Annotated in this window: 54 protein-coding genes (1 of these 54 only partly in view); 25 read left to right on the plus strand and 29 right to left on the minus strand. The window is 71.7% G+C overall.

Annotated features, from left to right (window positions below):
- Positions 1-367: 367 nt before the first annotated feature.
- From glyS to D3272_RS08170, 3 genes are all read right to left on the minus strand, one after another.
- Entirely contained in the window at positions 368-2605 is a 2238-nt protein-coding gene (glyS, locus tag D3272_RS08165; RefSeq protein ID WP_129218678.1) for a glycine--tRNA ligase subunit beta, read from the minus strand.
- Positions 2606-2626: 21 nt separating this feature from the next.
- Positions 2627-2785 carry a type II toxin-antitoxin system VapC family toxin gene (locus D3272_RS27220; protein WP_165361273.1) on the minus strand — a complete coding sequence of 53 codons (159 nt, stop codon included), beginning with the start codon at positions 2783-2785 and terminating at the stop codon, positions 2627-2629.
- Positions 2786-2925: 140 nt separating this feature from the next.
- On the minus strand, positions 2926-3864 hold the full coding sequence (locus tag D3272_RS08170; RefSeq protein ID WP_245496448.1) for a glycine--tRNA ligase subunit alpha: 939 nt from the start codon (positions 3862-3864) through the stop codon (positions 2926-2928).
- A gap of 119 nt (positions 3865-3983) precedes the next feature.
- On the opposite strand from D3272_RS08170, the gene D3272_RS08175 reads away from it, so the two are divergent.
- The 4 genes from D3272_RS08175 (at position 3984) to D3272_RS08190 (ending at position 12782) form a co-directional block, all read left to right on the plus strand.
- Positions 3984-6164, plus strand: coding sequence for a mechanosensitive ion channel family protein (locus D3272_RS08175; protein WP_129218680.1), 2181 nt, complete (start codon positions 3984-3986; stop codon positions 6162-6164).
- A 55-nt stretch (positions 6165-6219) separates the two neighbouring features.
- Positions 6220-7542 (plus strand): MFS transporter, encoded by a 1323-nt coding sequence (locus D3272_RS08180; protein ID WP_129218681.1) that lies wholly within the window; start codon positions 6220-6222, stop codon positions 7540-7542.
- A 38-nt stretch (positions 7543-7580) separates the two neighbouring features.
- Complete coding sequence (gene pepN, locus D3272_RS08185) at positions 7581-10217, plus strand: aminopeptidase N (protein WP_129218682.1); 2637 nt, start codon at positions 7581-7583, stop codon at positions 10215-10217.
- A 216-nt stretch (positions 10218-10433) separates the two neighbouring features.
- Entirely contained in the window at positions 10434-12782 is a 2349-nt protein-coding gene (locus D3272_RS08190; RefSeq protein WP_245496449.1) for a PAS domain-containing sensor histidine kinase, read from the plus strand.
- 64 nt (positions 12783-12846) lie between these two features.
- Here the strand turns inward: D3272_RS08190 and D3272_RS08195 are convergent, their stop codons facing one another.
- The 11 genes from D3272_RS08195 to D3272_RS08245 form a co-directional block, all read right to left on the minus strand.
- A complete protein-coding gene (locus tag D3272_RS08195) occupies positions 12847-14286 on the minus strand; it encodes a sensor histidine kinase (protein ID WP_129218684.1) in 1440 nt (479 codons plus the stop codon).
- Positions 14270-14953, minus strand: a complete 684-nt coding sequence (locus D3272_RS08200) for a response regulator transcription factor (RefSeq protein ID WP_129218685.1) — start codon at positions 14951-14953, stop codon at positions 14270-14272. The genes D3272_RS08195 and D3272_RS08200 overlap by 17 nt, the downstream gene beginning before the upstream one ends.
- Positions 14954-15252: 299 nt before the next feature.
- Entirely contained in the window at positions 15253-16761 is a 1509-nt protein-coding gene (locus D3272_RS08205; protein WP_129218686.1) for a Do family serine endopeptidase, read from the minus strand.
- A gap of 145 nt (positions 16762-16906) precedes the next feature.
- Entirely contained in the window at positions 16907-17380 is a 474-nt protein-coding gene (locus D3272_RS08210; RefSeq protein ID WP_129218687.1) for a cytochrome c-type biogenesis protein, read from the minus strand.
- Positions 17377-19386 (minus strand): heme lyase CcmF/NrfE family subunit, encoded by a 2010-nt coding sequence (locus D3272_RS08215; RefSeq protein ID WP_129218688.1) that lies wholly within the window; start codon positions 19384-19386, stop codon positions 17377-17379. Before D3272_RS08215 ends, D3272_RS08210 begins: the two co-directional genes overlap by 4 nt.
- A 10-nt stretch (positions 19387-19396) precedes the next feature.
- A complete protein-coding gene (ccmE, locus tag D3272_RS08220; protein ID WP_129218689.1) occupies positions 19397-19894 on the minus strand; it encodes a cytochrome c maturation protein CcmE in 498 nt (165 codons plus the stop codon).
- Positions 19895-19896: 2 nt separating this feature from the next.
- Entirely contained in the window at positions 19897-21021 is a 1125-nt protein-coding gene (gene ccmI / locus D3272_RS08225) for a c-type cytochrome biogenesis protein CcmI (RefSeq protein WP_129218690.1), read from the minus strand.
- A 55-nt stretch (positions 21022-21076) separates the two neighbouring features.
- Positions 21077-21571 carry a hypothetical protein gene (locus D3272_RS08230; protein WP_129218691.1) on the minus strand — a complete coding sequence of 165 codons (495 nt, stop codon included), beginning with the start codon at positions 21569-21571 and terminating at the stop codon, positions 21077-21079.
- Positions 21572-21689: 118 nt separating this feature from the next.
- Entirely contained in the window at positions 21690-23114 is a 1425-nt protein-coding gene (locus D3272_RS08235) for an ATP-binding protein (protein WP_428977970.1), read from the minus strand.
- A gap of 1 nt (position 23115) precedes the next feature.
- A complete protein-coding gene (locus D3272_RS08240; protein WP_129218692.1) occupies positions 23116-23811 on the minus strand; it encodes a response regulator transcription factor in 696 nt (231 codons plus the stop codon).
- Positions 23812-23908: 97 nt separating this feature from the next.
- Positions 23909-24241, minus strand: a complete 333-nt coding sequence (locus D3272_RS08245; RefSeq protein ID WP_129218693.1) for a hypothetical protein — start codon at positions 24239-24241, stop codon at positions 23909-23911.
- A 108-nt stretch (positions 24242-24349) separates the two neighbouring features.
- Between D3272_RS08245 and D3272_RS08250 the strand changes: the two genes are divergently transcribed.
- From D3272_RS08250 to D3272_RS28370, 3 genes are all read left to right on the plus strand, one after another.
- Positions 24350-24805: a MarR family winged helix-turn-helix transcriptional regulator gene (locus D3272_RS08250; protein ID WP_129218694.1), complete on the plus strand. Its 456-nt coding sequence runs from the start codon at positions 24350-24352 to the stop codon at positions 24803-24805.
- 2 nt (positions 24806-24807) lie between these two features.
- Positions 24808-26109: an MFS transporter gene (locus tag D3272_RS08255; protein WP_129218695.1), complete on the plus strand. Its 1302-nt coding sequence runs from the start codon at positions 24808-24810 to the stop codon at positions 26107-26109.
- 311 nt (positions 26110-26420) lie between these two features.
- Positions 26421-27101, plus strand: coding sequence for a TrmH family RNA methyltransferase (locus tag D3272_RS28370; RefSeq protein WP_428977971.1), 681 nt, complete (start codon positions 26421-26423; stop codon positions 27099-27101).
- A 62-nt stretch (positions 27102-27163) separates the two neighbouring features.
- Here D3272_RS28370 and D3272_RS08265 read toward each other — a convergent pair whose 3' ends face one another.
- Positions 27164-28099, minus strand: a complete 936-nt coding sequence (locus tag D3272_RS08265; protein WP_129218697.1) for a hypothetical protein — start codon at positions 28097-28099, stop codon at positions 27164-27166.
- A gap of 341 nt (positions 28100-28440) precedes the next feature.
- On the opposite strand from D3272_RS08265, the gene D3272_RS08270 reads away from it, so the two are divergent.
- From D3272_RS08270 to D3272_RS08310, 9 genes are all read left to right on the plus strand, one after another.
- Positions 28441-28773, plus strand: coding sequence for a DUF485 domain-containing protein (locus D3272_RS08270; protein ID WP_129218698.1), 333 nt, complete (start codon positions 28441-28443; stop codon positions 28771-28773).
- A complete protein-coding gene (locus tag D3272_RS08275) occupies positions 28773-30467 on the plus strand; it encodes a cation acetate symporter (RefSeq protein ID WP_129218699.1) in 1695 nt (564 codons plus the stop codon). The genes D3272_RS08270 and D3272_RS08275 overlap by 1 nt, the downstream gene beginning before the upstream one ends.
- A gap of 235 nt (positions 30468-30702) precedes the next feature.
- Entirely contained in the window at positions 30703-31032 is a 330-nt protein-coding gene (locus tag D3272_RS27225; protein WP_165361274.1) for a DUF2849 domain-containing protein, read from the plus strand.
- Positions 31019-32689, plus strand: a complete 1671-nt coding sequence (locus D3272_RS08285) for a nitrite/sulfite reductase (RefSeq protein WP_129218701.1) — start codon at positions 31019-31021, stop codon at positions 32687-32689. The genes D3272_RS27225 and D3272_RS08285 overlap by 14 nt, the downstream gene beginning before the upstream one ends.
- Positions 32690-32693: 4 nt before the next feature.
- Entirely contained in the window at positions 32694-33428 is a 735-nt protein-coding gene (locus tag D3272_RS08290; protein WP_129218702.1) for a phosphoadenylyl-sulfate reductase, read from the plus strand.
- Positions 33428-33943, plus strand: coding sequence for a DUF934 domain-containing protein (locus D3272_RS08295; protein ID WP_165361275.1), 516 nt, complete (start codon positions 33428-33430; stop codon positions 33941-33943). Before D3272_RS08290 ends, D3272_RS08295 begins: the two co-directional genes overlap by 1 nt.
- A gap of 59 nt (positions 33944-34002) precedes the next feature.
- On the plus strand, positions 34003-34890 hold the full coding sequence (locus D3272_RS08300) for a dienelactone hydrolase family protein (protein ID WP_129218896.1): 888 nt from the start codon (positions 34003-34005) through the stop codon (positions 34888-34890).
- Between the two features lie 43 nt (positions 34891-34933).
- Entirely contained in the window at positions 34934-35218 is a 285-nt protein-coding gene (locus tag D3272_RS08305; RefSeq protein ID WP_129218704.1) for a hypothetical protein, read from the plus strand.
- The gene (locus D3272_RS08310) at positions 35218-35505 is read left to right on the plus strand and encodes a type II toxin-antitoxin system RelE/ParE family toxin (protein ID WP_129218705.1); all 288 of its coding nucleotides are present in this window, start codon (positions 35218-35220) and stop codon (positions 35503-35505) included. Before D3272_RS08305 ends, D3272_RS08310 begins: the two co-directional genes overlap by 1 nt.
- Positions 35506-35512: 7 nt before the next feature.
- On the opposite strand, the gene D3272_RS08315 is transcribed toward D3272_RS08310, so the two are convergent.
- The 5 genes from D3272_RS08315 to D3272_RS08335 all read right to left on the minus strand — a co-directional run bounded on the left by D3272_RS08315 (position 35513) and on the right by D3272_RS08335 (position 39940).
- Complete coding sequence (locus D3272_RS08315; RefSeq protein ID WP_129218706.1) at positions 35513-35938, minus strand: GlcG/HbpS family heme-binding protein; 426 nt, start codon at positions 35936-35938, stop codon at positions 35513-35515.
- A gap of 70 nt (positions 35939-36008) precedes the next feature.
- Positions 36009-37073, minus strand: a complete 1065-nt coding sequence (locus tag D3272_RS08320; RefSeq protein WP_129218707.1) for an ABC transporter ATP-binding protein — start codon at positions 37071-37073, stop codon at positions 36009-36011.
- A gap of 7 nt (positions 37074-37080) precedes the next feature.
- On the minus strand, positions 37081-37869 hold the full coding sequence (locus D3272_RS08325) for an ABC transporter permease (protein ID WP_129218708.1): 789 nt from the start codon (positions 37867-37869) through the stop codon (positions 37081-37083).
- Entirely contained in the window at positions 37866-38762 is an 897-nt protein-coding gene (locus D3272_RS08330; RefSeq protein ID WP_129218709.1) for an ABC transporter permease, read from the minus strand. The genes D3272_RS08325 and D3272_RS08330 overlap by 4 nt, the downstream gene beginning before the upstream one ends.
- Positions 38763-38833: 71 nt before the next feature.
- Positions 38834-39940, minus strand: a complete 1107-nt coding sequence (locus D3272_RS08335) for an ABC transporter substrate-binding protein (RefSeq protein ID WP_428977972.1) — start codon at positions 39938-39940, stop codon at positions 38834-38836.
- A 387-nt stretch (positions 39941-40327) separates the two neighbouring features.
- Here D3272_RS08335 and D3272_RS08340 point away from each other — a divergent pair, with 387 nt between their 5' ends.
- The 4 genes from D3272_RS08340 to D3272_RS08355 all read left to right on the plus strand — a co-directional run bounded on the left by D3272_RS08340 (position 40328) and on the right by D3272_RS08355 (position 43843).
- Positions 40328-40798: a hypothetical protein gene (locus D3272_RS08340; protein WP_129218711.1), complete on the plus strand. Its 471-nt coding sequence runs from the start codon at positions 40328-40330 to the stop codon at positions 40796-40798.
- Between the two features lie 102 nt (positions 40799-40900).
- A complete protein-coding gene (locus D3272_RS08345) occupies positions 40901-42283 on the plus strand; it encodes an ethanolamine ammonia-lyase subunit EutB (RefSeq protein WP_129218712.1) in 1383 nt (460 codons plus the stop codon).
- Entirely contained in the window at positions 42280-43107 is an 828-nt protein-coding gene (gene eutC, locus D3272_RS08350) for an ethanolamine ammonia-lyase subunit EutC (RefSeq protein ID WP_129218713.1), read from the plus strand. Before D3272_RS08345 ends, eutC begins: the two co-directional genes overlap by 4 nt.
- Positions 43108-43144: 37 nt before the next feature.
- A complete protein-coding gene (locus D3272_RS08355) occupies positions 43145-43843 on the plus strand; it encodes a DUF1345 domain-containing protein (protein WP_129218714.1) in 699 nt (232 codons plus the stop codon).
- Positions 43844-43901: 58 nt separating this feature from the next.
- Here D3272_RS08355 and D3272_RS08360 read toward each other — a convergent pair whose 3' ends face one another.
- Positions 43902-44150 (minus strand): hypothetical protein, encoded by a 249-nt coding sequence (locus D3272_RS08360; protein ID WP_129218715.1) that lies wholly within the window; start codon positions 44148-44150, stop codon positions 43902-43904.
- A gap of 135 nt (positions 44151-44285) precedes the next feature.
- Entirely contained in the window at positions 44286-44528 is a 243-nt protein-coding gene (locus tag D3272_RS08365) for a hypothetical protein (RefSeq protein ID WP_129218716.1), read from the minus strand.
- Positions 44529-44680: 152 nt separating this feature from the next.
- Here D3272_RS08365 and D3272_RS08370 point away from each other — a divergent pair, with 152 nt between their 5' ends.
- The gene (locus tag D3272_RS08370) at positions 44681-44968 is read left to right on the plus strand and encodes a hypothetical protein (protein ID WP_129218717.1); all 288 of its coding nucleotides are present in this window, start codon (positions 44681-44683) and stop codon (positions 44966-44968) included.
- 16 nt (positions 44969-44984) lie between these two features.
- Here the strand turns inward: D3272_RS08370 and D3272_RS08375 are convergent, their stop codons facing one another.
- The 6 genes from D3272_RS08375 to osmF form a co-directional block, all read right to left on the minus strand.
- Positions 44985-45398 (minus strand): DUF3307 domain-containing protein, encoded by a 414-nt coding sequence (locus D3272_RS08375; RefSeq protein WP_129218718.1) that lies wholly within the window; start codon positions 45396-45398, stop codon positions 44985-44987.
- A gap of 116 nt (positions 45399-45514) precedes the next feature.
- The gene (locus D3272_RS08380; protein ID WP_129218719.1) at positions 45515-47599 is read right to left on the minus strand and encodes a molybdopterin-containing oxidoreductase family protein; all 2085 of its coding nucleotides are present in this window, start codon (positions 47597-47599) and stop codon (positions 45515-45517) included.
- Between the two features lie 18 nt (positions 47600-47617).
- Positions 47618-48376: an ABC transporter permease gene (locus tag D3272_RS08385; protein WP_245496450.1), complete on the minus strand. Its 759-nt coding sequence runs from the start codon at positions 48374-48376 to the stop codon at positions 47618-47620.
- Positions 48373-49359, minus strand: coding sequence for an ABC transporter ATP-binding protein (locus D3272_RS08390; protein ID WP_129218720.1), 987 nt, complete (start codon positions 49357-49359; stop codon positions 48373-48375). Before D3272_RS08390 ends, D3272_RS08385 begins: the two co-directional genes overlap by 4 nt.
- Entirely contained in the window at positions 49356-50498 is a 1143-nt protein-coding gene (locus D3272_RS08395; RefSeq protein ID WP_129218898.1) for an ABC transporter permease, read from the minus strand. The genes D3272_RS08390 and D3272_RS08395 overlap by 4 nt, the downstream gene beginning before the upstream one ends.
- Before the next feature lie 71 nt (positions 50499-50569).
- On the minus strand, positions 50570-51487 hold the full coding sequence (gene osmF / locus D3272_RS08400) for a glycine betaine ABC transporter substrate-binding protein OsmF (RefSeq protein ID WP_129218721.1): 918 nt from the start codon (positions 51485-51487) through the stop codon (positions 50570-50572).
- A 206-nt stretch (positions 51488-51693) separates the two neighbouring features.
- Between osmF and D3272_RS08405 the strand changes: the two genes are divergently transcribed.
- Positions 51694-52182 carry an NUDIX hydrolase gene (locus tag D3272_RS08405; RefSeq protein WP_165361276.1) on the plus strand — a complete coding sequence of 163 codons (489 nt, stop codon included), beginning with the start codon at positions 51694-51696 and terminating at the stop codon, positions 52180-52182.
- Positions 52183-52230: 48 nt separating this feature from the next.
- Here D3272_RS08405 and dksA read toward each other — a convergent pair whose 3' ends face one another.
- The gene (gene dksA, locus D3272_RS08410; RefSeq protein WP_428977975.1) at positions 52231-52653 is read right to left on the minus strand and encodes an RNA polymerase-binding protein DksA; all 423 of its coding nucleotides are present in this window, start codon (positions 52651-52653) and stop codon (positions 52231-52233) included.
- Between the two features lie 220 nt (positions 52654-52873).
- On the opposite strand from dksA, the gene D3272_RS08415 reads away from it, so the two are divergent.
- The 3 genes in view from D3272_RS08415 to D3272_RS08425 are tightly spaced (at most 39 nt apart) and all read left to right on the plus strand, a layout consistent with a single transcriptional unit that may run on beyond the window.
- Entirely contained in the window at positions 52874-53383 is a 510-nt protein-coding gene (locus tag D3272_RS08415; protein WP_165361277.1) for a SixA phosphatase family protein, read from the plus strand.
- Positions 53384-53422: 39 nt separating this feature from the next.
- Positions 53423-54424 (plus strand): hypothetical protein, encoded by a 1002-nt coding sequence (locus tag D3272_RS08420; protein WP_129218723.1) that lies wholly within the window; start codon positions 53423-53425, stop codon positions 54422-54424.
- Positions 54421-55410, plus strand: the 5' portion of a protein-coding gene (locus tag D3272_RS08425; RefSeq protein WP_129218724.1) for a YcjX family GTP-binding protein. It continues 459 nt past the right edge of the window; 990 of the gene's 1449 nt are visible here — the first part of the coding sequence; it begins with the start codon at positions 54421-54423; its stop codon lies off the right edge, out of view. Before D3272_RS08420 ends, D3272_RS08425 begins: the two co-directional genes overlap by 4 nt.

Genomic DNA, 55410 nt, shown 5'->3' on the forward strand with positions numbered 1-55410 from the left:
GCCGGGCGATGACCACCAAACCGAAGCTCGGAAGCGTCGAAACCCGCGGGCCGCCTCAGCAGCGCCGCCGTCGATGACCGGTTTATAGAACCCACCAACCAAGCCCGTCAACGCCGAAACTCACAAAATTGCAAAAATCAGCGGCGACGCTCGGAACGCCTCCAGCCCACTCCCCTGCCCCAGCAATCGCCATGGGAATCGCAGGACTCTCCCCCGGCTGCCCGTGGCCGAGGCGGCAGCCCGCCGGGGCGGCCCCCGTCCCCTCATCCGACCCCGCTGCGCGGCGCCACCTTCTCCCGCAGGCGGGAGAAGGGCAGCGCACGACGGGGCCGGGTTGTCGCGCCAGACGGGAGAAGGGGAAGTGCGATCAGCCGGCGACGCGACTGAAGTCGGCGACGGCCTGCATGGTGCGACGCAGGGCCGAGAGCAGGCGCAGGCGGTTGAGGCGAAGGGCCGGGTCGTCAGCGTTGACGGTGACGCGCTCGAAGACGCTATCGACCGGTGCCCGTAGCCCCGCCAGCGCCCGCATGGCGCCGGCGAAGTCCTCCTCGGCCAAACGATCCGCGACCGCCGCCTCGGCTCGCGCCAAGGCTTCTGCCAAAACGCGCTCCTCGGGCATCTCGAGCAGCGCGGGGTCGTGCAGGCCGTCGAAGGCCCCGGCCCCGTCGCGCTTCTCCTCAGCCTTGAGGATGTTGGCGGCGCGCCGGTATCCGGCGAGGAGGTTCGCGCCGTCCTCCGAGTCGAGGAAGGCGCCGAGCGCCTCGACGCGGCGGACGACCAACACGAGGTCGTCCTGTCCCGGCAGGGCGAAGACGGCATCGATCAGGTCGTGCCGGGCGCCCTTCTCGCGCAGGTAGACCTTCAGGCGATCGGCGAAGAAGCCCATGAGGTCGAGGGCGCGACGGTGCGCGATCTCGGCCGCCTCCACCCAGCGGGCATCGAGCGAGGGCGACAGGCGCGCCGCGAGGGCGATGCTGGCGTCCAGCGCCGCATCGCGCAGGCTGCGCGACAGCAGCTCGCGGGCTTCTACGATGCGGCGGTCCTCCTCGGCGAAGTGGCGCGTGGCGAGGACCAGGCCGTGCAGCGTCAGTTCGTGGCGCAGCCGCAGCCGCAGCCCGTTCTCGATCACGATGCGGATCACGCCCAGCGCGGCGCGGCGCAGCGCGAAGGGGTCCTTCGAGCCCGTCGGCTTCTCGTCGATGGCCCAGAAGCCGATCAGCGTGTCGAGCTTGTCGGCGAGCGCCACGGCGATCGCCACGGGGTCGGTCGGCACGCGGTCGGACGGCCCCTGCGGACGGTAATGATCCTCCACGGCGCCGGCCACGGCCGGGCTCTCCCCCTGCCGCTGCGCGTAGTAGCGGCCCATCAGCCCCTGCAGCTCGGGGAACTCGCCCACCATGTCGGAGACGAGGTCGGCCTTGGCCAGGACGGCGGCGCGTTCGGCCTCGCCGACATCGGCCCCGACCTGCGGGGCGAGGTCGCGCGCCAGGGCGGCGACGCGCCGAACGCGGTCGCCCTGCGTGCCGAGCTTCTCGTGGAACACGATGCTGTCGAGCTTCGGCACGCGGCTGGCGAGCGCAATGCCGAGGTCCGTCTCCCAGAAGAAGCGCGCGTCCGACAGGCGGGCCCGCACCACGCGCTCGTTGCCCGCCACGATGGCGGCGCCGCCGTCCGAGGCGAGGATGTTGGACACGAGCACGAAGCTGTCGGCCAGCGCGCCGTCGGGGCGCCGCGTGACGAAGCACTTCTGGTTGGCGCGGATCGTGGCGCGGATCACCTCGGGCGGGATGGTCAGGAAGGCCGGATCGAAGCGCCCCATCATGACGACGGGCCATTCGACGAGACCCGCCACCTCGGCGAGCAGCGCCTCGTCCTCGACGACCTCGAGCCCTCGCGCGAAGGCGAGGTCGCGCGCCTCGTGGCGGATGGTGTCGGCGCGCCGCCCGGCATCCAGCACCACCTTGGCACCCTCGAGCGCCGGCACGTAATCGTCGAAGCGCCGCACCTTGATGGCGCCCGGCGCCATGAAGCGGTGGCCTCGCGTCTCGTCGCCGGACGCGATGCCGTCGACCGAGAACCGCACGACCTCGGGGTCCTCGGTCTCGGCCCCGAACGTGCACAGGATCGACTGCAGCGGCCGCACCCAGCGCAGCGTGTCGGGCGCCGTCGACCCCCTGCCCCATCGCATGCTCTTCGGCCACGGGAAGGTGCGGATGATGCCCGGCAGCAGGTCGGCCACGACCTCGGGCGTGGCGCGCCCCGCCCGGTGGATATGGGCGACGTAGATACTGCCCTTCTTGTCGGCGACGATCCTGGCCTCGGCGATCGACGCCAGGCCGGCGCTCTTGAGGAAGCCCTGGATGGCGCCCTCCGGTGCGCCGACGCGCGGCCCCTTGCGCTCCTCGTGCGCGTCGGGCTGGCGGGCCGGCAGGCCGGCCACCTGCAGCGCCAGCCGGCGGGGCGTCACGAAGGCCTCGGCGCCCTCGTAGAGCAGGCCGGCCGCCACCAGCGCGTCCGTGACGAGGCGCTTCAGGTCGGAGGAGGCCTGCGCCTGCATGCGGGCGGGGATCTCTTCGGAGAACAGTTCAAGGAGAAGGTCGGGCATGGGGATCTTCGTGCGAGCGGGTCAGACGCGCTGGACCGGGCCGGGACAGCGCAGGATCGGGGCGTCGGCGGTGGAAAGGGTGATGCCTCCGACCGAGGCCTGCGCGATCGGCGGGCGGTCGAAGGGGTCCTCGTGGATCCAGGGCGGGTTCGCCGAGGCGACGGCATGCGGGGACGTCACGGGCAGGTCCTCGAAGCCAAGGTCGAGCGCTTGGCCTCGGCTTCGCGGGTGTCGAACCTGTCCCGGGCCGGCTCCGGCGGACTTCCGCCTTTGCGCGCCCGCACCGCCCCCGCCACCCGCCGCTCAGGCGCCCCCGCCGCTCAGGCGCCGCCGCCCTCGGTCTGCAGCCAGGCGGCCCCGCAGGCCTTGGCGAGCTCCCGCACCCGCAGGATGTAGCTCTGCCGCTCCGTCACCGAGATGACGCCGCGCGCGTCGAGCAGGTTGAACAGGTGCGAGGCCTTGATGGTCTGGTCGTAGGCGGGCAGCGCCATGCGGTGGCGGCCGCCCTCGGCCTCGGGCGCGCCCTTGTCCAGCAGGGACCGGGCCTCGCCCTCGGCGTCCCGGAAGTGCTGGAACAGCAGCGCCGTGTCGGCATGCTCGAAATTGTAGCGCGAATATTCCTGCTCGGCCTGCAGGAACACGTCGCCGTAGGCGATGCGGGCCTCGCCGTCGCGCCCGTTGAAGTTGAGGTCGTAGACGTTCTCGACGCCCTGCACATACATGGCGAGGCGCTCGAGCCCATAGGTCAGCTCGCCCGAGACGGGCGAACATTCGACGCCCGCCACCTGCTGGAAGTAGGTGAACTGCGACACTTCCATGCCGTCGCACCAGCATTCCCAGCCGAGGCCCCAGGCCCCCAGCGTCGGGCTTTCCCAATCGTCCTCGACGAAGCGGATGTCGTGCAGGGCGAGGTCGATGCCGATCGCCGCCAGCGAGCGCAGGTAAAGGTCCTGGAGGTCGGGCGGCGAGGGCTTCAGGATGGCCTGGAACTGGTAGTAATGCTGCAGCCGGTTGGGATTCTCGCCGTAGCGGCCGTCCTTGGGGCGGCGCGAAGGCTGCACATAGGCGGCGCGCCAGGGCTTGGGGCCGAGCGAGCGCAGCGTCGTGGCCGGGTGGAACGTCCCGGCGCCGACCTCCATGTCGTAGGGCTGGAGCACGACGCAGCCCTGCCCGGCCCAGAAGCGCTGCAGGGCCAGGATCAGCCCCTGGAAGCTGCGGCGCGGGTCGAGGGCGGGATCGGGGGAGTCGGTCTGTGTCACCAGCGTGCTATTCCGGTCGAAGGACATGCAGCCGCAGTAGCACGGCCTCCCGTGCCCTTGCCAGCCGCCGAGGCCCCGCCGGGGGCCGCGGGCCGTTTCGCCACCGGGACTCAACGCCGATGCGCCTGCTCCTCCCCGCCGTCCTGGGCCTCGGCCTGCTCGCCGGCCCGGTCCTCGCCAGCCCGGCTCCCGCCGGGCCGGTCCCCAACGGGCCGGCGTCGCCCGCGGAATCGCCGGCCTCGGCCACCAAGCTGCGGCTGCTTCTCGACCTCGTCCAGGATCCCGATGTCCGCGCCCTGCTCGACGCCCGCGGGGCAGCCCCGGCCGCGCCGTCGCCGTCGGCGACCGCGGCCGACACCATGTCGGGCGGGTTCGGCGAGGATCTGCAGCACCTGCGCCAGCGCATCGGCGCCCTGGCCCAGGCCGTGCCACGCCTGCCGGGCGAATTCGGCGCGGCCCGCGCCATGCTGGGCGACATGCTGGGGCACGGCGACGCCCTGAGCCTCGCCCTCTTCCTGCCGCTCTTCATCGCGCTGGGCTTCGGCGGCGAATGGCTGTTCCGGCTCAACACGCGCCGGTTCGGCCGCTGGCTGTTGGCGCTGCCGCTCGACACCGTCCGGGACCGCATCTCGGCCATGATGGCGCGGTTCGCCTACGGTCTCGGCCTCATCGGGTCGTTCACGCTCGGCAGCGTCGGGGCTATGCTGCCCTTCGACTGGACGGCGAAGTTCAAGCAGGTGCTGCTCGCCCTGCTGCTCGCCGCCGTCGTCGTGCGCCTCGCCGCCGTGGTCGGGCGGCTGCTGCTCGCACCGGGCGCGCCGCGCTTCCGCATCGTCCCCATCGGTACCCCCGAAGCCTCCTACCTGTTCCGCCGCCTCGTGGCGGCGGGCCTGCTGCTCGGCATCGGCTCGCAGCTCGTCGCGCTGCTGGCCTCCTTCGGCTTCGATGCCGAATCCCGCGAGCTGTGCCGCGACACCGTCGAAGCGCTCGCCCTGGCGTTGGGCTTCGCCACCGTCGCCCGCTACCCCGGCGTCCCGACGGTCGGCGGCACCGAGGGGGCGGCGCCGGCCGTCGGGCATGCGGACTGGCGCCACATGCGGGCCGGCTGGGCGCGGCTCGGCCTGTCGCTGACGATGCTGCTGCTGTGGTGCTTCGCCGTGGCGGGGGCCGACAAGGCCTTCTGGGTGCTGGTCTTCGCGGTCGGCGGGCCCTGCACGGTGGCGGTGGCGCAGCGCTCGATCCGCCACGTCATGCGGCCGGGCGGGGAAGCGGAAGGCGCCGTGCCCGCCGGCGGCCTGCTGGTGGTGTTCCTCGAGCGCGGCGTCCGCACGCTGCTCATCGTCGCGGCTTCGGCGCTCCTGGCCCGCCTCATCGGCCTCGACGTGTCGAACCTCGCCATGCACGACACGGTGGCGACGCGCATCACCCGCGCCGTCATCGGCGTGGTGGTGGTGGTGCTGGTGGCGGATTTTCTGTGGCACGTCATCGTGGCGCTGATCGACCGCAAGCTCGCCGGCACGCTGGAGCCCGGGGACCCGGCCGACGCGAACGGCCACGCCGCCCGGCTGCAGACGCTGCTGCCCATCACCCGCAACCTGTCGCTGGCAGCCCTGGTCGCGGTCGCCGGCACCATGGTGCTGGCCGCCCTCGGCGTCGAGATCGGCCCGCTCATCGCCAGCGCCGGCGTGGTCGGCGTCGCCATCGGCTTCGGCGCCCAGACGCTCGTCAAGGACATCATCTCGGGCATCTTCTACCTCGTCGACGACGCCTTCCGCATCGGCGAATACATCCAGAGCGGCACCTACAAGGGCACGGTGGAGAGCTTCAGCCTGCGCTCGGTCAAGCTCCGCCACCAGCGCGGCGCGCTGTTCACGATCCCGTTCGGCACGCTCGGCGCCGTGCAGAACCTCAGCCGCGACTGGGTGGTGGACAAGATCCGCCTCAACGTGCGCTACGACACCGACCTCGAACAGGTGCGCAAGATCGTGAAGCGCATCGGCGAAACGCTCGCGGCGGATCCCGAACTCGGGCCCGGCATCATCAGGCCCATGAAGCTGCAGGGCGTGGCGCAGTTCGGCGATTACGCCGTGCAGCTCCAGACCAAGATGACCACCGTGCCGGGCGACGTGCAGTTCGCGTCGCGCCGACGGGCGCTGCTGCTCATCAAGGCGGCGTTTCAGGAGCACGGCATCGGTTTTGCCTTGCCGACCGTGCAGGTTTCGGGCGAAGGCTCGGAGGGTGCCGCCGCGCAGAGCGCGCTGACGCTGGTCAAGGCGGCCGAGGCGGCGGCGGCGGAGTGAAACCTAGAGCGCGGGCCGGTTCCGGCCTCCAGTCGAGGCCCGGGACGTTCCCTGCATGATCTTTTCGCTGCTCGCCACCCGCCGCTTCGCGCCGCTGTTCTGGAGCCAGTTCTTCTCGGCCTTCAACGAGAACCTGGTCCGCAACATGCTGGCCATGATCATCCTGTTCAAGGTCGGGGCGGAGAATGCCGGGCCGCTCGTCACGCTGGCCCTGGCGGCCTTCATCCTGCCCTCGCTCGTGCTGTCCGGCCTCGGCGGCCAGCTCGCCGACAGCAACGACAAGGCGCGGGTGGCCCGGTGGCTGAAACTCGCCGAAGTGGGCGTGCAGGGCGTCGCGGCCGCGGGCTACTGGTACAATTCCATCGTGGCGCTCTACGCCGCGCTGTTCCTTCTGGGGCTGATCGCGACCCTCTACACGCCCATCAAATATGGCATCCTGCCCGACCACCTGAAACGCGAAGAGCTCACGGCCGGCAATGCCCTCGTCGAGGGGGCGGGCTTCGTCGCCATCCTGCTCGGGCTGGCGGCCGGCGGGCTCACCGGCCTCGAGGGCATCTCGCGGCCCATGGTGGTGACGGAGCTCGGGGTGGTGGCGGTGCTGTGCCTCGTGTCGACCTGGTTCATCCCCGCCGCGCCCTCCTCGGTGCCGAACCTGCGGATCGGCCGCAACCTGATCGGCTCGACCTTCGCGCTGATCGGCGACCTGCGGCGGGACCGGCGCATGTGGGTGGGCGGCCTCGGGTCGAGCTGGTTCTGGCTCAGCGGCTCGGTGTCGCTCGTGCTGGTGCCGGTCGTGGTCAAGCAGCGCATCGGCGCCGGCGTCGAGGTCGAGACCGCCATCAGCCTGTTCTTCGCCGTCGGCGTCGGCATCGGCTCCCTGCTGGCCGGGTGGCTGTCGCGCGGCCGCATCGTCCTGTCGCATGCCGCCTGGTCGGTCGCCGCCATGGGGGTGTTCCTGCTCGATGCCGGCTGGTCCACCGGCACGGCGGGGGCGGCGCACGGGACGCTGTCGCTGCCGGACTTCCTGCGCAGCGCGTCGGGGCTGCGGCTGGTCTTCGACCTTATGGGCCTCGCCTGCGCGGGCGGTCTGTTCTCGGTGCCGGTCTTCTCCGCCGTGCAGTCCTGGGCGGCCCCCGAGCGGCGCGCCCGCGTCGTCGCCGGGGTGGGGGTTCTGAACGCCGTGTTCATGATCATCGGCGCCACCGCCACGGCCGCCCTCCAGGCCCCCTGGATCGCGGTGCCGAACCCCGTTCTGCTCGTCCTGCTCGGCGCCGCCAACCTCGCCGCCGCCGTGTATTTTCACCGCAACCTGCCGGATCCGGCCGCGGCGGCCGCCGATTACGACCCGACGGCCGCCGCGGTGCGGCCGGGCGAGTGAGCCCTTCCGGCCCTCCCAACCTTCACGGATGACAGCCGATGCGCAGCGACCAGGGCCAGCCGATCCGCCTGTCCGACTATCGGGTGCCGGACTACCTCGTCGACGCGGTCGACCTCGACATCCACCTGCACGAGACCGCGACCCGCATCCGCGCCACGCTGCAGCTGCGCCCGAACCCCGCGGGCGTCGCCGGGGCCCCGCTCCACCTCGACGGCGACGGCCTCGTCGCCACCGCCATCGCGCTCGACGGTGAACCGCTGCCGCTCGGCATCGCCGAGCCCGAGCGCCTGACCCTGGCCGAGCCGCCCCGGCGCGCCTTCACGCTCATGGTGGAGACGCTCGTCGACCCTTCGGCCAACAGCGCGCTCATGGGGCTCTACCGGTCGGGTTCGGCGTTCTGCACGCAATGCGAGGCGGAAGGCTTCCGCCGCATCACCTACTACCTCGACCGTCCCGATGTCCTGTCGGTCTTCACCACCCGCATCGAGGCGGAGCGCGCCGTGGCGCCCGTGCTGCTCGGCAACGGCAACCCGGTCGCGGCCGGCGACGTCCCGGGCACCGACCGGCATTTCGCGGTGTGGCACGACCCCCATCCCAAGCCCTCCTACCTCTTCGCCATCGTGGGGGGCCGCCTCGACGTGCTGCGGGACGCCACGACGACCGGCGCGGGTCGGCCCGTCGACCTCGCCGTCTACGTCGAGCCCGGCAAGACCGCCCAGGCCGCCTACGCCATGGATGCGCTGAAACGCGCCATGCACTGGGACGAGCGGGTCTTCGGCCGCGCCTACGACCTCGACGTGTTCAACGTCGTCGCTGTGTCGGACTTCAACATGGGGGCGATGGAGAACAAGGGCCTCAACATCTTCAACGACAAATACGTCCTCGCCTCGCCCGAGCTGGCGACCGACGCGGATTACGCCGGCATCGAGACGGTGATCGCGCACGAATATTTCCACAACTGGACCGGCAACCGCATCACCTGCCGCGACTGGTTCCAGCTCAGCCTCAAGGAGGGGCTGACGGTGTATCGCGACCAGGAGTTCTCGGCCGACCAGCGCTCCCGCGCCGTCAAGCGCATCGCCGATGTCCGGGCCCTGCGGGCGCGCCAGTTCGCCGAGGACGGCGGCCCGCTGGCCCACAGCGTGCGGCCCGACGCCTATTCCGAGATCAACAACTTCTACACCGCCACCATCTACGAGAAGGGGGCCGAGATCATCCGCATGTACCGCACGCTCGTCGGGCCGGAGGCCTTCGATCGCGGGATGGCGCTGTATTTCGACCGGTACGACGGCACGGCGGCGACGGTCGAAGACTTCCTCGGGTGCTTCGCCGAGAGTTCCGGCCGCGACCTGTCGCAGTTCTTCCGCTGGTACGTCCAGGCCGGCACGCCCCGCGTCACGGCGACCACGCGCTACGACGCGGCGACCCGCGTGCTGACCCTCGATCTCGCGCAGGACACGCCGCCCACCCCCGGCCAGCCCGTCAAGCGCCCCGTCGTCGTGCCGCTGCGCTTCGGGCTGGTCCGGCGGGACGGCACCGAGCAGCCGGTCCGCACCGGCGCGGAGGCGGGCCTGTCGGCGACCGAGCACGACCATGGCGTCATCGAGCTCTCGACACCGTCGCGCAGGTTGCGCTTCGAGGATGTCGCACCCGGCACGGTGCCGTCGCTGCTGCGCGGGTTCTCGGCGCCGGTGCGCCTGACGACCGACGCCACCGACGCCGACCTCGTGACGCTGATGACCCACGACGAGGACGCCTTCAACCGATGGGACGCGGCGCAGACCGTGCTGTCGCGCCTGGTCCTCGCCGGCCTGCGCGGCGGCCCGGCCGAGCCGGCACCGCTGCGGGCCGCCCTGTCGGCCGTGATCGAGACCGGCGCACGCGACCCCGCCTTCGCCGCCCAGGTCCTGACCCTGCCGGCCGTGAGCGAACTCGCCCACGAGATCGGCCGCGACGTCGACCCCGATGCGCTGCATGCGGCGCGGGAGCGCGTCCGCGCCGGTATCGGCACCATGCTGGCGCCGGCGTTCCGCGCCGTCCTGGCGGCGGGCCGGAACGCCGGGCCCTACGCGCCGGATGCGGCCGGGGCCGGGGCGCGCGCGTTCCGCAACGCCGCCCTGTCGCTGCTCGCCGCCGGGGATCCCGAGAACGGCGCGGCGCTCGCCCTGGCGCAATTCGACGGCGCCGACAACATGACCGACCGCCTGGCCGCCCTGTCGGTGCTCGGCCTGGTGCCGGGCGCGGCCCGCGAGGCCGCCCTCGCCCGCTTCTATTCGGACTTCGCCGACCACGCCCTCGTGGTGGACAAGTGGTTCGCCCTCCAGGCCGCCATCCCCGAAGCGGACACGCCGGAGCGGGTGCGGCGCCTCATGGAGCACCCGGCCTTCTCGCTCGCCGTGCCCAACCGGGTCTACGCCCTCATCGGCGGCTTCGGGGCCAACCCGACCCAGTTCAACCGCCCCGACGGTGCCGGATACGACCTCGTGGCGAGCGTGGTGATCCTGCTCGACGGCAAGAACCCGCAGGTGGCGTCGCGCCTGCTCGGGGCCTTCCGGTCATGGCGGCTGATGGAGCCCGGGCGGCGTGCCAAAGCCGAGGCGGCGCTGCGGCGTGTCTCCGGGCAACCGGCGCTGTCGCCGGACGTCAAGGATATCGCGGCGCGATCCCTCGGCTGAACGGCTCCGGCGGCGGCGCCGCCGCCGGAAAACCGGACGGAAATCAAGCGAACTTTTCGATTCGCTCACAAATCTGTTTCTGGACAAATCAGGCCCATCCGACCCACATTGGGACGGGTCTCGGAGATGCGGCACATCCCCTCGATCCGGCGGTAGACGAGGGGGCAATCGATGGCGCGTGCGAACGCGGCAAACGGATCCGCGCATGCGGGGACGTTGCAGGGACTTGCCCGCGCGCTGACCCAGCCGGGTCACCTGCGCATGGCGGAATACGAGCCCTGGCTCCGACGTCTCGTGCCCCTGCTGGTCGCGGTCTTCATGACCGTGCTGGCGGTCGGCGCCATCATCCAATGCCGCGACGCGCGCGACCGCGCCGTCAACGACGCCGTGGGCGACCTCGAGATGGTGGCGACGCTGGCCGCCGGCCAGCTCAACGCCGCGATGGCGCACCATCCCGGCCTCAAGCCAGCCGAGGCGCTGGAACAGCTGATGCCGGGCCGGGCCCTCACGGCCGGGCGGCAGATCCTGGTGTCGGACCTCGACGGCAACGTCGTGGCGGCTGTCCCGCCGCTGGTCGCCGGGCGCAGGGCCTTGGCGGACCTGCTCGGCCCCACTCAGCCCCTCACGGTCTTCGCCGACAAGGCGGGGGTGCTCCGCATCGACCTCGCCGACGGCCAGGACGTGCTCGCGGTGGTGCGCCAGCTCGCGCCGCCCTATGGCCAGATCGCCGTGATCCATCCCATGGCGGACCTGCTGAGCGAGTGGCGCGCGGCCTCGTTCCGCTCCGGCTTCCTGCTGTTCTCGACGGCCTTCGTGCTCACCGTCATCGCCATGGCATATTTCTGGCAGACCAACCGGGCCGTGGAGGTCGAGGCCATCCACGCCCGCGTGCACGGCCGCATCGACACGGCGCTGAACCGCGGCCGCTGCGGGCTGTGGGACTGGGACCTCGCCCGCGGCCGGATCTACTGGTCGGCCTCGATGTACGCCATGCTCGACATGCAGGCGCGCTCGGAGTTCATGTCCTTCGGCGAGGTCAACGCCCTCGTCCACCCGCAGGACGGCGACCTGTCCCGCCTCGCCGAAACCGTGGCGGGCTCCCGCTCCAACGCCATCGACCACGTGTTCCGGCTGCGGAACAGCCGCGGCGCCTGGGTGTGGCTGCGGGCGCGGGCGGAGCTGGTGCGCGAGGGCACGGGATCGGAACTGCACCTCGTCGGCATCGCGGTCGACATCTCCGACGAGAAGCGGCTCGCCGAGCGCAGCGCCACCGCGGACGTCCGCCTGCGCGACGCCATCGAGGCCATCTCGGAAGCCTTCGTGCTGTGGGACGCCGACAACCGCCTCGTGACCTGCAATTCCAAGTTCCTCGCCCTGCACGAGCTCAAGCCCGACACCGTCCGCGTCGGCACCCCCTACGGCCTGCTCATCGCCAACGCCACGCCACCGCTGATCCAGACCCAGATCTCGCTCGGGGAAAGCCCGCGCGGCGGCGCCCGCACCTACGAGGCCCAGCTCGGAGACAATCGCTGGTTGCAGATCAACGAGCGCCGCACCAAGGACGGCGGCTACGTCTCGGTCGGCACCGACATCACGGCGCTGAAGCGCCACGAAGAACAACTGATGGATTCCGAACGGCGCTTGATGGCGACCATCGCCGACCTGCGCCGGTCCCGCCAGGCGCTCGAGACCCAGGCCCAGCAGCTCGCCGAACTGGCCGAGCGCCATGCCGAAAAGCAGGCCGAGGCCGAAACCGCCAACCGGGCGAAATCGGAGTTCCTGGCCAACATGAGCCACGAGCTGCGCACGCCGCTGAACGCCATCATCGGCTTCTCCGAACTGATGGGTGCCGAAACCTTCGGCCCGCTCGGCAGCGCCAAATACGTCGACTACGCGGGCGACATCGCCACGAGCGGGCGCTACCTGCTGGCCGTCATCTCGGACGTGCTCGAGATGGCGCGGCTCGACTCGGGCCGCGTCAGGATCGAGCCCGCGAGCCTCGACGCCACGGCCGTGCTGCAGGCCAATTTCGCGGAGGTGCGCGAGGCCGCCGCCATCAAGCAGATCGCCCTGATGGCCGACGTCGACCCCCGAACGACGCTCCACGCCGACGCCGCCTCGCTGCACAAGATCCTGTCGGCCCTGGTCGGCAATGCCATCAAGTTCACCGGCACGGGCGGCCAGGTCGGTGTCCGTATCCGGCCCGCCAAGGGCGGCACCAACCTCTTCGTGGAGGACGACGGCATCGGCATCGCGCCGGCGGCGCTGGCCATCATCGGCAGGCCCTTCGCCCAGGCTGGCGCCACGATGAGCGACGGCATGAAGGGGTCCGGCCTCGGCCTCGCGATCGCCCGCTCGCTGGTCGAGATGCACGGCGGCGCCTTGCGCATCCGCTCGCTGCCGGGTCGCGGCACCATCGTGATGATCCACCTGCCCGGCCCGCCGCCGCCGCTGTCGGCACCCCGTCTCGCCTACGCGCGCCCGGCGTCCCCCCTGGCCCAGTCCGGCCCGTCGCACGGTCCGCGCCGCGTCATCGGTGCCTCCACCAAGGAGCACGTCGCCTGAAGTTGAGCGGGTTCGCCGAAGGCGACATCGCCGAAGAGCGTCGTTCCGGCCCCGCCGACGGCCGCTACGCTTGCCGGGCCGGTTCCGGCCGCGCCCGGGCGACGCGGACGGCCCCGGACGGGGCGGCGGCGACCGGCAGCGTCATGGTCACGCGCAGGCCCGGCCCGTTGTCGTCGAGCGCGAGGTCGCCGCCGTGCAGGCGCGCGATGGCGGTCGCCAGGGACAGGCCGAGGCCGGAGCCGGGGCGCGAGCGGGACCCTTCGAGCCGCACGAACCGGTCGAGCACGCGGGCCCGGTCGGCGGCCGGGATGCCGGCGCCGCGGTCCGCCACCGCGATCTCGACCCGTTCGCCCGCCCGGCGCACCGAAACGGCGACTTCGGCCGGGGCGCCGCCCGAGGGCAGGCCGTATTTCAGCGCATTGTCGATCAGGTTGGCGAGCGCCTGGCCGAGCAGTTCCCGGTTGAGCAGCACCGGGACGCCGGGCTCGATCTCCGAACGGACGCTCGCCCCCTCCTCCTCGGCCGAGGGCTCGTAGAGTTCGACGACCTCCGCCACCACGGCGCCGACGTCCCCGGCCGCCAAGCCGTCGCGCCCTGCCCCGGCTTCGGCGCGGGCGATCATCAGCAGGGCGTTGAACACCGCGATGAGGCCGTCCGCCTCCCCGATCACCTTCTCCAGCGCCTCCTGCTGGCGCTCGGGATCGCCGTCCGAGCGCAGCGCCGCCTCGGCGCCGTTGCGCAGCCGGGTCAGCGGCGTGCGCAGGTCGTGGGCGATGTTGTCGGACACTTCTCGCATCCCCACCATCAGGCCGGCGATGCGGCCGATCATGGTGTTGAGGTTCTCGGCGAGGCGGTCGAGCTCGTCGCCCGTGCCGGCCAGCGGCAGGCGACGGGCGAGGTCCCCCGTCATGATCGACTTGGCGCTGGCGTTCATGGCGTCGACGCGCCGCAGGATGCGGAAGGACATGACGAGGCCGCCCAGCAGGCCCACCAGCATGACCCAGAACAGCGACGTGAACAGCGCGTGGATCATGACGTTGCGGAGGTTCTCGCGTTCCTCGAGGTCGCGGCCGACGAGAAGCCGAAACCCGCTCGGCAGCAGGAACACCTGGGCGAGCGCCAGGTGGCTCGCCCGCGCCTCGTTGCGGCGCTCGTAGGTGATCTCGATGAGGCCGGGATGGTCGATGACGCCCGGCGGCAGGGTCGCGACGTTGCCGGCGAGCGGCTCCCCGGCGAAGCTCGTCACGAGGTAGAGCGACGAGCCGGGCTGCTCGGTGCGGCGCTCGACGGTCGAGACGAGCTGGCGGATGCCGCCCGAATCGTATTGCTCGGTCAGCCCGTTGATCTCGGCCTCGATCGTCTGGCCGATCTGCGCGTCGAGCAGCTGGTTGACGTCCCAGTCGATGCCGCCCAGCACGACCCCGGCGCCGACGGCGAAGATCACCAGATAGGCCAGCGACAGCTTGAACGCCGTCGTCCGGAACAGCTTACCGACGATCGTCACGGATCATGTATCCGGCGCCCCGCACCGTGTGGAGCAGGGGCGCCTCGGCACCCTTGTCGATCTTGGAGCGCAGCCGCGAGATATGCACGTCGATGACGTTGGTCTGCGGGTCGAAATGGTAGTCCCACACGTGTTCCAGCAGCATGGTGCGGGTCACGACCTGGCCGGCGTTGCGCATGAGGTATTCGAGCAGGCGGAACTCGCGCGGCTGCACCGGGATGTCCTTGCCGTTGCGCGACACCTTGTGGGCCAATCGGTCGAGTTCGAGGCCGCCGACCCGGTATACGGTCGGCTCCCCACTGTCGAGCGGCTTGCGGCGGGCCAGGATCTCGACGCGCGCCAGCAGTTCGGAGAAGCTGTAGGGCTTGGGCAGGTAGTCGTCGCCGCCGGCCCGCAGGCCCTTCACCCGGTCGTCGACCTGGCCGAGCGCCGACAGGATCAGCACCGGCGTCTCGACCTTCTGGGCCCGCAGCCCGCCGATCAGCGACAGGCCGTCGAGCTTGGGCAGAAGGCGATCCACCACCAGGACGTCGTAGTGCCCGTCCTGCGCCAGCGCGTAGCCTTCGAGCCCGTCATGCGCCACGTCGGCGGCGTGCCCGGCCTCCGCGAAGGCCTTGACGAGGTAGCTCGAAGCTTCCGGATCGTCCTCGATCACCAGGATGCGCATCGGGTCGGGTCCTCAAGGCGTGACGGCTCACCCCGGCGAGCGCCGGAGCCGCGGGTTCGATGACGGTGTGGGGTGATTGATCCCGGGACGGTCCGGGCCGGTGGCTCTGGCGCGCCCGGGGGGGATCGGCTGCCGGGAAGATGGCAGGCCAGACCGCTAGGCCCGACCTGCCGCCCTCACCCTGGGACCCCGCGCCGACGGGGGGCGCTGAAGGCGCGGGAGCCCGGGAAGTCTTGAGCCCGGAAAGTCTTGAGCCCGGGGAGGCTCGGGCTCGAGAAGGCCTCGGGCCCGAGCGCGCTTCAGCCCGCGTTCTGCGTCGACAGCGCCACGTAGCGGACGTTGTCGCCGGTCTTGACCCGGAGCAGGACGGCCTTGTGGCCGTCCTTCTTGGCGTCGGACAGCGCGGTGGACACGTCCGACGGCCGCGCCACGGGCTTGCCGGCTGCTTCGAGGATGACGTCGCCGGTCTGCAGGCCCTTCTGGGCCGCGGTGCCGTCGGGATCGACCTCCGCCACGACCACGCCAGCGCTGCCCGCGCCCGCGATCGAGGCGGCCGGAGCGAGCGTCAGGCCGTAGGTCGACAGCTGGGCCTTCTCGTCCTGCGGCTTCGGCATGTCGGCCTTGGCCTGCTGGTCGTTCGGCAGCGTGCCCAGCGTCACGTCGACGTTCTTCTGGCTGCCCTCGTGCCAGACGGTGAGCGTCACCTTCTTGTCCGGGCCGAGGCCGGCGATCTTGCGCGACAGCTCCTTCGGGCTGTCCACCATGTCGCTGTTGACGGCCGTGATGACGTCGCCCGAGCGGATGCCGGCGGCGGCGGCCGGCGAGCCCTTCTGGGGCTCGGCCACGAGGGCGCCCTTGGCGTCCTTCAGGCCGAGCGACTCGGCGATGTCGGCCGTGACGGGCTGGATCTGAATGCCGAGCCAGCCGCGGGCCACCACGCCCTTGTCCTTCAGGTCCTGGATGACGCCGCGCGCCACCTCGGTCGGGATTGCGAAGCCGATGCCGACGCTGCCGCCCGAGGGGGAGAAGATCGCGGTGTTGATGCCGACGACCTGGCCCTCGGTGTTGAAGGTCGGGCCGCCCGAGTTGCCGCGGTTCACCGGCGCGTCGATCTGCAGGAAGTCGTCGTAGGGGCCGGCGCCGATATCGCGGCCCCGGGCCGAGACGATGCCGGCCGTGACGGTGCCGCCGAGCCCGAACGGGTTGCCGACCGCGATCACCCAGTCACCCACGCGCGGCACGCTCGAGGCCCACTGCACGAAGGGATAGTTGGAACCGGACTTGACCTTGATGAGGGCGAGGTCGGTCTTCTTGTCGGTGCCCACGACCGTGGCCGGCACGGTCTTGCCGTCCTGCAGCGCCACCTCGACGTCGGTGGCGTTCTCCACGACGTGGTTGTTGGTGACGATGTAGCCGTCCGAGGAGATGAAGAAGCCGGAGCCCTGCGCCATGCCGGTGTGGGGATGGGGCTTCGGATTGCCCATGCCGCCGCGCTGCTGGAACTGGCGGAAGAAGCGCTCCAGCGGATCGCCCTTCGGGATGTTGGGCATGGACTGGGCGGGGCTGTCGTCGTCGTCCGACGCGTTCTCCACCATCTTGACCTTGACGGAGACCACGGCCGGGCTGACCCGGTCGACGACATCCGCGAAGGAGCCGGGCGCGATGGTGCTCGGCGCGGGCTGCCCCGCGATCTGCGCGGCCTGCGCCGGATAGGTCGACAGCAGGCTCGGGGCCGCCACAGTGGCGCCGAGCGCGGTGACGGCCACGGCACCGAGCAGGGCGGTGCGGATGGTCGGACGCTTGGTCATCGGGATAAACTCCTCGTCGCGGGCGGCGCAGCTTGGCGCGCCGTCTCCATGACCAGCAACATGGGGCTCGCCACCTTGCCTTGCCATTTCCCGGTGATGAAACTTTAGTAAGGTGCGTGTAAGTCTCGCTCGGCCGCCGCAGCCGTCAGCCGCGCGGCCCGGCCAGCAGCGCATCGACCCTGGCCTGCTCGTCGGGCGTCAGCGGACGCGATGCGCCGGGCGGGCGGCGCCGGGCCAGCAGGGTCGCGCCGCCGAGCAGCAGGGCCAGCCCGGGCGTCGCCCAGAGCAGCAGGGTTGCGGGCGCCAGGGGCGGCTTCAAAAGCACGAAGTCGCCGTAGCGCCGCACCAGATAGGCCCGGATCGCGTCGTCGCTGTCGCCGCTCTTCAGGTGTTCGCGCACGATCAGGCGCAGGTCGCGGGCGAGCGGCGCGGCGGAATCGTCGATGGACTGGTTCTGGCACACGAGGCAGCGCAGTTCTTCCGAGATGGAGCGCGCCCGCGCTTCGAGCGCCGGGTCCGACAGGATCTCGTCGGGCTCCACGGAGCGGGCCGGCGTCACGGCCAGCGCCGCCAGCAGGGCGAGGCCCGCGGCCCGGGCGGCAGCAGCGCGCGCGCTCATTCGGCCGGGCTCGGCAGCACGGGCGGACGCGCGGGGGGCGGGCTGCCGGCGGGGCGGGAGCCGCGGACCGCGAGACCGATGCGCAGGCGCCGGTCCGACAGCGACAGCAGCCCACCCAGCGCCATCACCAGCGCCCCGCACCAGATGAGCGAGACCAACGGCTTCCAGAACATGCGCGCGTCGATCGTGCCGTCGGCATGCTGGTCGCCGAGGCTGACATAGACCTGGCCGAGGCCGAGCGTGACGATGCCAGCCTCCGCCACGGTCTGCCGACGTGCCGCGAAGACGCGTTTCGCCGGCGCGATGCGGGCGACGACGCGGCCGCCGCGGCGCACCTCCGTCTCGGCGACCGTCTCGGCGTAGTTGGGCCCGATCCGCGGCTGCAGGCCGGTGACGACGAGGTCGTAGGGGCCGAGTTCGACGGGCTGTCCCGGCGTCACGGCCGCGATCCGCTCGACGCCCCAGCCCGTGGCGGCGAGGCCCAGCAGCGTCACGCCGAGCCCGGCATGGGCCAGCGCCGTCCCGTAGGCCGAGCGCGGCAGCCCCCTCGCCCTCTCCAGCACGGCGCGGACCGGCATCGGGCGCGGCCGCAGGCGCAGGGCGACGTCGGTGGCGGCGCCGAGCACGATGTAGACGGCGAGGCCGGCCCCGAGCGGAGCCAGCACGGGCCCGCCCCGGGTGACGGCCAACAGCACCACCGCCACCAGCAGCCCGATGCCCGCCGCGGCCGTCAGGCGCTGGGCCGCACCGAGCAGGTCGCCGCGCTTCCAGGCGAGGCTGGGCCCGACCGGCACGACGAGCAGAAGCGGCACCAGCAGCGGCCCGAAGGTGAGGTTGAAGAACGGCGCCCCCACCGAGATTTTCTGCCCCGTCAGCGCCTCGAGCGCGAGCGGGTACAGCGTTCCCACCAGGACGGTGGCGCAGGCGGCCGACAGGAACAGGTTGTTCCACACCAGCGCGCCCTCGCGCGACACCGGGGCGAAGAGCCCGCCGGCCCGCAGCATCGGCGCCCGCCAGGCATAGAGGGCGAAGGACCCGCCGATGAAGACCGCCAGGATCAGCAGGATGAAGGTGCCGCGCGTCGGGTCGCTGGCGAAGGAATGCACCGAGGTCAGCACGCCGGACCGCACCAGGAAGGTGCCGAGCAGCGACAGCGAGAAGGTCACGATGGCGAGGAAGATGGTCCACACCTTCAGGGCCTCGCGCTTCTCCATCACGCTCGTGCAGTGAAGCAGGGCCGTGCCGGCCAGCCACGGCATCAGCGACGCGTTCTCGACCGGATCCCAGAACCAGAACCCGCCCCATCCCAGCGTATAATAGGCCCAGTAGGACCCCATGGCGATGCCGAGCGTCAGGAACGTCCAGGCGAGCAGCGCCCAGGGGCGCACGAACCGCGCCCAGCCCGCGTCGACCCGACCGGTGATGAGGGCGGCGGCCGCGAAGGAGAAGACGATCGAGAAACCGACATAGCCGAGGTAGAGCAGCGGCGGGTGGATGGCGAGGCCGATGTCCTGCAGGATCGGGTTGAGGTCCTGCCCCTCCATGGGCGGGTCGACGACGCGGGCGAAGGGGTCGCTGGTCAGCAGGATGAAGAGCAGGAAGGCGGAGGCGATCCAGCCCTGCACGCCCAGCGTGGCGGCGCGCAGCACGATGGGGATGCCGGGGCCGAAGAGGGCGACGAGCCCGCCGAACAGCGCCAGGATCAGCACCCAGAGCAACATCGAGCCCTCGTGGTTGCCCCACACGCCGGCGATCTTGTAGACGAGCGGCTGGGTCGAGTGGGTGTTCTCGACCACGTTGCGCAGCGAGAAGTCCGCCGCGACATGGGCCTCGGCGAGACAGGCGAAGGCATAGGCGACGAGCGCCAGCTGCCCCAGCGACACCGGCACGGCGGTGCCCATCAGCGTCGGGTCGCGGCGCACCGATCCCCACAACGGCAGCACCGACTGGACCAGCGCCAGCGCCAGGGCCAGCACGAGGGCGAAATGTCCGGTCTCGACGATCATGGCCCGGGCCTCAGCGCAGGGTCGGGGCGGCGGCGACGGCGGCCGGCCCGGGCGACGCCACCGAGGCCGAAGCGCTCTCGCGCTGCCACTCGCCGCGCTGCTTCAGGGCGTCCGCCACCTCGCGCGGCATGTAGGTCTCGTCGTGCTTGGCCAGGACGGAATCGGCGATGAAGCGGTCCGGCCCGGAGACGACGCCCTCGGCCACCACCCCCTGCCCTTCCCGGAACAGGTCCGGCAGCAGGCCGGTGTAGCGCACCCGCACGTCGCGGCTGTTGTCGGTCACGGCGAACTCCACGGTGGCGTCGCCGACATGCGCCAGCGACCCGCGCGCGACGAGGCCGCCGATGCGCAGCCGCGTGCCGGGCGCGGGCGCCTTCTCGGCAAATTCCGTCGGGCCGTAGAAGAACACCACGCTGTCGCGCAGCGCGAAGAGCGTGAGGCCGGCGGCGAAGCCGGCCACGGCGAGCGCGCTGGAGATGAGGAGGAGACGCCTCGATTTGCGGCGCATGGCTAGCTTTCCAGACCGAGTTCGTGGGCCAGCCGGTCGAGCCGACCGAGCACGGGAGCGTTGCCGCTCATCGACCGGCGGGCGTCGGCGAGGGCTTTGACCGCCTTGTCGTCTTCGCCCAGCACACGGTAGGCGCGGACGAGCCGGAGCCAGCCGTCCGCGTCCTGCCCGTCTTCGGCGAGCCGCGCCGCGAGGCCGTCCACCATGCCACGGATGGCGACCCTCTGCCGGTCGGCCGGCAGCGCCGCCACGGCGGCGGCGCCGGCCGGCATGGCGGGCTCCGCCGCAGCGGCCGACGGTGCCGGGGCGGGGGCGCCAACCGGGGCGCCGTCGAGCCCGGCGATGCGGCGGCGGACGGTGTCGGCATAGGGCGCGCCGGGCGGCGCCTCGGCGACGAGCGCCATCCAGACGGCGCGGGCCTTCGCCTTGTCGCCGTCCTGCAGGGCGGCGAGCCCCTGGAAGAAGCGCGCCTGCGGCAGGGCGGGGTCTTCCTTCAGTGCGGCGTCGAAGGCTTCGCGGGCCTCGGCCGTGACGACGCCGTCCGCCGCCATGGCGAGGGCCTGGCCGAGGGCGGCGCGCCGCTCCGCCGTGGGCCCGACGACGCGGATGAGGTCGCGGTAGGTCCGCGCCGCATCGCCGAACCGCCCCATCTTCATGTAGATCGGCGCCATCACGGCGAGGCCGCGGCCGTCGTCCGGGTCGGCGGCGAGGTGGGCCTCGATCTTGGCGATGGCGGCGGCGAAATCCGTGGTCCCGTCGCGCCGGGCCGCCAGCGGCGCGTCGGGCAGGTCCGGACGTCCGACGTCGGCATAGACGCCGCCCGCCACGGCCAGGACGGCGACGCCGGCGGCGAGCGCCACCGCCACCCGGCGCGGGCCGGCCGGCGGCTCGGCGCCCGTGACGTCGGCGGCCCGGATCAGGCGGCGGCCGAGTTCGGCGCGCGTCGCCTCCGCGTCGGCGGGCTGCAGGATGCCGCGATCGACGTCGGCGTCGAGTTCGGCGAGCTGGTCACGGTAGAAGGCGACGTCGCTCGCCCCCGCGGCCCGCCGTCGCCGCGGGTGGAGCAGCGGCCATGCCACGCAGAGCAGCGCGGCGGCGGTCATGAGGGCGAAGGCGAACCACACCATGCCGGCCTTCTAGCGCGTCCTCACCGGGGCGGAAACGCGAAAAAGCGGCTGCGGATCAAGAGGTCACATGCCAGTTGCCGTCGAGGTCGCGGCACCCCGTGCCGTGGCCCGTCTGGGGACGGCCGGCGAAGAAGATCGTGGCCGTGAAGCTGCGGCACTCGGCGGGAGCGCCGTCCGCCGGGACGGCGGTGCCGGCCGAGGCGGTGGCGCCCGGCACGACATAGCCGAACACGCCTTTCTGCCCCTTCCAGGTGCGGCGCTCGCCGGAGGCGAGGGCGCCGTTCTCGGCCGCCAGGGCCGCGTCGCGGTCGCCCTCCGGCAGCTTCGACCCGGCGGCCCCGCCGAGGAAACCGCCGTAGTTCACCGGAATGGGGATCGGTGTCGCCTCCACCGGGGCGACGGCCGCCACCGGCGCGGCGCCGAGCCCGGGGATGGCGGCGAGGCTGACCCCGCTGGTGCTCGTCGTCGAACAGCCGCCGAGCGTCCCGGCGGCGCCGAGGACCGCGCCGGCCAGTGCCGCGCCCCTGAAGATCCGAACCATCGCTGCCATGCCGCCCCCGGCCCCCTCACGTTCAAACACCCGCGCCCATCGCATGTGCCCGCACGGGACCGCGCCGATCACACACGCGAAACGTTACCAAAGGTCCATGCCTCGGGCCAGGGTCGCCTCACACGGGATTGGGGCGGAGATCCGTCCGGCTTCCGGGAAGCCTGAGGACGGCCCGCAAGCCCCCGAGCGGGCTCTGGTCCAACGAGAAACTCCCGCCATAGGTCCCGGCGAGATCGGTGACGATGGACAGGCCGAGCCCCGATCCCGGCTTCGATTCGTCGAGGCGCCGGCCGCGGCGCGCCACGAGGCCGCGGGCTTCGGCGTCGAGCCCCGCCCCGTCGTCGTCGACGAGGATGAGCAGCGCCGAGGGCCCGAGTTCGCCGGGGTCGTTGGTGCTGTCCACCGTGACGGTGACGCGCCCCTGCGCCCACTTGCCGGCATTGTCGACGAGGTTGCCGACGAGGTCCTCGAGGTCCTGCTTCTCGCCGCGGAAGCGCAGGCCGTCTGGCAGGCGCGCCTCGAACACGATGTCGCGGTCGCGGTAGATCTTGCCGAAGGTGCGGACCAGCCCCTCGATCACGGGCTTCACCTCCGTGACGTTGCCGATCACGGTCGAGCGGGCGGCGGCGCGGGCGCGGTCGAGGTAGTAGGTGACCTGGTCGCGCATGATCTGGACCTGGTCGCGCACCTTGGCGGTGAGGGCGTCCGGCTCGCCCGCGGCCTGCGCCGAGGCCTCGTTGACGATGACGCTGAGCGGGGTCTTCAGCGCGTGGGCGAGGTTGCCGACGTGGGTGCGGGCCCGATCGACGATCTCGCGGTTGGCCGCGATCAGCAGGTTGAGTTCGTTGGCCAGGGGGGCGATGTCGCGCGGGAACTGTCCCTCGATGCGCTCGGCGTCGCCCTGCCGGATGGCGGCGACGCCCGCCCCCAGCCGCCGCAGGGGCCGCAGCCCGAAACGCACCTGCAGCATCGTCGACAGGATGAGGGCGACAGCCAGGATGGCCAGCGTCAGGCCGAGGGCGACGTTGAAGGAGCGGATGTCGGCCTCGACCTCGTCGGGCGAGGCCGCGACCTGAACGAGGTAGTGGTGCTTGTCGCCCGTGTCGATCACCCGCTCGACGATGCGCAGCCGGCGGTCGTCGGGCCCGACGGCATAGCCCTTCCGGGTGCCGCCGACCCCGGCCTCGACGCCGGCATCGGCCAGCTTGGGCAGCCGCTCGGCGAAGAGCGATCGGGAGGCGCGGATGTCGTTGGGGTCGCCGTCGAGCGGCGTGATCTGCCAGTACCAGCCCGACAGCGGAAGTTCGAACATCACCTCGCCGAGCTGGCCGAGGTTGGAGCGCGCGTCGTCGCCTGGGTCGGCGAAATTGGCGGCGAGCGCCCGCATGTAGACCGACAGGCGCTCGTCGAAGTCGCTTTCGGCCGAACGCCGGTTGATGGTGGCCAGCGAGATGCCGGCGACGAGCAGGATCAGCACGCTCCAGAAGGCGGCGGACAGGAACAGCCGCGTCGCGATGGACCGCGTGCCGAGCCAGGCCAGCACCTCAGGCGTCCTTCCTGGCCGCGGGTTTCTTCTCGGCCTCGGGCGGCGCCACGAGGTAGCCCAGGCCCCGCATGGTCTGGATGATGTCGACGCCGAGCTTGCGCCGCAGCCGGCCCACGAAGACCTCGATCGTGTTGGAATCGCGGTCGAAGTCCTGGTCGTAGAGGTGTTCGACGATCTCGCCGCGCGACACGATGCGGCCCATGTGGTGCATCAGGTAGGACAGAAGCCGGTATTCGTGGGAGGTGAGCTTCACGGCATTGCCATCCACGGCGACGCGTCCGGCCCGGGTGTCGAGCGTCACGGGCCCGCAGGTCAGTTCCGCGCTGGCGTGGCCGGCGGCGCGGCGCAGCAGGGCGCGCACGCGAGCCAGCACTTCCTCCATGTGGAAGGGCTTGGCGACGTAGTCGTCGGCGCCGGCGTCGAAGCCCTTGACCTTGTCGCTCCAGCGGTCCCGCGCCGTGAGGATCAGCACCGGCATGGCACGGCCGGCCGCCCGCCAGGCCTCCAGCACCGCGATGCCGTCGCGCTTCGGCAGGCCGATGTCCAGCACCACGGCGTCGTAGGGCTCGGTGTCGCCGAGGAAATGGCCCTCCTCGCCGTCGAAGGCGCGGTCGACGGCATAGCCCGCCCCTTCGAGGCCCGCCACGATCTGGCGGTTCAGGTCACGGTCGTCCTCGACCACCAAGAGTCTCATCTCGCCCTCCTCAAGAGGCCGCTGCGCGGCGCGGCTCGCCTCACCATGTTCCGGGGGTCGTCCCGGACCGCCGGCGTCGTCCCGGACGGACGGGTCGTCACGGCTTGCCGGGCTCGCCGAGCGGGGCACCGGTCGCGCCCGACATCAGGCGGTGGATCATGGGACCGTTCCGATCCAGCAGCGTCACGTCATAGACCAGCGCACCGTGGAACCAGCAGAGCTGGATGTCGATCGGCTCGGCGCCCGATGCGGCCGAGGCCTGCCGCATGGCACGGATCGGCGGCACGAGGTTCTGGTCGAACACGAGTTGGCGCGCCTTGGCCGGCCCCACGCAGAGCAGAGGCTGCGGCTCGTCCTGCGGGAGGGGCTGGGCCGCTGCGGCCCCGAAGCGCAAGGCCATCACGGCCCCGAGGAGGGCGGCGCGCATCATGCCGACACATTCCGGCCGAAGCGCTGAATGCGCCGTGAATGACGGAGCGGTTTGACGGCGTCGATAAGGGTGCATACACACCTAAAGGCGGATCGGAGCGTCGGCATCATGGACGTCGAATGTACCTGTTCGGCCCTGCGCATGGCGGCGCGGCGCCTCAGCCAAGCCTATGATGCGGCCCTGGCACCGGAAAAGCTGAGCGTGTCGCAATATGCGGTGCTGAGCAACCTCGCCAAGCGCGAGGCCGAGGGGCCGCCCAGCATGGGCGAGCTGGCGGAGCGCCTCGGCCTCGACCGCACCACCCTGACCCACAACCTGCGGCCCCTGGCCCGCGACGGGCTGGTGGCCCTGGTCGCCGATCCCCTGGACGGCCGGTCGCGGCGGGTGACGCTGACGCCCGACGGCTGGGCCAAGCGCCGGCGCTGCCAGCCGCTGTGGCGGGCCGCGCAGGACCATTTCGACCGGAGCTTCGGTACCGAGCCGTCCCGCGCGCTGCGGGACAGCCTGGCGGCGATCGCCCGGCACGCGGAGGGGACGGCGGCGCCCGTCCCGGAGAAGGACTGACCATGCTGGCCCGACGACTCGAAGCCATCCTCGCCCGGCGGGGCATCCACTACGCCTGGGTGGTGGGCGCCCTCACCTTCCTGACCATGCTGACCACGGCGGGCGCCATGGGGCTGCCGGGCGCGCTGATCCTGCCGCTCAGCCGGGAATACGGCTGGTCCACCGCCACCATCTCGTCGGCGCTGGCGCTGCGCATCATGCTGTTCGGCCTGATGGCGCCGTTTTCGGCCGCTTTCATGCTGCGGTTCGGCCTCCGCGCCGTGATCGTGACGGCCGTGGCGCTGATTTCCGCCGGGCTGCTGCTCGCCACAGCGATGACGGCCTTCTGGCACCTCCTCGTGCTGTGGGGCGTCGTGGTGGGGCTCGGCACGGGGCTGACCGCCATGGTGCTGGGCGCCACGGTGGCGAACCGCTGGTTCGTGAAGAGCCGCGGCCTCGTGCTCGGCCTGCTGACGGCGAGCGCCGCGACCGGGCAGCTCGCCTTCCTGCCGCTGGCGACGATGCTGGTCGAGCGCGTCGGCTGGCGCGCCGCCGTTTTCCCGACGGTGGCGGCCTGCGTCGCCGTCGCCGCCCTGGTGGCACTCTTCATGGTGGACCGGCCCGAAAGCCTCGGCCTCGGCGCCTATGGCGAGGAACCCGGCCACGGCGCGCCGGCGCCGGCTGTGGGCGGGCCCGGCCCGGTCGCCCGGGCCTTCGCCATCCTGGCGGAAGCCTCGCGCGTGCCGGCCTTCTGGGCCCTCTTCGGCACCTTCTTCATCTGCGGCCTGTCGACCAACGGCCTGATCCAGAGCCACTTCATCGCCTTCTGCGCCGACTACCAGCTGAAGGAGACCGATGCGGCCTCCGTCCTCGCCCTCATGGGCATCTTCGACTTCTTCGGCACCGTCGCGTCCGGATGGTTGTCCGACCGGTTCGACAACCGCTGGCTGCTGTTCTGGTATTATGGGCTGCGCGGCCTGTCGCTGCTTTGGCTCCCCTCCTCCACCTTCACCTTCTACGGCCTGTCGATCTTCGCGCTGTTCTACGGGCTCGACTGGATCGCCACGGTGCCGCCGACGGTGCGGCTTTCCGCCAAGCTGTTCGGGCGCGAGAAGGGACCGCTCGTCTTCGGCTGGATCTTCACCGGCCACCAGATCGGCGCCGCCTTCGCCACCTACGCGGCCGGTGCGGCCCGCACGGGGCTCGGCAACTACCTGCCGGCCTTCTACGGCGCCGGCGCCATGTGCCTCGTGGCCGCGCTGGGGGCGTTGACGGCCGGGCGCAGGCGCGCCGACGTTGCCATGACGCCCGTCGCGACCCCATAGAGGGGCGGCGGCGCCGAACCGCCCGCGCGCACCCGGCCCGGCGTCGCGCCCGCCACACAGGACGAAGTGCCCCCGCGTTGAGCCAGAAGCCCCCCCGCCCCGGATCGCGCGGCGATCGCCCAGACACGCGGCCTCCGGCCGAAGGCAAACGCCCGGACGGCGGGAGCCGGCCTCGTGCGTCGGGGGATCGCGGGCCAGGGGATCGCGGCCGAGGCGACCGCGGCCAAGGCGACCGCGGAAGGGGCGACGGCGCGTCGCGCCCGCCGCAACCGCCGCCGGACGTCGCCTACCTGTGGGGGACGCATGCCGTCGTGGAAGCGCTGGGCTCGCACCGGCGCAAGCTGCTGCGGCTTTCGGCGACGGAGGGGGCGGCCGAACGGGTCGCGGGCCTCGCGGCCGAGCGCGGCGTGCCGGTGGTCATCGTGCCGGGCGACGGCATCGCGGCTCGGCTGCCGCGCGACGCTGTCCACCAGGGGCTGCTGCTCGAAACGCGGCGCCTGGAACCGATCGCGCTCGAGGACGTGCCGGACGACGGCATCGTGCTGCTGCTCGACCAGATCACCGATCCCCACAACGTCGGCGCCATCCTGCGCACGGCGGCGGCCTTCGGCGTCTCGGCCCTGGTCATGACCGACCGGCATGCGCCGGACCTGTCCGGCACGCTGGCCAAGGCCGCCTCGGGCGGGCTCGAACACGTGCCGGTGGCGCTGGTCGTCAACCTGGCCCGCACGCTGGACAAGCTCGGCGAGCGCGGGTTCTTCCGCGTCGGCCTCGATTCGGCCGGCGAAGCGTCGCTCGACGACATGGAGCTGCCGCGTCCCTTGGCGCTGGTCCTCGGCGCGGAAGGCAGCGGGCTGCGGCGCCTGACCCGCGAACGTTGCGACGCGATGGCGAGGCTCGACATGCCGGGCCCTATCAAGAGCCTCAACGTCTCGAACGCCTGCGCGGTGGCGCTGACCGTCGCCCGGCTCGGGGGCCGGAGCCGGCCCTGAACCTGGCCGGCGCCGGCCAGGGTGTTCGAAGGGTCTGGAGCCCGTCGGGCTCCAGCGGTCCTTCAGTAAGCCGTGCCGACCCCGTAGCGGTAGACCATGGGCTCGACGTGGGAGCCGCCGCACCGGCAATCGGCGGGGCCGCGGCGCCCGACCGTGACGATCCGTGGGGCCGGGCCCGAATCGGCGGACGCCGCATAAGCATAGGCGTCCTCGGGGCTGTAGGGCGCGCCCGGGCTCGGTGCGAGCGGCGCTTCGGCGAACCGGGCCGGCAGCGGCGTTTCCGAGATGTAGGGTCCGCCATAGGTGCCGGCCTGCGTGCCGACGGCGGGGGCGCCATAGATGCCGGCATCATAGGCGCCCGGCACGGCGACGGTGCCGGCATAGCCGCCATCCCCGGCATCGCCGCCGTAGCCGCCGACGCCGTACCCGCCATAACCGCCGACGCCGTAACCGCCGTATCCCCCGACGCCGTAGCCGCCGTAGCCCCGGGCGCCATAGGCGAGCCGGCCGCGGCGGCCGAGCCGCGGTCCGATCCCGCCCGCGACGCGACCGAATCGGGCGCCCGCGACGCCGAACCGGCTCCGCCCCCCGAATGCCGGCAGCGCCGTCGCGGTATGGCCGTAGCCGCCGAAACGAAGCCGCCCGTTCCCTGCCCGCGGCAGGGCGGTGGCGGTGTGGCCGTAGAACGACGGACCAACGGCACCGGCATAGCGCAGCCCCGTGGCGGTATGGCCGAAGCCCGACACGTAGCTCCGGGTGCCGGCCCGCTCGTGGATAATGCCGGACAGCGGCGGCAGGCCGCGGGCGGTCCAACGCGGCGAGAATCCGGCGCTGCCGCGGAACGGCATGGCCCCGCCATGCATGCCGCCGCCGTGCAGGCCGCCGGTCGCCATCATCACGGCGCCGTGTCCCATCCCGCCCGCCGTGGCGTCCGAGGCGGCCGCGACCGCGATGAGGGCCATGGCAGGACCCAGCCGAGTGATGATTCTGCCGACCATGCGACGCTCCGGAACGGGACGACCCCGCAGAGCGGCAATTTATAAAAAATTCATCTTCGGCCCAGGCCGCGTCCGGAATATGGTTAACGCATATCTCCCTTGCGTCGGCATCAGACGTCTCATAACGTTTCGGGATCGCCTCCGGAGGTTTGCCGCATCTGCGTGCCCTGGAATGCGACGACCGATTCGAGATGTGTGGATCCGACCGCCGGGTCTCGCGCCGTTCGCCAAGGGGCCTCCCGGCCCCCCGCCGAACGGCCGCGGATGCGGCGGAACGACGCCGAGCAACGGCGCGACCCACCGTCCCTTCGGCCGCCGGTCATCACAATGGGAGGGAATGCATGCTCGACAGGCAGAGCGACTTGGATCATGAGGCCGGCCGGCGGGATCGCATCCTGCGCGACCCGGCGTTCCAGACCCTCGTACGCGAACGGACGAGCTTCGCCTGGACGATGTCGATCGTGATGCTGGCCGTGTATCTCGTGTTCATCGGGCTCAGCGCCTTCGGCAAGGGCTTCATGGCCTCCACCATCGGGGACAGCTCCATCTCCTGGGGCATCGTGCTCGGGCTGTTCACGATCGTCTTCGCCTTCGCGCTGACGGGCGTCTACGTGGCCCGCGCCAACGGCCGCTTCGACGCGCTGACGGCGCAGATCGACAGGGACGTCGCCTGATGCGCCTGTCGCCGTTCCGCTCCGCCGCCCTCGCCGCCGCCCTCGCCGCCACCGCGACCGCCGCGGTCGCAGCCGGCCCCGACCTCGGCGCCACCCGGCAGAGCGCCACCAATTGGGAAGCCATCATCATCTTCCTGGCCTTCGTGCTGCTGACGCTCGGCATCACCTACCGGGCCGCCCGCACCACGCGGTCCGCCGCCGACTTCTACGCGGCGGGCGGCAGCATCACGCCGGGCCAGAACGCCCTTGCCATCGCCGGCGACTTCATGTCGGCGGCCTCCTTCCTCGGCATCTCGGCGCTGGTGTTCACGTCGGGCTTCGACGGCCTGATCTATTCGGTGGGGTTCCTGGTCGGCTGGCCGATCGTGCTGTTCCTCATCGCCGAGCGGCTGCGCAACCTCGGCAAGTTCACCTTCGCCGACGTCGCCTCCTTCCGCCTCGACCAGACCGCCATCCGCATCCTGTCGGCCGTCGGCACCCTCACCGTGGTGGCCTTCTACCTCATCGCCCAGATGGTCGGCGCCGGCAGCCTCATCAAGCTGCTGTTCGGCCTTCCCTACGGCTATGCCGTGGCGATCGTCGGCGTGCTGATGATCGTCTACGTGGCCTTCGGCGGCATGAAGGCCACGACCTCCGTGCAGGTCATCAAGGCCTGCCTGCTGCTCTTCGGCGCCACCATCATGGCGCTCGCGGTGCTGTGGCACTACGGCTTCAATCCGAATGCCCTGATGGCCGACGCCGTCAAGATCCAGCCCAAGGGCGCCGCCATCCTGGGGCCCGGCGGCTTCGTCGCCGACCCGGTCTCCACCGTGTCGCTCGGCCTCGCGCTGATGTTCGGAACGGCCGGGCTGCCCCACATCCTGATGCGGTTCTTCACCGTCCGGGACGCCAGGGCGGCGCGCAAGTCGGTGTTCTATGCCACGGGCATCATCGGCTACTTCTACGTGCTGACCTTCATCATCGGCTTCGGCGCCATCACGCTGCTGATGAACGACCCGAGCTTCTACACGGTGGCGGCGGACGGCACCTACAACAAGCTGACCGGGCTCATCGGCGGCGGCAACATGCCGGCCCTGGCCCTGTCCAAGGCCGTCGGCGGATCGCTGTTCTACGGCTTCATCGCCGCCGTCGCCTTCGCCACCATCCTGGCGGTGGTGGCCGGGCTGACCCTCGCGGCCGCCAGCGCTGTCAGCCACGACCTTTACGCCAACGTCATCGCCCGCGGACGGTCGAACGAACGCCGCGAGGTGCTGATCTCCAAGCTGACCGCCGTGGTGATCGGCGTCATCGCCATCGTGCTGGGCTACCTGTTCGAGACCGTGAACGTCGCCTTCATGGTCGGCCTCGCCTTCGCGGTGGCGGCGAGCTGCAACTTCCCCGTGCTGCTCATGTCGCTGATGTGGCGCGGCACCACCACGCGGGGTGCCCTGGTGGGCGGCCTGCTCGGGCTCGTGACCGCCGTCGTCATGGTGGTGCTCAGCAAGGGGGTGTGGGTCGCGGTCTTCAAGTTCCACGACGCCATCTTCCCCTACGACAACCCCGCCATCTTCTCGATGCCCCTGGCCTTCGCCGCCATCTATCTGGTCTCCAAGTCCGACACGAGCCGGCGCGCCCAGCGCGAGCGCGCGCTGTTCGAGGAGCAGTTCGTGCGGGCCGAGACCGGGATCGGCGCGGCCGGGGCCCACGCCCATTGACCGCGGGATCCCTCTGACGATGCCGACGCCGGCGCCCCTCGGGGCGCCGGTTCCGTTTCGAACCGCGCCGCGCCCGTCCCGCAAAACACAAAAGCGAGACGTGTTATTTTTTAATTCTCGTAATCCCCGTGGGGAATTCTATATGGAGATGGCCTGGGCAGCGGCGACGATTGCCAGCCTTGGCGGCGGCATGCGACACCGCCCGCCCGAGCGTCGCGCGAGAGTGTCCCGATCCATGGCCCAAATCGTCACCGCCAGCCGGCTCACCGACGGTGCCGTCGTCTTCCTCGACGGGGACGGCGGCTGGACCGAGCGGCTCGACCGGTCGCGCGTCTTCGCCGACAAGGCCGGGACCGCGGCGGGCCTCGAAACCGGGCAGGCCGCCGAGGCCCGGAGCCTCGTCATCGACGTCTATGCCGTCGACGTCGCGCTGCAGGCCGGCGTCATCGTACCGACGAAGCTCCGCGAAGCCATCCGCGCCCGCGGCCCCACCATCCATCCCGAGTTCACCAAGCCCGGCTCGACCGGCGCGACCGTGCAGGAGGACGATCATGTATCGGTATGACGAGTTCGACGCGCGCTTCGTGGCCGAGCGGGTCTCGCAGTTCCGCGACCAGACCGGACGCCGCCTGTCGGGCGAGCTCACCGAGGACCAGTTCAAGCTGCATCGCCTGATGAACGGCGTCTACCTTCAGCTGCACGCCTACATGCTGCGCGTGGCCATCCCCTACGGCTCCCTGCGCTCGATCCAGATGCGCAAGCTCGCCCACATCGCGCGCCGCTACGACCGCGGCTACGGCCATTTCACCACGCGCCAAAACATCCAGTTCAACTGGCCGGCGCTGAAGGACTGCCCCGACATCCTCGACGAACTCGCCACCGTCGAGATGCATGCCATCCAGACGTCGGGCAACTGCATCCGCAACGTCACGGCGGACCACTTCGCCGGCGCCGCCGCCGACGAGGTCGCGGACCCGCGGCCCTATGCCGAGATCCTGCGGCAATGGTCGTCGCTGCATCCCGAGTATTCGTTCCTGCCGCGCAAGTTCAAGATCGCCGTGACGGGGGCCGATCGCGACCGTGCCGTCATCCAGGCCCACGACATCGGCCTGCAGGTCGTCAGGGACGCGGCGGGTGCGCTGGGCTTCAAGGTCTTTGTCGGGGGCGGCCTCGGCCGCACGCCGATGATCGGCTTCAAGATCCGGGACTTCCTGCCCGAGGCGGACCTGCTCGCCTACGTCGACGCGATCGTCCGCGTCTACAACCTCGAGGGGCGGCGCGACAACAAGTACAAGGCCCGCATCAAGATCCTGGTGCACGAGAAGGGCGCCGAACCCATGCGCGACGCCGTCGAGGCCGAGTTCGCCAAGGGCCCGAAGGGGCTGGCGCTGCCGGCCGAGGACGTCGAGCGGATCCGCGCCTATTTCGCGCCCCCGGCGCACGAGGCCCGGCCGGCGCGGTCGGACGCCGTCGCGGCGCGGCGCGGCGCGGACCCGCGCTTCGCTGCCTTCGTCGACACCAACGTCGCCCAGCATCGCGAAGCCGGCTACGGCATTGTGACGATCTCGCTGAAGCCGATCGGCGGCATCCCGGGCGACGCCTCGGCCGAGCAGATGGACCTCGTCGCCGACCTCGCCGACCGCTTCTCCTTCGGCGAGGTCCGGGTGTCGCACGAGCAGAACCTCGTGCTGACCGACGTGGCGCTGGACGACCTGCCGGCCCTCTACGACGCGCTCGCCGCGGCCGGGCTGGCCACGCCCAACGCGGGCCTCGTCACCGACATCATCGCCTGCCCGGGCCTCGACTATTGCGCCCTGGCGACGGCCCGCTCGATCCCGGTGGCGCAGCGCATCTCCGAGCGGTTCGGCGAAGGCGCGCGCGCCCAGGACATCGGCGAGCTCAAGATCAAGATCTCGGGCTGCATCAATGCCTGCGGCCACCACCACGTCGGCCACATCGGCATCCTGGGCCTCGACCGGAAGGGCGAGGAAACCTACCAGATCACGCTCGGCGGCTCGGGCGACGAGACCGCCTCGCTGGGCGACCTCACCGGCCCGGGCTTCTCGACCGACGACGTCGTCGACGCCGTCGAGAACATCGTCGACACCTACCTCGGCCTGCGTGCGGGGCCTGACGAGGACTTCCTCGCCGCATACCGCCGCGTCGGCATGGCCCCGTTCAAGAAGGCGCTCTACGAGCGCGACGCGGGCCGGGAGATCTGAGCTCATGAGCGTTCACGATGTGACGCTGTTCGGCGACCAGGTCGCGGCATCGCGGCTGGGCCAGCGTTTCGCCGCCATGGATGCGGGCGCGCTCCTGCGCCTGTCCGTCCGCGACCTGTTCCCGGGCCGCATCGCACTCGTGTCGAGCTTCGGTGCGGATTCGGCGGTTCTGCTCCACATGGTGGCGCAGGTCGACAAGGCGACGCCGGTGATCTTCGTCGACACCGGCTTCCTGTTTCCCGAAACCCTCGCCTACCGGGACGAGCTGGTGGCGCTGCTCGGCCTCACGGACGTGCGCGCCATCCAGCCCTCGGGGGAGGATCTCGCGGCGCTCGACCCGGACGGCTTCCTGTGGTCGACCGACCCCGACGCCTGCTGCGACATCCGCAAGGTGAAGCCGCTGGCGGGTGCCATCTCGGGCTACGACGCCTGGATCACCGGCCGCAAGCGCTTCCAGAGCGGCAGCCGCGCCGCCCTGCCGCTGTTCGAGGCCGAAGGCGAGCGCGTCAAGATCAACCCGCTCGCCGGCTGGGATGCCAGCGAACTGCTGCGCTACCTCGACGCCCACGACCTGCCCCGCCACCGCATGGTGGCCAAGGGCTACCCCTCGATCGGCTGCATCCCCTGCACGTCGCCGGTGAAGGCGGGCGAGGACGCCCGTGCCGGGCGTTGGCGCGGCAAGGGCAAGACCGAATGCGGCATCCACCTCGGCATCCTTTCCGCCGGACAGGACATCTGATGCGACTCTTCAAGGACGGCGCCTTCGTCGACGACCCCTGGCACATGCTCGGCGACGACGAACCGCTCGGCGCGGGGCCGGCGATCCTGTCGCTCAAGGCCTGGCTGGCGCTCGGCGACGCCCGCCAGGGCATCAACACGCCCGTCGGCGTGAAGCTCGACGCGGGCGAGATGGTGGACGCGCTGCTGCCCGACCTCGATCGCCTGTCGCTCGTCGCCCTGTCCTTCCCGAAGTTCGGAGACGGGCGCGCCTTCTCGAAGGCGTCGCTGCTGCGTGGGCAGCACGGCTTCAAGGGCGAAATTCGCGCCGTGGGCGACGTGCTGTGGGACCAGCTGCAGCTGATGCGCCGCTGCGGCTTCGACGCCTTCCTGGTCGAGAATGAGCCGACCCTTCGGGCGCTGGAAGCCGGCAAGAAGCCCTTCATGGACGAGTTCTACCAGCCGGGCCACGGCGCGCCGGAACAGCCCGCCGATGGGCGGCGGCCCTGGGCGTGGCGGACCGCGGCATCGCGCTGAACGGCCTCGCTTGGCGGGACAACCCGGCATAAGGTGCATGCAGGGAGGACGACGCCATGATGTTCCGCAACGACCAGCCCCAGCACGCCGACCAATTGCCGCCCGAGGAGCCCGGCCATGCGCCGGGCCGCCGCAGCTTCCTCGTCGCCTCGCTCGGCGTCGGCTTCGCGCTGGCGGCCCACCCCGTGGTGGCCCAGGTCATCACGACGCCGACCGACGGGCTCGTGGCCGGCGAGGTCAAGGTGCCGACGGCCGACGGCGCGATGCCGGCCTATCGCGCCATGCCGGACGGCGCCGGCCCGTTCCCCGTCATGGTGGTGATCGAGGAGATCTTCGGCGTCCACGAATACATCAAGGACATCTGCCGCCGCTACGCCAAGCTCGGCTATTTCGCCATCGCGCCGGAGCTCTTCGCCCGCCAGGGCGACCCCGCGCACGCCGACATCAAGACGATCGTCACCGACATCGTCCCCAAGGTGCCGGACGCCCAGGCCATGGCCGACCTCGACGCGACCGTGGCCTACGCGGCTGCGACCGGGAAAGCCGACACGGCCCGGCGGGGTGCCACGGGCTTCTGCTGGGGCGGCCGCATGATCTGGCTCTTCGCCGACCACGACCCCGCGCTGAAGGCCGCCGTCGCCTTCTACGGCATCCTGGGCGGCAAGGCCTCGCCCCCGACGCCGATCAAGCCCAAGAATCCGCTCGACTTCGGCCACGACGTGAAGGTGCCGGTGCTGGGCCTCTACGGCGGCCACGACGACAACATCCCGCCCGCCCTCATCGCGGAGATGCAGGCGGAGCTGAAGGGCACGGCCTCCGAAATCGTCGTCTACCCCGATGCGCCGCACGGATTCTTCGCCGACTACCGCCCGAGCTACCGGCCGGACGCCGCGCACGACGCCTGGGGCAAGGCGCAGGCTTGGTTCAAGGCGCACGGGCTCGCCTGAGCGGCCTTGCAAGCGGCAGGGCGACGGGCGTAGCCTGCCGTCCATGCAGATCGAAGTCACCCCCGAGCAGGACGACGTCATCCGCCACGCCATAGCGTCCGGGCGCATCGCGCGGCCGGAAGACGCCGTGGCGGAGGCAATGGCAGAATGGGTCGAGCGGGAACGACAGCGGATCGCGCTTGTCGCGAGCCTCGAAGAGGCCGAGGCTTCGGTCGCCAGAGGTGAAGGCACCGTCATCGAGACAGACGAGCAACTCGCCGCCTTCTTCGACGACATCGAGTCCGGCTACAGGGCTGAGCCACCCGCGATGAGAGCCGTCCGGGGCTGATGCCGCCCAGGATTGTCGCACCGGAGGCCCGGGAGGACCTGCGCCTCATCGGCTTCGATCACGGACGTGCGACGGCCCTCGCCAGCCTCGGCCGGCTCAAGCGCAGCTTCAGCCTGCTCGGCCGCTATCCGCTCGTCGGCCGAGCCCGGAATATCGACCTCGGTCCCGGGTTGCGCAGCCTGCCGAGCGGTGGCTATGTCATCATCTATCGTCCGACGCCGCAGTCAGTCACAATCCTGCGCGTCATCGATGGTCGACGGGACTATCCGCTGCTTTTCCGGCACTGACGTCCGATCACGCCCCCGTATCGGCCTTCAGCCCCGCGGCCTCGATCCCCGCCACGGCACAGATCTCGTCGTTGTCGCTGAGGTCGCCCGAGACGCCGACGGCGCCAACCACTTCGCCGCCCTGCAGGATGAGGACGCCGCCGGGCACCGGCACGAGGGAGCCACCGACGGCGTGGGTGGCGGCCGCCACGAAGGCCGGACGTTCCGCCGCCATCTTGGCGATGGCGCGTGAGCCGAGCCCCATGGCGAGGGCGCCGTCGGCCTTGCCGCGGGCGATCTCGCCGCGCTTGAGGCTGGTGCCGTCCTGCGCCGCGAAGGCCTTCATGGCGCCGCGCGCGTCCAGCACCACCGCGGCGAGCGGCTTGAAGCCCTTCTCGGTCCCGGTCTTGAGCACGACGTCGAGGATGGTGCGGGCGTGGTCGAGGCTGAGCATGGGCGTCCCGTCGGGCTGAATGTCGGGGCGGACCCTGCCGCGCCCGCGCCCGTCTGGCAAGCGCGTCCTGTCACGCCGCCTCGAGCGGCACGAGGTCGTCGGGCGAGAAATGCAGCGTCACGCTTTCGCCCGGCAGGGGCGGCGGCAGGCCGGGGCTGTTGAAACGGTCGAGGAGAATGCGGCTGCCGCCGATCTCGACCTTCACCCGCACCACGGCCCCCAGGAAGGCCACATCGGCGATGGTGCCCCGGATGCGGTTGCCGCCGTTGCCGGGGTCGTGCAGCGTCACGGCCTCGGGCCGCAGCGCCACCGCGCAACCGGCGGAGCCCGCCGCCGCCATGATCTGCCGGCCGACGCGGGCCTCCTGCCCGTCGATGCGGATGGCGCCGCTCTGCGCGTCCACCACTTCGACGTTGAGGATGTTGAGCGTGCCGATGAACGAGGCCACGAAGCGCGTCTTCGGCCGGTTGTAGATCTCGAAGGGCGTGCCGAGCTGCTCGATGCGGCCCTCGCTCATGACGACGATCCTGTCCGACATGGACAGGGCCTCCTCCTGGTCGTGGGTGACGAAGACGGTCGTGATGCCGAGCGTGCGCTGCAGCGCCTTGAGCTCGTCGCGCAGCGCCAGCCGCACCTTGGCGTCGAGCGCCGAGAGCGGCTCATCGAGCAGCAGGAGCTTCGGCGAGGTGGCGAGCGCGCGGGCGAGGGCGACGCGCTGCTGCTGGCCGCCGGAGATCTGGTAGGGGTAGCGGTCGGCGAGGTGGTCGAGCTTCACGATGCCCAGCATCTCGGCCACGCGGGCCCGCGTGGCTTCCCCGCTCGCCTTGGCGACCTTGAGACCGAAGGCGACGTTCCCCGCCACCGTCATGTTGGGGAACAGCGCGTAGTTCTGGAACACCATGCCGACGTTGCGGGCATTGGGCGGCAGGTGGGTGACGTCGCGCCCCTCGATGCGGATCGCCCCGGACGTCGCGGTCTCGAAGCCCGCGATCATGCGCAGCGTCGTGGTCTTGCCGCAGCCCGACGGGCCCAGGAAGGACACGAATTCGCCCGGCTGCACGTCGAGATCGAAGCGCTGCACCACCTGATGGGTGCCGTAGCTCTTGGTGAGATGCTCGATCGACAGGAAGCTCATGGGCGGCTCACACCTTGACCGAACGGGCCGTGGGGTCCCGGGCGAAGAGCTGGATCAGGCCCATGCAGGCCCAGGTGACGGCAAAGGCGATGAAGGCCAGCGCCGAAGGCTCGTAGGCCTTGTTGGCGCCGACCAGCTGGAGATACGGCCCGAAGGCCGGGCGGTCGAGCAGGCTCGCCAGCGTGAACTCGCCGATGACGATGGCGAAGGTCAGGAAGGCGCCGCTGAGCACCGCCGCCCGGACGTTGGGGAAGATGACCCTGAACAGGATCGTGCTCCGCCGGGCGCCGAGGCTTTCGGCCGCCTCCGTCAGGCTCCTCACGTCGATGGTGCGCAGCCCGGTGTCGACGGCGCGGTAGAGGTAGGGCAGCGCCAGCACGACGTAGCCGCAGACGAGCAGGACGTCGGTGCTCCAGGTCGACGCGGTCATGGGCAGCAGCGAGGACGAGTTGTACAATTTGAGGTAGCCGAACACCAGCACGATGGCCGGGATGACGAGCGGCATCAGCGTGACGAATTCGACGTAGGGCCGCAGCCAGGACAGCTTCAGCCGGATCCAATAGGCGGTCGGCACCACCAGCAGCGTGCCCGCCACGATGGTGGCGAGGGCGGAAGCCGCCGAGAAGCCGAACGTGTGCCAGAAGGCGGGATCGGACAGGACGTTGGCGTAGGCGTCGAGGCTGTAGGTGCCGCGCCGGATCCGCATGGAGAATTCCACCGTGGCCACCAGGGGCACGATGAAATAGGCGACGCCGATCGCGAAGGCGGCCCAGGCGCCCACCGAAGGCCGCTTCATCGCAGCCACCGTTCGGAGCGCGTGCGCAGCACGATGTAGAGCGCGTTGGACAGGCCGGTGATCACCACCATGCCGAGCGCCAGCGCGTAGCCGAGGTGGGGGTTGTGCAGCACGTCGCCGCGGATCTGCGCGTAGAGCAGGATGGTCACGAGGTTCAGCGTCGAGCCCGTCAGCCCGTAGGCGGTCGCGATGGCGCCGAAGCTGTTGGCGAAGAGCAGCAGCGTGGTGCCGAGCAGGCTGGGCCACAGGATGGGCATGACGACGTAGCGCCAATAGGTGAAGGGCGACGCGCCCAGGATGGTGGCGGCTTCGCGCCATTCGCGCTTCAGCCCGTCGAGCGCCGGCGTCAGGATCAGCACCATGAGGGGGATCTGGAAATACAGGTAGGTGAGCGTCAGGCCCCAGAAGCTCAGGATGTTGAAACCGTTGCGGTAGAGGCTGAAGCCGAAGACGCTTTGCAGCACCGTGGTGACGAGCCCGGTCCGGCCCAGGGTGGCGATGAAGGCGAAGGCGAGCGGCAGGCCGGCGAAGTTCGACGCGACGCCGCTGAAGGTGAGCAGGATGGGGCGCAGCCAGGCCGGCAGGCCTCCCAGCACCACGGCCCAGGCCAGCAGGAAGCCGAAGACAGCCCCGAGGATCGCCGAGGCGGCGCTGACTTCGAGGCTGATCGCATAGGCGCTGAGGATGCCGGGCTCCCACAGGCCAGCGATGTTGGCCAGCGTCAGGTGCCCGTCGTTGTCCTGGAAGGCGCCGACCACGAGGTAGGCGGTCGGGACCAGGAGGAACAGCGCCGCGAAGGCGAAGAACGGCACCACGCCGATCCAGGCGAGCGACATCGGCGCGCGCGGCCGGACCCGCATCGTGATGGGCGCGACCGCCTCGACCTGCTGCATCGTGCCTCGAGCGTCCGAACCGCGGCGGGGGCGGCCCCATGGCCGCCCTCCCTTTCAGCCCTGGCGTGCCATCACTTGACGTTGGCGCCGACCGTCTTGTCCCAGCCTGTGGTGATCACGGTCTTGGAAGCGTTCTGCTGCTCGATGGTGGGGAACACGGCCTTGGCATAGGCCTCGGCCGGGGGCAACTTCTTGACGAGATCGGCCGGCACCTTGCCGTCCTTGACCAGCGCCTGGTAGCGGATCGGGTGGCAGTAGCCCTTGAGATAGGCGATCTGGCCCTCGTCCGAATAGACGTAGTCCATCCACAGCTTGGCGGCGTTCGGGTGCGGCGCGAAGGCCGAGATGGCCTGGACGTAGACGCCCGCCACGACGCCGCTCTTCGGCACCACCACGTCGACCGGCGGATTGCCCTTCAGCGTGTCGCGGTCGGCGAGGGCGTTGTAGTCCCAGCGGACCACGATGGGGGTGGCGCCCTGGGCCAGGGATGCGACCTTGCCGATGGTGGGCACGAGGTTGCCGGCCTTGTTCATGGCGGCGAAATAGTCGAGCCCGTCCTGCGCCGCCTTGGTGGCGTCGCCGCCCGCCTTGCCGAGGCCGGCCGCATAGACGGCGAGGATCGCCTGGTTCGAGGCGCGCGGGTCGCCGGCCAGCGCCACGCTGTTCTTGAAATCGGGGCCGAGCAGGTCCGGCCAGTCGGTCGGCGACGTCTTCACGATGTCCTTGTTCACCTCGAAGGTGAGCACGCCGTAATAGTCGCCGTACCAGGCGCCGTCGGCGTCCTTGTCGTCGGCCGGGATCGAGTCCCAGGTCGGCACCTTGTAGGCCATCAGCAGCCCTTCCGACTTGGCGGTCGGGCCGAAGGACAGGCCGACGTCGATCACGTCGGGGGCCTGCGGGCCCTTGTTGCCCTTGTTGGCGCGGATCGCCTCGACCTCGTCGCCCGAGCCGGCATCCGGGTTCAGCTCGTTCAGCTTGAGGCCGTATTTCGCCTTGAAGCCGTCGATCATGCCGCCGTAGCCGCACCAATCGTGGGGCAGCGCGATGACGGAAAGCTCGCCTTCCGCCTTGGCGGCCGCGACGAGGGCGTCGGACGACTGGGCGAAGGCGGGACTCGCCGAGGCCGCCGCGACGGCCAGCGTCGAGAGCGAGGCCAGGAACCTGGTGGCTGTCTTCATCATCTTCCCCGGTGCGTGACGGTGCCGCGTGGCGAAGCTGCCACAGGCGTGTCGGTTGCGCCAGCATGTGTCGTGCCGTTGCCGACACACGCCAGCTCCCAAATGCGAACCCGTTCGCGGGCCCCAGTCGAAGGCCCGCTCGGACGACGGCCTGGCAGGCCGTGGAACGGTCCCACCGGGCCGGAGTCGCCGCAGCGCCACCGACCCTCGAGGTCTGCCCTCGATTCGGCGCCGGAGCGGATTCGCCAACGGCGAAAGCCCTCTAGCACGGCTTTCTGACAGGGCCGCGACGGCTGCACCGGCGCTTTGCCGATGCGGACGCCGACGGAACCAGCCGGGAGACTGCGTTCTTCTTCTCGCGACCGGCCCGTCTCGAAAGGACATCGCATGTTCCCACACCGCCGCGCAGCCCTCGCGCTCCTGCTGTCCGTCACGGCGGCAGCGCCGGCCCTGGCCCAGGGCGCCCCGACGGCGCCGGAGCCCCCGCCGGGCACGGTACCGGCCGTGACGCCGGCCTTGGCGCCGGCCTTGGCGCCGACCGACCGGGGCATGACCACGCTGACCATCTTCTTCAAGCACGACGAGTCCCAGACGCTGGGCGAGATCAATGCACGCCTGCACCGCCAGCACTTCTACGAGAGCTTCCCGCCGCCCGGCGTGGAGGTCCTGTCCTGGAACGTGCTGATGGGCGTCGGCCAGGTGGTCACGCTGCGGTTCCCGGCCGAGCGGCTGCGCGAGGTCAACCGCGCCGTCGAGCAGACGGCCTGGGGCGGATACCACACGGAATTCTACCCCACCTACGACTACCGCCCGACGGCGTCCAAGGAACGTGAAGGCCTGCCGTCGTCCTTCAAGTGATGTCGACCGAGGGCTTGCCGAAGGCCCGAGGGCTGGCCTAGCTCTTGCTGCACGCAGCCGCGGGGCGACGGCGGGCACCTCTCGCCCGGGACGGAGAGCACCATGGTCTATCGCCACACGGTCGGCCGCACCGCCTGGGCCTTCGGCGACCTCAGGGACCTCATGGCCAAGGCGACCCCGCTGCGCTCGGGCGACATGCTGGCCGGCATCGCGGCAGGCTCGGCCGAGGAGGGCATGGCGGCGCGCCATTGCCTCGCCGACCTGCCGCTCAAGACCTTCCTGGCGCGCCCGCTGGTGCCCTACGAGGACGACGACGTGACCCGCCTCATCGTCGACGGCCACGACGACGCGGCCTTCGCGCCCATCGCGCATCTCACGGTCGGCGACTTCCGCGACTGGCTCCTGTCGGACCTCGCCACGCCGGCCGTTCTGGCCCGGGTCGCGCGCGGCATCACGCCCGAGATGGCGGCGGCCGTCTCCAAGATCATGCGCAACCAGGACCTGATCCTGGCGGCGAAGAAGTGCAGCGTGGTGACCCGGTTCCGCAACACCATCGGCCTGCCCGGCACCATGGCGGTGCGGCTGCAGCCCAACCACCCGACCGACGACCCCGACGGCATCGCCGCCACGGTCGCGGAAGGGCTCCTCTACGGATGCGGCGACGCCGTGATCGGCATCAACCCGGTCTCGGATTCGCCGGCCGTCCTGGCCCGCCTGTGCCACCTCCTCGACGACGTCATCCAGCGCCACGCCATCCCGACGCAGAGCTGCGTGCTGACCCATGCCACGACCAGCATCGGCCTGATCGAGAGCGGCGTGCCGGTCGACCTCGTGTTCCAGTCCATCGCCGGCACCGAGGCCGCCAACGCGTCCTTCGGCGTGACGCTCGGCCTGCTCCGCGAAGCCCACGACGCCGGCCGCAGCCTGAAGCGCGGCACCGTCGGGCAGAACGTCATGTATTTCGAGACCGGCCAGGGCTCGGCCCTGTCGGCCGGCGCCCACCACGGCGTCGACCAGCAGACGCTGGAGGCTCGCGCCTATGCGGTGGCCCGGGCCTTCGAGCCCCTGCTCGTCAACACCGTGGTGGGCTTCATCGGCCCCGAATACCTCTACGACGGCAAGCAGATCATCCGGGCCGGGCTCGAGGACCATTTCTGCGGCAAGCTGATGGGCCTGCCGCTCGGCTGCGACGTCTGCTACACCAACCATGCCGAGGCCGATGGCGACGACATGGACGCCCTGATGACGCTGCTCGGCGCCGCGGGCGTCACCTTCATCATGGGCATCCCGGGGACCGACGACGTCATGCTGAACTACCAGTCGACGTCTTTCCACGACCAGCTCTACCTCCGAGACGCGCTGGGTCTCAAACGCGCGCCGGAGTTCGAAGCCTGGCTCCAGGCCATGGGCATCACCGGCCAGGACGGTCGGCTCCGCGCGCCTTCGGCCTCCCATCCGCTCCTGGCGCGGGCGGAAGCCGCGTGACGGGCCCGGTCGATCGCCCGGCCCCGCCGCCCCTCCCCCCCGTCACGCCCGACCCCTGGACACACCTCGCCGGGCTGACCCCGGCGCGCCTGGCCCTCGGCCGCTCGGGCGCCTCGCTGCCGTCGCGCGAGGTGCTGAAGCTCGGCCTCGCCCATGCCAAGGCGCGCGATGCCGTCCACGCCGCGATGGACGGCGACGCGCTCGCCAACGCGCTGGCGGGGCTGGGGCGCGACACCGTCACGGTCGAGAGCGCGGCACCCGACCGCGCCACCTATCTGCGCCGGCCCGATTTCGGCCGTCGTCTCTCGGCCCGCAGCCGCGCGCTGCTCTCCGGGGCCGGTGAAGGGGTGGCGAGCGCCGCCGGCGCCGACATCGCCGTGGTGGTGGCGGACGGCCTCTCGGCCTCGGCGGTGGACCTCAACGCAGTCCCGTTGATCGAGGCCCTGCTGCCGCGCTTCGCCGGGCGCAGCCTCGCACCGGTCGTCCTGGCGCATCAGGCCAGGGTCGCGCTCGGCGACGAGGTGGGGGCGCTGCTCGGCGCCCGGCTGGTCGTCATGCTGATCGGCGAGCGGCCGGGCCTTTCCGCCGCCGACAGCCTCGGCGCCTACCTCACCTACGGGCCGCGGGTCGGGCTCACCGATGCCGCCCGCAACTGCGTCTCCAACATCCGCGCCGCCGGGCTCGGGCCGGACGCGGCCGCCGCCAAGATCGCCTGGCTGGTCGACCGGGCCTTCGCCCTGTCGCTGACCGGGGTGGCGCTGAAGGACGGCAGCGACGCCGCGGAACTGCCCATGTCGGAAAAGCCTCGACTGAGCGGAAACTGAGCTTGCCGCCCGGCCGCCCGCGGTCCATCACCGCGCCATGCCGAACCGCCCTTCCCCGCTCCGCTACTTCGGCCCCTTCGGGTCCCGCCCCCGACTGCTGAGCGCCATCGGCCTCGGGCTCGCCTCCGGCCTGGTCCTCGCCCTCGTGCCGTCCAGCCTGGACGTGCCGAGCCGCGCCATCCTGTCCTGGGACATCGGCTGCGTGGCCTTCCTGTCGCTGACGCTGCAACACATCGGCCGCCGGGATGCGCCTTTCATCCGCAGCGCGGCCGCGTCGCAGGACGAGGGCCAGGGCATGATCCTGGTGCTGGTCCTGGCGCTATCGGCGGCTTCGCTCATGGCGGTCGCGGCGGAGCTTTCCTTCGCCAAGGACGCGCACGGACTCGACAAGGCGCTGCGGGTCGCGCTCGCCTTCGGCACCGTCGCGGTGTCGTGGTTCGTCACCCAGCTGATCTTCGCGCTGCACTACGCCCACGAATATTATGCTCCCGACGCCGACAACGACCCCGAAACGCTGCAGCAGGGCGGCCTGCGCTTCCCGGAGGACGACGCACCCGACTATTGGGACTTCGTGCACTTCGCCGCGGTGATCGGCGTGGCCGCCCAGACCGCCGACGTCAGCTTCACGTCGAAGCGCATGCGCCGCATCGGCACCGTCCAGGGCCTCGTGGCGTTCACGTTCAACACCGTGGTGCTGGCCCTGACCATCAACATCCTGGCCGGCCTCATCCAGTGACGGGTGGGGGAGCGGCGCGGGTCGGCGACGGCCCGATCGGCGCCGCGGCCCGCCTTTGTCAGTCGCCGATGCCCTGGTCGTAGATCTTGGCGCAGTCCGGGCTCAGGCTGGCGTGCTTGACCTGCATGCAGGTCTTGATCTTGTCCTCGTCCGGAATGGCGTCGGCGCAGAGCTTCTGCACGTCGTTGTAGCAGACGTGCTCGGCCTGCTGGCGCAGCCGGGCCGCGTCTGACAGCGGCTTGGCGGCCAATGCCGGGCCCGCCAGGGCGACGAGGAGGCCGACGGCCAGAGCGGCAGGGGTCTTCATGGCTGGGTCCTCCGTGCGGCGCCCCGGTGGCGGCCGTCCCCGGCACAATCGCTGGCCGAAGGTCCCGTTCCGCTGGGCGACACGAACCCCGGCGGCGTGTCGCCCCGGCCACAGTAGCGGCCGGGGCGGCACCGGTCACTTGATGCCGGCGTCGAAGACCTTGCGGCAGCCAGGGCTCAGCTGGGCACGGTGGGCCCCCATGCAGGCCTCGATGCGGGCTTCGTCCGGGATCTCGGCATTGCAGAGCTTCTGGACGTCGTTGTAGCACAGGTGCTCGGCCTGCTGGCGCATGCGCTCCTTGTCGGACACCATGCGGGCCGAAGCGGTGTCGACGCAGGCCATCGTCAACAGCAGCCCGACGATCAGTCTGGACATCATGAGGTGTTCTCCGTCTGGTTGCCGGGTCATCCTGACAGGGCCGGCTGACGTCGGAATGAGCCGTCGCAGCGCGATCGTCGATTCTGCGCGGGCGTGCCGAATGGGCCACGGGCCGCCAGGGTCCGCGAGTGTCCATGGCCGAGGAGGTGTGTGTGAAACCGGTCCGAAACCTTCTCCTGGCCGCCGCCGTCCTCGTCGCGGCGGCGCCGGCCGGTCCCGCCGTCGCGATCCCGGCGCTGCCGCCCCTGCCCTGGCGCGCTCCGGCCGTCGTGCCGGTTCAGCTCGTCTGCGGACCGTATCGCTGCTTCCGGCGCCCGTTCTGGCGCTACGGCAATGGCCGCGGCTTCTTCCCCATGCGGCGCTTCGGGCCCCCGCCGGTCCGCCGTTTCGGCTACCGGCCCTTCGGCTTCGGGCGTTTCGCGCGGCCGCGCCGCTGGTGACGTCGGGCCGCCGGCGTCACAGCAGCATGAGGGCGGTGGCGAGGCCGATATTGGTCAGCTGGTGCAGGCACTGGTCGAGCCCGAGCAGCCACCAGAAGCGCGGCTGATCGGGCGTGAAGCCGGGCCGCTGGGCGATGGCGGTCTTGGCGCGGTCCACCGCGATGTGGATGGAGAAGTCCACGGCCGTCAGCCACCACAGGTGCGGCGCCACCGCCAGCACGATGAGCAGCGTGAGGCCGGCGTGGCAGCTCACATGCGCGGCGAGGGGCGCCATCCAGCCCGCGCGCCGCTCCTTGCCGCGCGCCATGCGGCTGGTCTGCATCAGGAAGTCGGCGACGAGGTGCTTGACGGCGAAGAGGGCCGACAGGCCCGCCAGCGCCAGGACGGCGTGGACGGCAGCCGGTGGGAGGGCATCCGACAGGTTGAGCATTCCGGCGACTCTGGCCACGCTGTCTTAAGTTACCGTTCGATGCGCCCCGGGCCGCGCGCGGCCGCGAAAGCCGATCCTGCCCTGGTGCCCGCCCCGGCAGGGTTGGCGAGTCCCCCTCACAGCCGGCGGATGGCGGCGTGGATGTCGTGGAACGCGGCGCCGCCGAGCGGCGGGGGCGCGTCGGCGCCCGTGAGCGTATTGATTCCGCGCCCGTCCGCATGGGCGCGGTTGGGCCAGATCGATTCGGCGATCAGCACGCCGCGCCGCAACCCCTCGGACAGGCGGGCGTGGAGCCGCACGGCGCCGCGCGCGTTGGCGAGTTCGACGGCGTCGCCGTCGGCGATGCCGAGCGGCGCCGCATCGTCGGGATGGATCAGCACGGTGGGCCGCTCCTCCTTGGCGAGGCTCGTTCCGGTTTCGGTGAAGGACGAGTTGAGGAAATTGCGGGCCGGGCTCGTGGTCAACCGGAAGGGGTGGGCCGCGTCGGCCTCCTCGATCACGGCCCAGTGGTCCGGCCAGGCCGGCATGGCCGAGGCATCGCCGCCGCCCGGCATGCCGGCGGCCGCGCCGGCCCAATCCGGCCGGAACCTGAAGCGGCCGTCCGGCCAGCCGAAGCCGTCGCGGAAATGCGCGGCATCGGCCGGCTGGGCGCAGTCGAGCCAGCGCGCCGCCTCGAGCGCCGCCACCGTCCCGCGGCCGGACGCCTGCAGCGTCTGGTCGACGAGGTCGCGCGCGCCCACGGCGAAGCCCGGATGCTCGACGCCGAGGCGCCGGGCGAGGCCGCACAGGACCTCGTGGTTGGACAAGCAATCCCCCGGGGGCTCGATCAGCTTCGGCCCCAGCAGGATGTGGGTCTGGCCGCCCGCCTGGTACACGTCATCGTGCTCGACGAACATGGTGGCGGGCAGCACGAGGTCGGCGATGCGGCTCGTGTCGGTCATCACCTGCTCGTGCACCACCGTGAACAGGTCTTCGCGGGCGAAGCCGCGCTTCACCGTCTCTTGGTCGGGCGCGACCGAGACCGGGTTGGTGTTCTGGATGAACAGGGCCGCCACGGGCGGGCCGCCGCGCAGCGCCGCCGCCTCGCCGGTGAGGACGGCGCCGATGCGCGACTGGTCGAGGCTGCGGATGCCGGGGTCGCGCAGCTCCAACCCCTCGATGGCCCGCTTGTCCCATCCGAACATGCCGGAATTGGTGTGCAGCGCCCCGCCGCCCGGGTGCTGCCAGGCCCCCAGCACGACGGGCAGGCAGGTGACGGCGTGCATGGCGACGGCGCCGTTGCGCTGGCGCGCGAAGCCGTAGCCGATGCGGAAGAAGCTGCGCGGCCGCGTGCCGATGAGATGGGCGAAGGCCACGATGTCGGCGGCCGGCACCCCGCAGAGCGCCGACGCCCATTCGGGCGTGCGCGAGGCCAGGTGCGCCTCGAGCCCGGCCGGGTCGTCGGCGTAGGCCGCCATGTAGGCGCGGTCCGCGAAGCCGTCGCGGAACAGCACGTGCATCACGCCGCAGGCCAGCGCGCCGTCGGTGCCGGGCCGGACCAGGAGCTTCACGTCGGCCTGCCGCATCGTGGCATTGTCGTAGACGTCCACCGCCACGATCGGGGCGCCGCGGGCCTTCCTGGCCCGCACGGCGTGCGTCATGACGTTGACCTGCGTGACGACCGCGTTGGTGCCCCACAGCACCACGCAATCGGCCTGCTCCATCTCGCGCGGGTCGAGGCCCGTCATGCGGCCGGCGCCGGCCCGGTAGCCCGCCCAGGACAGGGCCGTGCAGATGGTGGAATATTGGTCGGAATAGCCCTTGGCATGGCGCAGGCGGTTGATGCCGTCGCGCTGCACCAGCCCCATGGTGCCGGCGTAATAGTAGGGCCACACGGCTTCGGAGCCGTGACGCGCTTCGGCGGCCATCAGCCCCTCGGCGGCGCGGTCCAGCGCCTCCGCGATGCCGATCTCGCGGAACTGGCCGGACCCTTTCGGCCCGGTGCGCAGCAGCGCCCGGGTGAGCCGCTCCGGGTTGTGGACGCGTTCGGCGTAGCGCGCCACCTTGGCGCAGATCACGCCGGCGGTGTAGCCGTTGTCGGCCGCGCCGTAGACCCGGCCCATGCGGCGCCCTTCGAGGATCTCGACCTCCAACGCGCAGGTCGACGGACAATCGTGCGGGCAGGCAGTGGCCCGCCGGAGCGACGTGAGGGGAGCGTTCAAGAGCCTGCGCCTGCCTTCTCAGACCCGCCCGGCGCGTCGGGCGAGGCGGGCTTCGATGAGCCCGAGACCATCATAGACCAGCACGGCCAGCAAGCCCACGATGAGGCCGCCTTGCAAGATGAAGGCCGTGTTCGAGGTGCCGAGCCCCGCCAGGATGACCTCGCCGAGGCCCTTGGCGGCGACCGTCGACCCGATGGTGGCGGTGCCGATGTTGATGACGGTGGACAGGCGGATGCCCGCCAGGATCACCGGCAGGGCGAGCGGCAGTTCGACGGACAGGAACCGCTGCCGCGGCCCGAGCCCCATGCCGCGCGCCGCCTCCATGACGGGCGGCGACACGCCGTCGAGCCCCGCGATGGTGTTCTCGAAGATCGGCAGCAGCCCGTAGAGCACGAGCGCGATCAGCGTCGGGCGGAGGCCGAAGCCGACGAGCGGCACCGCGATGGCGAGCACCGCGACCGGGGGGAAGACTTGGCCGACGTTCACCACCGCCCGGCTGAGCGGCAGGAACTCGCGCCCCGCCGGCCGCGTCACCAGGATGCCGAGCAGGACGGCGGCGAGGGCGCTGGCGGCGGTCGAGCCCGCCACGAGGGCGATGTGGTCGAGCGTGAGGTCGAGCAGGCTGCCCTGGTCGTAGATGGCGGGCGCGCCGTTCTCGGTCAGCAGCCGCAGCACCGGGGCGAAGACCTGGGGGGCGAGAACCAGCAGCAGCAGCAACAGCAGGGCGCCGAGCCGCGCCGCCATGGCCCCGAAACCGCCCCTGCCGTCGCGGCTCATGCGGGCGGGCCGGCGCGGCGCAGCACCTCGGCGAGCGCGATGCGGCCACGCGGTGCGCCGTCGGCCCCGACGACGGGCAGGCTGTCGGCCCGCCGCCACAGCAGCGCCGCCAGCGCGTCGCGCAGGTTCGTGTGTCGGGTAATGGGGGCGACGCCGGGGTCGACGTCGCCCCCGCCGCCCTCCCCGCCGACCCGTCCGGCATCGGCCTCCCCCGCCTGCAGCACGTCCCCCACGGTCTGCAGCGACAGGAGCTGGTACGGCCTGTCGCTGCCGCCGAGCAGGCGCTCGGCGAAGCCCGGCGCCGGCCGCGACAGAAGCTCGGCGGGCGGCGCATATTGCAGCAGGCGGCCGCCGTCCATGACGCCGATGCGGTCTCCGAGGCGGATGGCCTCGGCCATGTCGTGCGTGACCAGCACGACCGTGATGCCGAGGCGCCGCTGCAGGGCGGCGAGGTCGTCCTGGGCCTTGGCGCGGATGACGGGGTCGAGGGCGCCGAAGGGCTCGTCCATGAGGAGCAGCTTGGGCTCCGCCGCCAAAGCCCGCGCCACGCCGACGCGCTGCTGCTGGCCGCCCGACAGCTCGTGGGGGAACTTGCCGGCGTAGAGGGCGGGATCGAGGCCGAAGAGTTCGAGCAGGTCGTCGACGCGGCGCGCGATCCGCGCCGCGTCCCAGCCCATCAGCCGCGGCACAGTGGCGATGTTGCGGGCGACCGTCCAATGCGGGAACAGCCCGTAGCCCTGGATGACGTAGCCGATCCCGCGCCGCAGGGCCTCGCCCGGGATGGCGGCCGTATCGCGGCCGTCGATGCGGATCGTGCCGGCCGTCGGCGGGATGAGGCGGTTGATCATCCGCAGCAGGGTCGACTTGCCGCTTCCCGACGTGCCGACCAGCACCGTCACGCTTCCGGCCTCGACCGTCAGCGACACGTCGTCGACCGCCAAGGTGTCGCCGAAGCGCCGCGACACCGATTCGATGGCGATCATGCCGGGACCCTCCTCAAGGCGTCGGCGGCCGCGTCGAGCAGTACGGCGGCCGTGAAGGCCAGGACGACGGTCGGGATCGCGCCGAGCAGCACGAGGTCGATGGCGGCCTGGCTGGTGCCCTGGAAGACGAAGGTTCCGAAGCCCCCGCCCCCGATCAGCGCCGCCACCGTGACGAGACCGATGTTCTGCACCAGCACGATGCGCAGGCCGGTGAGCACCACCGGCGCGGCCAGCGGCAGCTCGATCCAGCGCAGCCGTCGGACGTTGCCCATGCCCATGGCGCGCGCCGCCTCGACGGCCTCGGGCGACACGCCGTCGAGCCCGAGGGCCGTGTTGGCGACGACGGGCAGCAGCGCGTAGAGGAACAGGGCCAGCGCCGCCGGCGCCGCGCCGATGCCGCGGATGCCGAGCGCGCCGAGCGCCGGCACGGCGGCGGCCAGCAGGCCGAGCGGAACCATCATCAGCCCGTACATGGCGATGGACGGCACGGTCTGGACGATGTTGAGGACCGGCAGCGTGGCGGCCCGGAGCCGCGGCGCCCGGGCGCAGGCGACGCCGAGCGGCAGCCCCACGGCGCAGGCCGCCAGGAGCGAGCCGAAGGCCAGCAGCACGTGCTGGAGCGCCTCCGCCCAGAAGCTGTCCCGGTGGGCGGCATATTCCTTGAGCAGCGACAGGCCGTCCCACCAGCCCGACCCCAGCAGGCCGGCGAGGACGCCAAGGACGCCGGCCAGCAGCGCGACGCGGGGCGCGGGGCGGAGGCCGAGCCTGGCGGCGCCGTCCGCCGCCATGGTGCCGTAGGCGGCCACCAGCAGCCAGAACCCGGCGGCGAAGCTCACCCGGGCGAAGTTCTGGCGCGGCGGCACCACCACGGCCGGCGCCAGGCCGACCAGCACCGCCAGCAGGGCGAGCGCCGCCAGCGCGGCGGCGAGGCGCAGCGCCGGCGGCAGGCGGAGCACCCCGATCAGCGCGAGCCCGAGCAGCAGGGCACCGCCCCCCCAGGCGGCGGCCGGCGGCAGCGCGGCCCAGAAGGCGACGCCCCGGCCGGCGGCGATGCGGTTGGGCTTGAAGGTCACGAACGGCCAGGCGAAGGCCGCGGCGGCCAGCGCCGCCGGCACCAGGCCGACACGGTCGAGGCCCACCGTGCCGAAGCCCGGACGGGCGCGGCCGACGCCGTCGCGCCGGGGACGGTCCTGCCCGCCCCCGGCGCGGGTCACTTCACGAAGCCCTTGGTCTTCAGGTAGTCCTTGGCCACGTCGGCGGCCGGCTCGCCGTTGACCTGGATGCGGGCGTTCAGCTCCTGCAGGGTCTTGAGGTCGAGGCCGGCGAAGACGGGCTTCAGCACCTCGGCGATCTTCGGGTTGGCCTTCAACACCGCGTCGCGCACCACCGGCGCCGGCTCGTAGACGGGCTGGACGTTCTTGTCGTCGTCGAGCACCACGAGGTCGGCGGCCTCGATGCCGCCGTCCGTGCCGAACACCATGGCGGCGTTGACGCCGTCGGTCTTCTGCGCCGCCGCCTGGATGGTGGCGGCCGTGCCGCCGCCTGACAGCACCAGCAGCTGGTCGGACTTGAGCGTGAAGCCGTAGGCCTTCTGGAAGGCCGGGAGCGCCGCCGCGCTGTTGACGAATTCCGCCGAGCCGACGAGCTTCACGGCCGCGCCGCTCGACACCCACTTGCCGAAGTCGCTCATGCTCTTGACGTTGTTGGGGGCCGCGACGTCGTTGCGCAGCCCGATCGCCCAGGTGTTGTTGGCGGGCGCGGGGGTGAGCCAGTCGAGCTTGTTGGCGTCGAAGTCGAGCGACTTCACCAGCTCGTAGCCCTTGGCACCGTCGTGCCACGCGGCATCGTCGGGCTTGTTGAAGAAGAAGGCGCCGTTCCCCGTATATTCGGGATAGATGTCGACCTCGCCCGACAGCAGCGCCTTGCGCAGCACCGGCGTGGTGCCGAGCTGCACGCGGTTCTTGACCGGGATGCCGTTGGCGGCGAGCGCCTGGGCGATGATGGAGCCCAGCAGGCTGCCTTCCGTATCGATCTTGGAGGAGACCACGACATCCGCCGCCCGCACGCCCGTGGCCGCGGCGACGGTGAGCAGGGCGGCCGCGAGCAGCGGCTTGAAGAGCGGGACCATGCGAAACCTCCTGGAACCGGGCCCGGCCGGCCCGGCCGGCCCTCCGGCCGACACGGCGGCAGGACTACACGAGGCGGGTCGCCCCACAAGCCCGAATCTGTGGCATGATCGGGGGGAAGCGGCGAACAAGTCCTGTCTGGCGACGCTTACAATCCCACGATGGCCGGCGTCCGGCGCGAGGATGGCCGCATGGTCGGACGGTCCCGATGAACAAGCCCAAGCCGTTGAAGGCGCGCAAGCAGGTGGCGGCGCTTCCGGTGCGGCTGGATGCCGCCGGTCGTATCCAGGTGCTCCTCATCACGTCGCGGGAAACCAAGCGGCTGATCGTGCCGAAAGGCTGGCCCATGAAGGGCCGCAAGGACTACCGCGCCGCCGCCATCGAGGCGCAGGAAGAGGCGGGCCTGATCGGTCGCGTCGCCAAGAAGCCGATCGGCACCTACACCTATTGGAAGCGCCGGCCCGAGCATTTCGACCTTTGCCGCGTCAAGGTCTACATCCTCGCCGTCGAGCGGCAACTGCCGACCTGGCGCGAGAAGGGCCAGCGCCAGGGCGCCTGGTTCCTGGTCGACGACGCGGCGGATCTCGTGGACGATGCCGGTCTCGTCACGATCCTGCGGAAACTCGGCTCGGTGTGGCCCGGCAAGGGCACGCGGAAGGCCGCCGCGGCGCGGGCCCGCGCGCCGGTGCCGACCTGACGCGGCCTGCCCCGGAGGGTGCGCGACCCTCCGGGGCGTCGGCCGCCGTCACTCGTCCCGGTAGACGCGCTCGCGCCGCTCGTGACGCTCCTGGGCCTCGACCGACAGGGTCGCGATCGGCCTTGCGTCCAGGCGCCGCAGGCCGATCGGGTCTCCGGTCTCCTCGCAGAAACCGTAGGAGCCATCGTCCAGTCGCGCCAGGGCCGCATTGATCTTGCTGATCAGCTTGCGCTGACGGTCCCGCGCCCGGAGCTCGATGGCCCGGTCCGTCTCCGACGAGGCCCGGTCGGCGATATCGGGATGGTTTTCGTTCTCGCTCTGCAGCGTCGACAACGTTTCGCGGCTTTCCCGCAGGAGCTCGTCTCTCCAGTCGATCAGCTTGCGCCGGAAATAATTCCGGTGCCGTTCACTCATGAAGACTTCGTCTTCCGACGGCCTGTACCCGGCCTCGATGGCATCTGACAGTGTCATGCGTGCCAAACTCCCAGCGCATAACGGCACCTTGCGGCGCGTGGTTGCCACGACGGCCCTTTGGACGCAAGTGGTTCAGAGGGCCGATTGCCGTGTAGGTTGCATGCCCCTCATTAATTTTATCGATCGGGGTCTGGAAGCCACATCGGTGCATCGGGTAAATCCGTAGATTGTCATCATGCTGGGCGGTTGCAGCCCGGACGTCGGCACCGGGAGGTCCATGCGACAGTTGATCCTCATGCGGCACGCCAAGGCCGAGCCGGCCGCGGGCCAGGGCGACCATGGCCGGGCCCTATCGCGGCGCGGGCAGGCCGAAGCCCTGGAGGCCGGTCGGCGCATCGCGGCCCTGGCACGGCCCGGCGCGGCCCTGGTGTCGGACAGCGCCCGCACGCGCCAAACCCTCGACTGCGCGGCCCCCGCCCTGCCGGCCGGCCTGCCCCGCCGCTTCACCCGCGCGCTCTACGGCGCCACCGCCAACGCCATCCTGGCCGAAGTCCGGGAGACCTCGCCGGAGGTCGCCTGCCTGCTCGTCATCGGCCACAACCCCGGCATCGGCGACCTCGCCCGCCGGCTGGCCGCCGACGGCGAGGCCGAGGCCCTGGAGCGCGTCGCCGCGGGGTTCCCCACCTCCTGCTTCGCCGTCGTCGACCTCCCGGCGGACAGTTGGAAGGAGGCCGGGCCGGGCCGGCTCGCCTTCCTGTTGCCGGCCGACGAGCGGTCCGGCGCATGACCGGGCCGGGACGGGCGAGCCGGCCCGGACGTCGCTGACATGGCGCTCGATGCCGTCGGGCTCGCCCTGGGCCTCGCGCTCGCCGCGCCGGGGGCGCTCGGGACCCTCCTGTCGCCCGAGGTGACGTTCCGCCCCCGCGAACGGGCCGTGGACAATTGGCACTGGCAGGCCGCCGCCAACCTCGACGCTTCGCCCGGCACGCGCGCCGCGCTCGCCCTGGGGCACGATCCCGCCGCCGTCAGCCGCTGCGTGCGCCTCAACAACTATTGGTGCATCAAGCGCGGCGGCTGGTCGGGCGAGATCGCGGCCGATGCCGACGGCCACGTCGCCTTCGTGTCGGCGGCCGAAGGCGCCACCGTCGCGGCCCTTCTGCTCCGCCGTTATTACCTGGACTTCGGGCGCCAGTCGGCCCTGGCGATCGTGTCGCGCTGGGCCCCGGCCTCCTGCGGGGCGGTCGTGGCGCGGCGCGGGCCTGGGCGTGCCGCGTCCGACGGGCTCGCCGCGCTCGGCATCGGCCGCACCCTGCGGGCCCGGTGGCTGGCCCGGCACGGCCGCCGCGTCGCCGGCGGCCGGCGCGGCCGGGTGTCCTCCGTCCCCGATCGCCTCATCGGCGCCGCCCTGCCCGCCCCCACCATCGCGCTCGGCCTCGCGGCGGCGCCGGTGAGCCTCGCCGCCGGGCTGCCGGCCGCCGTGGCGGCCCCGGGTGGGGGCGCCGCGGCGGAAGGCCCCGGCTGCAGCCGCGACGGGCCGCGCATCGCCCATTACGCGGCGCGGGCCGCGGCCGGCATCGCGGCCTCGGTGACGGACGACCTCCGCCTGTTCGACGGCCGGGGCGCGCCGACACCGAACCTCGCCCGGCTGATGCGCAACATGGCGGCGGTCGAGATCGGGCCGCTCGGCGCCGGCGAAAACCTGGTGGTGACCGCCGTCGCCCATGCCGCCGAGGTCGTGGCGGCCCGCCGGGCCGCCGCGGCGGCTGCCCCTGGCGCCCCGCCCCCGCCCCGCATAGATGAGGGCCGCCGCCCGGAACCGCGCCCTTGAGCCTCCTCACCGATCTCGCCTTCGAGGCCCGCAACACCGCGCGGAGCGTCGCCGATTACGTCACCGGCACGGGGCTCCGCCTCGGCGTCACGGGGCTGTCGCGCGCCGGCAAGACGGTCTTCATCACGGCGCTGGTCCAGGCGCTGACGACGCCCGGCGCACGCCTGCCGGTGCTGCGCGCCGCCGCCGAGGGCCGCATCACGCGCGGCGTGCTGCAGCCGCAGCCCGACGACGCCGTGCCGCGCTTCGCCGTCGAGGACCACCTCACCGCCCTGACGCTGGAACGCCGCTGGCCGGAGTCGACCCGGCGCATCTCCGAGATCCGCATCACGATCGACTACGAGCGCCGCGGCGGCTGGCGCCCCGGCCCCGCCTCGCTCACCCTCGACATCGTCGACTACCCGGGCGAGTGGCTGCTCGACCTGCCCCTGCTCGGCAAGTCCTACGCGCAATGGTCGGCCGAAACGCTGGAAGCCAGCGCGGCGGCGGCCCGCGCGCCCCTGGCGGCGGCGTGGCGCGGCCACACGGCGCTGCTCGGGGCCGACCCGCCGGCCTCCGAGGACGAGGCCCGGCGCTGCGCCGATCTCTTCACCGCCTACCTGCGGGCGAGCCGCGCCGACCTCTACGCCCTGTCGACCCTGCCGCCGGGCCGCTTCCTCATGCCGGGCGACCTCGAAGGCACGCCGATGCTCACCTTCGCGCCCCTGCCTGTGGCGGGGCCGGCGCGGCCCGGCTCGCTGGCCGCCATGATGGAGCGCCGCTACGAGAGCTACAAGGCGCTGGTGGTCAGGCCCTTCTTCCGCGACCACTTCGCCCGGCTCGACCGGCAGATCGTCCTCGTCGACGCGCTGTCGGCGTTGAACTCCGGGCCGGCCGCCGTGCGGGACCTGCAGAACGCCATGACGGACGTGCTCCAGGCCTACCGGGCCGGGCGGTCCAGCCTTCTCTCGACCCTGTTCCGCCCGCGGATCGACCGGATCCTCTTC

The sequence above is a fragment of the Lichenibacterium ramalinae genome (assembly GCF_004137085.1).
Classification (GTDB): Bacteria; Pseudomonadota; Alphaproteobacteria; order Rhizobiales; family Beijerinckiaceae; genus Lichenihabitans; species Lichenihabitans ramalinae.

What these genes read in the sequence shown, in the direction of transcription:
- glyS (WP_129218678.1), bottom strand. Translation starts at nt 2,605, where the DNA reads ATGCCCGACCTTCTCCTTGAACTGTTCTCCGAAGAGATCCCCGCCCGC.
- D3272_RS08175 (WP_129218680.1), top strand. Translation starts at nt 3,984, where the DNA reads ATGCGCCTGCTCCTCCCCGCCGTCCTGGGCCTCGGCCTGCTCGCCGGC.
- D3272_RS08180 (WP_129218681.1), top strand. Translation starts at nt 6,220, where the DNA reads ATGATCTTTTCGCTGCTCGCCACCCGCCGCTTCGCGCCGCTGTTCTGG.
- pepN (WP_129218682.1), top strand. Translation starts at nt 7,581, where the DNA reads ATGCGCAGCGACCAGGGCCAGCCGATCCGCCTGTCCGACTATCGGGTG.
- D3272_RS08200 (WP_129218685.1), bottom strand. Translation starts at nt 14,953, where the DNA reads ATGCGCATCCTGGTGATCGAGGACGATCCGGAAGCTTCGAGCTACCTC.
- D3272_RS08205 (WP_129218686.1), bottom strand. Translation starts at nt 16,761, where the DNA reads ATGACCAAGCGTCCGACCATCCGCACCGCCCTGCTCGGTGCCGTGGCC.
- D3272_RS08210 (WP_129218687.1), bottom strand. Translation starts at nt 17,380, where the DNA reads ATGAGCGCGCGCGCTGCTGCCGCCCGGGCCGCGGGCCTCGCCCTGCTG.
- D3272_RS08215 (WP_129218688.1), bottom strand. Translation starts at nt 19,386, where the DNA reads ATGATCGTCGAGACCGGACATTTCGCCCTCGTGCTGGCCCTGGCGCTG.
- ccmE (WP_129218689.1), bottom strand. Translation starts at nt 19,894, where the DNA reads ATGCGCCGCAAATCGAGGCGTCTCCTCCTCATCTCCAGCGCGCTCGCC.
- ccmI (WP_129218690.1), bottom strand. Translation starts at nt 21,021, where the DNA reads ATGGTGTGGTTCGCCTTCGCCCTCATGACCGCCGCCGCGCTGCTCTGC.
- D3272_RS08230 (WP_129218691.1), bottom strand. Translation starts at nt 21,571, where the DNA reads ATGGCAGCGATGGTTCGGATCTTCAGGGGCGCGGCACTGGCCGGCGCG.
- D3272_RS08240 (WP_129218692.1), bottom strand. Translation starts at nt 23,811, where the DNA reads ATGAGACTCTTGGTGGTCGAGGACGACCGTGACCTGAACCGCCAGATC.
- D3272_RS08245 (WP_129218693.1), bottom strand. Translation starts at nt 24,241, where the DNA reads ATGATGCGCGCCGCCCTCCTCGGGGCCGTGATGGCCTTGCGCTTCGGG.
- D3272_RS08250 (WP_129218694.1), top strand. Translation starts at nt 24,350, where the DNA reads ATGGACGTCGAATGTACCTGTTCGGCCCTGCGCATGGCGGCGCGGCGC.
- D3272_RS08255 (WP_129218695.1), top strand. Translation starts at nt 24,808, where the DNA reads ATGCTGGCCCGACGACTCGAAGCCATCCTCGCCCGGCGGGGCATCCAC.
- D3272_RS08265 (WP_129218697.1), bottom strand. Translation starts at nt 28,099, where the DNA reads ATGGTCGGCAGAATCATCACTCGGCTGGGTCCTGCCATGGCCCTCATC.
- D3272_RS08270 (WP_129218698.1), top strand. Translation starts at nt 28,441, where the DNA reads ATGCTCGACAGGCAGAGCGACTTGGATCATGAGGCCGGCCGGCGGGAT.
- D3272_RS08275 (WP_129218699.1), top strand. Translation starts at nt 28,773, where the DNA reads ATGCGCCTGTCGCCGTTCCGCTCCGCCGCCCTCGCCGCCGCCCTCGCC.
- D3272_RS27225 (WP_165361274.1), top strand. Translation starts at nt 30,703, where the DNA reads ATGGCCCAAATCGTCACCGCCAGCCGGCTCACCGACGGTGCCGTCGTC.
- D3272_RS08285 (WP_129218701.1), top strand. Translation starts at nt 31,019, where the DNA reads ATGTATCGGTATGACGAGTTCGACGCGCGCTTCGTGGCCGAGCGGGTC.
- D3272_RS08290 (WP_129218702.1), top strand. Translation starts at nt 32,694, where the DNA reads ATGAGCGTTCACGATGTGACGCTGTTCGGCGACCAGGTCGCGGCATCG.
- D3272_RS08295 (WP_165361275.1), top strand. Translation starts at nt 33,428, where the DNA reads ATGCGACTCTTCAAGGACGGCGCCTTCGTCGACGACCCCTGGCACATG.
- D3272_RS08300 (WP_129218896.1), top strand. Translation starts at nt 34,003, where the DNA reads ATGTTCCGCAACGACCAGCCCCAGCACGCCGACCAATTGCCGCCCGAG.
- D3272_RS08305 (WP_129218704.1), top strand. Translation starts at nt 34,934, where the DNA reads ATGCAGATCGAAGTCACCCCCGAGCAGGACGACGTCATCCGCCACGCC.
- D3272_RS08310 (WP_129218705.1), top strand. Translation starts at nt 35,218, where the DNA reads ATGCCGCCCAGGATTGTCGCACCGGAGGCCCGGGAGGACCTGCGCCTC.
- D3272_RS08315 (WP_129218706.1), bottom strand. Translation starts at nt 35,938, where the DNA reads ATGCTCAGCCTCGACCACGCCCGCACCATCCTCGACGTCGTGCTCAAG.
- D3272_RS08320 (WP_129218707.1), bottom strand. Translation starts at nt 37,073, where the DNA reads ATGAGCTTCCTGTCGATCGAGCATCTCACCAAGAGCTACGGCACCCAT.
- D3272_RS08325 (WP_129218708.1), bottom strand. Translation starts at nt 37,869, where the DNA reads ATGAAGCGGCCTTCGGTGGGCGCCTGGGCCGCCTTCGCGATCGGCGTC.
- D3272_RS08330 (WP_129218709.1), bottom strand. Translation starts at nt 38,762, where the DNA reads ATGCAGCAGGTCGAGGCGGTCGCGCCCATCACGATGCGGGTCCGGCCG.
- D3272_RS08335 (WP_428977972.1), bottom strand. Translation starts at nt 39,940, where the DNA reads ATGAAGACAGCCACCAGGTTCCTGGCCTCGCTCTCGACGCTGGCCGTC.
- D3272_RS08340 (WP_129218711.1), top strand. Translation starts at nt 40,328, where the DNA reads ATGTTCCCACACCGCCGCGCAGCCCTCGCGCTCCTGCTGTCCGTCACG.
- D3272_RS08345 (WP_129218712.1), top strand. Translation starts at nt 40,901, where the DNA reads ATGGTCTATCGCCACACGGTCGGCCGCACCGCCTGGGCCTTCGGCGAC.
- D3272_RS08355 (WP_129218714.1), top strand. Translation starts at nt 43,145, where the DNA reads ATGCCGAACCGCCCTTCCCCGCTCCGCTACTTCGGCCCCTTCGGGTCC.
- D3272_RS08360 (WP_129218715.1), bottom strand. Translation starts at nt 44,150, where the DNA reads ATGAAGACCCCTGCCGCTCTGGCCGTCGGCCTCCTCGTCGCCCTGGCG.
- D3272_RS08365 (WP_129218716.1), bottom strand. Translation starts at nt 44,528, where the DNA reads ATGATGTCCAGACTGATCGTCGGGCTGCTGTTGACGATGGCCTGCGTC.
- D3272_RS08375 (WP_129218718.1), bottom strand. Translation starts at nt 45,398, where the DNA reads ATGCTCAACCTGTCGGATGCCCTCCCACCGGCTGCCGTCCACGCCGTC.
- D3272_RS08385 (WP_245496450.1), bottom strand. Translation starts at nt 48,376, where the DNA reads ATGAGCCGCGACGGCAGGGGCGGTTTCGGGGCCATGGCGGCGCGGCTC.
- D3272_RS08390 (WP_129218720.1), bottom strand. Translation starts at nt 49,359, where the DNA reads ATGATCGCCATCGAATCGGTGTCGCGGCGCTTCGGCGACACCTTGGCG.
- osmF (WP_129218721.1), bottom strand. Translation starts at nt 51,487, where the DNA reads ATGGTCCCGCTCTTCAAGCCGCTGCTCGCGGCCGCCCTGCTCACCGTC.
- D3272_RS08405 (WP_165361276.1), top strand. Translation starts at nt 51,694, where the DNA reads ATGAACAAGCCCAAGCCGTTGAAGGCGCGCAAGCAGGTGGCGGCGCTT.
- dksA (WP_428977975.1), bottom strand. Translation starts at nt 52,653, where the DNA reads ATGACACTGTCAGATGCCATCGAGGCCGGGTACAGGCCGTCGGAAGAC.
- D3272_RS08415 (WP_165361277.1), top strand. Translation starts at nt 52,874, where the DNA reads ATGCGACAGTTGATCCTCATGCGGCACGCCAAGGCCGAGCCGGCCGCG.
- D3272_RS08420 (WP_129218723.1), top strand. Translation starts at nt 53,423, where the DNA reads ATGGCGCTCGATGCCGTCGGGCTCGCCCTGGGCCTCGCGCTCGCCGCG.